Here is a 57,671-nt window from a genome sequence, read left to right as displayed (position 1 = left end):
TACACCATGTTTGGCAATTCCAGAAATTCAGTAGCCTTTCTTTAGTAAGCACACAAGCAGAACCAATTCAAGTATTGAAAGTGGGCTATCACAACACTCACGCTGGAGCGGATTTCTTAGAAGCGCATATCCAAATTGGTGTTGTCGAATGGATAGGAAGTGTGGAAATACACCTTAAATCTTCGGACTGGGAACAGCATACACATCAGCATGATCAGTCGTATGGCAATGTTATTTTACACGTAGTTTGGGAAAATGACCGTGAGGTATATCGCCACGATGGCACCATAATGCCCACTTTGGTTGTAAAAGACCTCATTGATGTGCGTTTGTTACAATCCTATTCAGCTTTTATGGCAAGACCCACTCAAATTCTCTGTCAGGGACAATTTGAAGAAGTTCCTTTTATCCGAAAACTAGGAATGCTAGATAAAGCCTTGTTACTGAGACTTGAAAAGAAAGCTCATCATATTATGGAGCTTTTTGCTAAGTGTAATCAAGATTGGGAAGATGTAGCTTATCGATTACTGGCTAAAAACTTTGGCTTTGTGGTCAATGCCGAACCTTTTATGAGATTAGCCGAAAATTTACCCCTCAAATGTATTCATAAGCATCGAGATAACCTTTTTCAGATAGAAGCCATGGTATTTGGGGTAGCAGGTTTACTCGAAGTAATCGAGGAAAATGATGATTATCAACGAAGTTTGAAGCAGGAATTCAAATTTTTGTCGGCCAAGTATCAACTCAAACCTGTGATTGAGAGTCATGAATGGAAGTTTTTGAGAATGCGACCTGCCAATTTCCCGACCGTTAGGTTAGCGCAATGGGCAGCCTTAATTGGGAAAAATGCGAATCTTTTTTCCTTAATGATCTACTTTAAAGATACCCAAACTATAGAATCACTTTTCAGTATCAACACTTCTCCTTATTGGGAAAATCATTATCGCTTTGGAAAATCTACTGAAACAAGAGTAAAAAGTTTTGGAAAAAGTTCTTTTGAAAATATCCTTATCAATACCGTTGTACCATTGATGGCAGGATATGGCAGATATAAAAACGAGCCAATATTAGTCGATAAAGCTATCGCTATGTTGGAAGAAATTAAACCCGAGAAAAACCACATTTTAGCTATTTGGCAAGAGTTACACTTACCAATCAAAAATGCGGCTGACTCGCAGGGAGCTTTGGAATGGATGAAAAGTTTTTGCCATACTAAGCGCTGTCTCTCGTGTGAAGTTGGCTTATTTCTTCTTCGCTAGATTCGAGAGCTCTTGATTTAAGTACCGTCTCACGAATAATATCATCTAATTGTTGAGCACTAATTTTAAGCATTTCGACCAATACTTGAATACTAGGTGGAATAATTTCATTTTCTAACAAATCCACAGCCCCGAGGATATTAGCCACAGGATGCCTGATTACATGTGATTGGGTATAGGCAATCTCTTTGAGTTTCCTATTTTGATCAATGATTATCTGCTCACGCTCTTTTACTTTACTTATATCTTGAATAATTGACCAAATACGAGGTTTGCCATGTTTATCAATAACAAGTCTTCCATTTAATAGAATCGGAATGGTATGTCCATCTTTATGGATATATTCTTTCTCATAAGGGCCATAACTTCCTAAGTTATGCAAACCCCTAAGCTGTTCTTGTTCCTGTTCTTGATAAGATTGAGGAGTTAAAGTCCAATAGTCTATCTTCAAAAGCTCTGACTTAGAGTATCCTGTCATGTTAGATAAGGCGGTATTTACTTCCAGAAAATGCCCGTCCATCGAATTCACGGCAATACCTACAGGCGATAACTCAAAAAGGCTACTATATTTATTTTGATGTTCAAGCAACAAAGCATTCATGTTGATAGTTTGCTCGTTTAACTCCTCCACATGGGTGATATCGTGTCCTATACAAAGAATCTCCAGAGGTTCTTTGTTGTCATTTAATTGTAGTGAAAATTCCCATTGTGTCCAAAGAAAACTATTGGCAATATGAGGTTTTCGCAATACTACAGGAAAGGGCTTTTCAGGCTCAGCAAAACATAGCTGAATCACCTCAGCACATTTTTGATGATCATCAATATAGACCGTATCAAGACTAAATACCCCCACCAAATTTTTACCTAAGTACTCAAATCGTTTTTGAAAATATGGTGATACATATGTAATAAAACCCTCTAGGTCTATTTTTACCATGTACAGATAGTTAGAGTTTTTAATAGCATCAACAATGTTAGACATAATATTTCATGTGTTAGTTCTGGTCTTCTATCAAGATAGAAGTGTAAGGCAATTATAATTCATCAATAACATTAGCGGTAGTTTGAAGCTGAGTTGGGAGTGATTTGTTTTTATAAAAATAAATCTTTCTAACAAATAGTAATACAACCACACTCATTTTCGTGTGAAATATACTAATTAATCAAATTTTTTAGGCAATTTTAGCTCCTTCGCATAGTAAGCGGTAGCATATTCGTAATTGTACTTTAAAAGAAGATTAAGATTTTCCAGAAAATCAAACTGTTCGTCGGGGTGTAACTTCTCTACTTTTTTAACTACAGCCTCTGTTCGTTTGGCTAAATACTGCAACAATGCATCTGCATAAGAACTGTATTTTTCAACAATGTAAGTATTGTGTTCAAAGCATCCTTTGATAAGGGCAATGGTAAGCTCTACTTCCCCGTATTTATCTTTTGTAATTTTTAGATGTCGTGTAATGGCGCTGCTCATTTTTCTAACTTCATAAAGCAATGCTTTTGGAGAAGTTATGTAAGAATGATACATCATTTCGAAGGCTTCATGTAAATCTGTCCTGCGTTCTTGCAAGGTTTCTCCTGCTTCTAGTAATTCAAACTCGAATTTTTCAATCAATAACTTATCTTTTCCAATCAAGCGAATCAAAAGTTTGTCTTTTTCCTTTTGGGGTAAATCAAGAATAGCTTGCTGGAGATTTTTTTCAATTTTAGCCATGAAAATACAATTAACTTTACATTTGATGTTTGTAACAAAGTTATAGTCTTACTTGTTTAACCCATATGAACTCACTCAAAAATTATAAAGGTTTATATTATGCCGCACTGATTTTACTCTTGTGGGGTGCAAATCTTTGGTATTTCCTACATTATTCGGTTCGTTTCGATGATCCTTTAATTTATTTGGGACTATTGATACAAACGCACCTCTACACGGGTGTATTTATCACTGCACACGATGCCATTCATGGTGTGGTAATGCCTCATCGCCCAAAGGTTAATTATATGATAGGCTGGCTTTGTGCTACGTTGTTTGCCTTCAATAATTACAACAAACTGAGCTCGAAACATCACTTGCATCACAAGCATTCGGCGAGTGAACAAGATCCAGATTATTATGCAGGTAATTTTTTTAGATGGTATCTTAAGTTTGCCTTAGAATATGTTACAATATGGCAAATTATTCTGATGGCGGTTACCTATAATTTACTCAAATTAGTATTCCCGATGTGGAATCTAATCCTGTTTTGGGAAGTACCTGCTATTTTGAGCACTTTGCAGTTATTTTATTTTGGCACATACCTACCACATAGAGGTGAACATGACCCAAGCGATAAACATAAAGCCCGTAGTCAAGGCTTAAACCATTGGATTGCCTTTTTCACTTGCTACTTTTTTGGATACCATCATGAGCATCATGCTTATCCCTATTTGCCTTGGTGGAAATTGGCAGAAGCCAAAGAAAAGACTGAATCCAAGTAGCTGATTCATCCTTGATTGAGTGATTATCCTCTAATTCCAATTTCATCAACAAGGATACGATTTTTAAATATAATATTAACATGCTAGATATGACTTGTCTTAAGACGCAATGATTTGCGCCTTGTGCCTAATAAAAAAAAGCGCTCGAAAAACAATTTTCGAGCGCTTTTTTGATATTTATAGAATCATCCTAGTCCCACAATTCGGGGAAATTCAGGTTCGATATTGGATTTTTAAAGACAAAGTATTGGGTTTCTACAAGTAAAAATCATATAAAAAATAATCACTCATTCACTCAACCACAATTCACTCAACGAAAACTTGACTATTTAGCTCTTTCTATTGTAAACTGAACTAAACCTGCCAAGGATGTACGATAGATAGATTCTGGGAATGATTCCAATATTGCGAGTGCTTCGCGAACAATATTTTGCATTACTTCGGTTGCATATTGCAAGCCACCAGATTTTTTTACAAAATCAATTACCTCCGCTACCTTTTTAGGATTCTCAGAATCGTTTTTAATGGTATTGATTACATGACGCTTGGTGCTCCAATCTGCTTGATTAAGGGCATATATCAACGGCAAAGTCATTTTCTTTTCCTTAATGTCAATGCCTAATGGTTTACCTATTTCGGCATCTCCATAGTCAAAAAGGTCGTCTTTGATTTGAAAAGCAATACCAACTTTCTCTCCAAACAATCTTGCTTTTTCTACCGTTTCGGCATTAGCACCAGCCGAAGACATCCCTGCTGCACAACAAGCAGCAATCAATGTAGCCGTTTTTTGACGAATAATTTCAAAATAAATATCCTCAGTAATATCCAACTTGCGAGCCTTTTCAATTTGCAAAAGTTCACCTTCCGACATTTCACGAACGGCTGTTGAAACGATTTTCAACATCTCAAAATCCCCATGATCGATAGACAATAGTAAACCTTTTGAAAGGAGATAATCACCAACTAAAACCGCAATTTTATTTTTCCAAAGCGCATTTACAGAGAAAAAACCACGGCGATAGTTAGAGTCATCTACCACATCATCGTGCACAAGCGTAGCTGTGTGAAGAAGCTCGATAAGTGCTGCACCACGATAGGTTTCTTCAGTGATTTTGCCAAACACTCCCGCCGACAAGAATACAAACATAGGTCGGAGTTGTTTCCCTTTGCGTTGGACAATATAATTCATGATTGTGTCCAACAGCATCACTTTCGTTTTCATAAACTGGCGAAATTTGCCTTCAAAGGCATCCATTTCGGCAGCGATGGGAGCTTGTATTTCCTTGATTGATAAAGACATTTGTTCAATTGCTGGGCACCTAGTTTGGGTATATTTTATGACAAAGACAGGTACCGTTCTTAATTCCGACGCAAATTAGTCGATTTAGATAAAAAACAGGTCATTTAACCTGACTTTATAACATAAAAACTGTATTTTAGTTTGTTGGAAGTATCTGTTTTTTTGTTACAAAAACTTATTAGTTATGTTATTTTTCCTAAAAAAATTATTAGCCTGGATAAAATTATTTCAAAAAAATGACAAGTATCCTGTTGATTATTAACAAGTTTAGTTATCATTGTTAATTGAACAGAATGAAGCTTTCTCGGTCAAAAACGATTACATTTCTCTATATCCAAAGTTAGCTAATTATTTAACTATGAACCAAGATTATTGAAACACCACTATGAGTAAAATATTAGTATTGGCAGGTGGTTCTGTCAAAGGGGCTTATCAAACTGGAGTTGTGCGTGCGGTATTTGAATCTGGTTTTTATCCTGATGCAATTTATGGCGTTTCGGCAGGCAGTATGAATGCTTCCTATTTGGTAAATGCTATAGGCAGACAAATGCTTGAAAATGGCGTCGTTGACTATACAGAAACAGCCTTAGATTTATGCCAATTTTGGTCAAATAATATCGTAACACCCGACTCTCTGGCATTACGACGAGGTACCTACGAATTAGGCTTGAGTGCTATTCGAAGAAACTTTGAAGGTTTATTGGATACTACTCCGCTCAAGGAAATTCTTCATAACAATATTCACCTTCGTAATCTCAATGCAAGTCCTGTACTATTAAAAGTTGGGGCGGTCGATATTATCAACGGTAATATGGTTTATGCCGATCCAAGCTATGAACATTTCTTGGATTATGTGATGGCATCGTCGGCTATTCCGATTTTGATGCCTGTGATCAATATTGGTGATCACAAAAAAATGGCTTTTCTCGATGGCGGTATGCGTGATGTAGCTCCTGTCAAAAAAGCTATTGATGATGGAGCCGATGAAATTGTTTGCATTGCCTGCCATACTCGTAAGCTTGACGGCGGGTATTTTCCTTATGGCAATTTGCTGGCGCTGGTAGACAGGGTGATGGATATTGCTGTAAACGAATGTCTCAATGCCGATTTGGACTGGGCTGAGTTTAGAAATGAATGCTTACCCGAAGATGGAAGCTGTGCTACTTCTGGCATTTTGAAAGGTCAAAAAAGAATCAAACTCAAAATCATTCGCCCACAACAGCCCTTGAATATCGACATTCAGTCATTTGATAAAGACGATATAGAAAGACTCATTTTGTTGGGATATCAACAGGGCAGAGATGAAATGAAGAGTTATTGAGAAGAAGTTATTTGTTAGCTGGTATCTGTTATTTAAGGGAACCTAAATAGCTTTGAATCACGCCCAATTGAGTGATTATTGAATGAGTAATGAACTATATTAAAAATCAAATTTTCAGGCAAATATTAGTGATTATTTTAAGAAGAAATCCACCAGTAGAGACGCAATGCTTTGCGTCTAAAAAGTGTCATTTTGTATTGTGGTATCAACATGAGTCATCCCAAATTTTGAGATTGGGATTATCTTCCAAATTTTCATAAAAAAGGGGTCGGAAAATATTTCCCGCCCCCTTTTTTGAGGCTATCATGCTAGATTTAATTGGTTTGAGACGCAATCATTGCGTCTCTACTTTGAGAATACAAATTTTAACATAATCGCTCATGTCTAAACAATAGCTTGTCTCACACGTACTAATTTTTCTAATAAGGCCTCCAACTTGTCTAATGGCAACATATTGGCTCCATCAGATTTAGCGATAGCTGGATTTGGGTGTGTTTCGATAAACAAACCATCTGCTCCCACTGCAATAGCCGCTTTGGCGATAGTCTCAATCAATTGAGGCTTACCACCCGTTACGCCAGTTCCTTGGTTTGGTTGTTGTAATGAGTGCGTACAATCCATTACTACAGGAACACCATGAGCTTGCATTTCAGGAATATTGCGGTAGTCAACCACCAAGTCACCATAGCCAAAAGAGTTACCACGATCTGTCAAAAACACTTGTGCATTTGGATTTTCGTGCAATACTTTCTCTACAGCAAAACCCATAGAAGGACCCGACATAAATTGCCCTTTTTTAATATTTACAGCTTTACCTGTCTTGGCAGCAGCAGCCAAAAGGTCTGTCTGACGGCACAAAAATGCTGGAATTTGTAATACATCCACATACGGAGCTGCCATAGCCGCTTCGTCGGACTCGTGGATATCAGTAACAGTTGGAAGGTCATAAAACTCGCCCACTTCTTTCAAGATTTCCAAAGCAGCGATATCACCAATTCCTGTAAAAGAGTTTAGTTTAGTACGGTTTGCCTTACGGTATGAACCTTTAAAAATAAAAGGAATCCCAAATTGGTCAGTAATACCTTTTATTTTTTCAGCAATTTCAAAAGCCAAATCACGATTCTCGATGGCACAACTTCCTGCCATTAAGAAGAAATTATTTTTATCTAAGTTTTTTAATTTGGGAATATTCATAACAGTTATTAGTGACAAATTGCATCTAAATCGCAAGTGTCTGTTTGAGAATCATTTGAGATATAATTACGTATTTTATTTTGAGGAATTTTTCTAGGATTGGTCGGGACCTTAAACAAAGGAACTGATGAGTACAGTATTGGAATAAACTCAGGTTTAATCTCTTTAAAATCCTCTTGAAACATCCGTTGGGCAGTACTGACAATAAAATTAGCAAATATTTTCCCTGCTTCAACTTGGTCTGCACTATTGCCTCTGTTCCCTGATTTCAAGTTGCAAATGATGACAAATAGCCTATCTTTTCTTATGTAAAAAAGAAGAAAATCTGCCATGCTTTTCACCCCAGATATATCATTTAAGAATGGAAATTTATCTTTTATTTCCTTTCTATCTTTTTTGGGAAATTTATCAAATTTGTAGACTAAAACATCTCCCGTCTTTTGGATTTTAGCTCTAGCACATTTTGCTTTTTTGTTATCTTCTCTTAGCTCAAATATATCTCCAGATACGTTTTCTTTATATCCAGAGAATATAATTTCTTCAATACGTTGTAGAATCATGGTTAATCAAAAAGGGTAAAAAAGATTTCTTCTGATGCATTATTCAAATTATTAATTTCTTCGTCAATCGTATTTACTTCAAAACCTGTTTCTGATACTTCTACATTGTAGTTTCTGTTATCTTTGAAAAGATAAGCCCCCACTCTTTTGTAATCAACAAGTTGGTCTTGATTGTAGGCGTATTTAGCAATTAAATTTGCAGCTTTTTCTCCACCTGATTTTAGCATTATTAAATTATTGATTTCTCGAATAATATAATCGCTATGAGTACTAATCATTACTTTGAACTCATAATTTATAAATTCGCCGATTAGTCTTGCAATTTTTCTTTGGTTATCAGGATGTAGGTTTAATTCTGGTTCATCAATAATGATAAAATCTCCTTTTTTCGCTAAATGACGAAAGTAAAAAACCAAGTTAGACAGTGACTTCACTATTGAAGCTGTCAAATGAATCTCAAGATTTTTAATCTTTGATTTAGAAGGATTAAATTGAACAGATCCCTCTTTTGATATCTTTATTTTACCTTTTAATAACTCTTCTTCAATTTTATCTGCTAAAAAAGCATATTCACTTTTATTCTTTTGCAATTCGAATACATCCTCTGCTATTTCAAGACTATCTCTTATAGGAAGAGGGTAACGTTGTGCTTTGTTGAGAATATCTTCAGATTTTCGTTTATCTTTATATTCTAGAAGCCTATCAACTATAAGGTTGCGTTTAATTGATAATTGTCGGCTAAAAATATTAATTGCAGATCTCTCCGCAGGAGCAATAAAAACATTATCGAAGATGGTATTAGAAATAATTTGTAATACCATACCTTCCAATATGTTAGTCATAAAGCTTTCTAATGAAAAAAGGGTGTGCTTATCTGAATCCTTATCAAATTCATTTTTTTCAATAAAAAATATATTGAGATCTTCCGAGTTTTTATCTTTCGAGACCTTGATACTATTTTTTCCAAAAGTTAAATTATTATTAACTGCAAGATTACGCAAATTATTTGACGTAGCTATTTCATCAATCAATAGCGAAATGGAACTTTTGGAAAAAATATATCATCTGTATCAAATATATTTCCAAGTTGTGCTTCTAGATTTTTACAATTTCGCTCTTCAATATTTCTCCTTCTACTTTCGAATAATTTAATTATATTAAATGAGAATTGTCCTTTTTCCTTTAATATGCTTATCCATTCTTTACTCTCAGGAATTTCTGGATTAGACAGTAGATTGAATCTGTCCTCTCGATTAAATTTGTATAGTCCATAAACAGAATATGCCGCATATGTTTTTCCTGTATTATTTGGACCAGCTAAAATTATTAAATCTTTAGACAAATCTATTTCTGCTTGATTTAACAATCCCACATTCTTAAATTCTATTTTCATGGAATATTGTCAGTTTATATATACCTACAATTTATATAAAATTCACCTCAGGATGCAGTGATATACCGAATTTTTCGTTGACCGAATCCTGAATTTTATAGGCTAATTCTTTAATCGCATTGCCATTGCCTCCACCATAATTGACTAATACTAGGGCTTGTTTGGCGTGCACTCCAATTTGTCCATCTCGGTAACCCTTCCAACCAGCTTGCTCAATAAGCCAGCCTGCGGGTACTTTAATTAGCTCTGGATTTACACTTGGGAATGACACGATATGTGGAAATTTTCCTTTCAATGTATCAAACTGTGCTTTGGGTATTTCTGGATTTTTGAAAAAACTGCCCGAATTACCTATTTCAGCAGGATTAGGCAATTTGCTCTGACGAATATGAATCACCGCATCGCTAATGGCTTTGATGCTAAGTTGTTCGATACCCATTTCTTTCAATGTATCTTTAATAGCGCCATATTCGATATGAAAGTTGGGTGTTTTACTAAGTTTAAACGTTACATTAAGAATAACATATTGGTCTTTGTGAGAGTTCTTGAAAATACTTTCTCTGTAACCAAAATAGCATTGTTCTAGAGTAAAAACCTCTATTTCAAGCGTTTTCAAATTGAGTGCTTCGAGTTTTTCGAAAACATCTTTGATTTCAATTCCATAAGCCCCAATATTTTGCATTGGTGCAGCGCCTACCGTACCAGGAATGAGCGAAAGGTTTTCTACGCCCGCCCAGTCATTGGCAATACAATACATCACAAACTCGTGCCAGACTACCCCCGCTCCTGCTTTCAAATACACATGATTTTCATTTTCATCGACCTCTGCTATTCCTTGAATATCGATTTTAATCACTAAGCCCTCAAAATCTTTCGTCAATAAAATATTACTCCCGCCACCCAGAAACAATTTTGGGGTATTTTTGAAAGTTTCGAGTGATAAAACTTCTACCAATGCTTCAACTGTTTTGACTTCAGTAAAGTATTGAGCCGTAGCATCAAGCCCGAAAGTATTAAAGGCTTTTAAAGAAATATTTTCTTGAATATTCATTAGGTTGTTGTTGGAACGAATGAAAATTTAAAATAAATGTGAAGCAAAGTTACAATGAGTAAAGTGCTTTTCAATTATTTTAATAAAATTGTATCTTTGACAAGACTTCCGTGTGAGTTATCTCTTGCTATTCAGACTCTTTATTTCAATCTTAGTCGATATCGATAACCTCTCGCAAAAATTAAGTCATTATAATCCTGAGCAAATTATATGAAAAAACACATCGGAATAATAGGTTTTTATGGCATACTGTTGCTGACTTCAGCTTGTGCTTCACAAAGTCCAACCGCCTCGACCCAAACGGGTATTGCGAGTAGTAAAACCAAAAGTGGAGAAGCCAGTCGCAATGAACATCATGTTTTCCAGCAAGATTTGTCTAGCTTCCGTCCCAAATTCAAGGATCAAGATGACGCAAGTCAGGTGGTAAATTCGGCCAAAGCCTCTAAGATTGTTTTTGACAATCGAGATGTACCCTTATATATCAACAAGCGCTTAGACCCTATTTTGGATACGATTGCTTCGCAAAACAAGAATATTAAGTTTGCGAATGGCTTTCGAATCCAGATATATGTAGGAAATGACCGTAAGTCGGCCGACGATGCCAAGGTATATACTTATCAGACTTATCCAGAAATTTTTCCGTATTTGACATTTCAACAGCCTGTTTACAAAGTAAAAGTAGGAGATTTTTTAAACAGAATGGATGCTGAAAGATACTTTGCCTCTATCAAAGAGACGTACCCAAGCGCCTTAATTTTACCAGATAAAGTAGAAATCAAAAAAGGGATGTTTGTAAAATAAGGTTTTACGAAAGAAGTATATTGCGACACGTCCAAGCAACTTCATTTCTTAGAAAAGTACTATTTAGACGGTGACAAACAGATTTTAACTACGTATAAATTTTAACCATCTACTAACCAGTAAGTAAAAACTTTGAGATTGGTGGATGGATTTATTATTTTTGCAAAATGCCTAAACGGCAAATGGCAAAATTGAAATAACGTATTCTAATTTTATAAATGAAAAAAGCCCTAATTACAGGTATTACAGGACAAGACGGAGCCTATTTGGCAGAGTTGCTCCTCTCGAAAGGTTACGAAGTTCATGGTATCAAACGCCGTAGTTCGTTGATAAATACGCAAAGAATCGACCATTTGTATGAAGATTTACACAAAGGTGATGTAAAATTTATTTTGCATTATGGCGATTTGAGTGATTCTACCAATATCATTCGTATTATTCAGGAAGTTCAGCCCGACGAGATTTATAACCTAGGGGCTATGTCGCACGTAAAAGTATCATTCGACGAGCCAGAATACACAGCTCAGGTAGATGGTATTGGTACCTTACGTATTTTAGAGGCTGTACGTTTATTAGGCTTGACAAAGAAAACTAAAATTTATCAAGCATCTACATCTGAACTTTACGGCTTGGTACAGGAAGTACCACAATCAGAAAATACACCATTCTATCCTCGTTCGCCTTATGCTGTTGCTAAATTATACGGCTACTGGATTACGGTAAACTATCGTGAAGCCTACGATATGTTTGCAGTGAATGGTATTTTGTTTAACCACGAATCTCCTTTACGTGGCGAAACTTTTGTAACTCGTAAAATCACTCGTGCTGTAGCTCAAATTGCTCTTGGTCAACAAGATAAATTATATCTTGGAAACTTGGACGCTCAACGTGACTGGGGACATGCTAAAGATTACGTAGAAGCTATGTGGTTGATTCTTCAGCAAGATACACCAGAAGATTACGTAATTGCGACAGGTATCACAACACGTGTACGTGAGTTTGTACGCATGGCATTTGCTTATGTTGGTATCGAAGTAGAATTTACAGGCGAAGGCGTTGATGAAAAAGGTATCGTTAAATCTTGTTCAAACCCTGCTTATCAAGTAGCAATTGGTACAGAGGTTGTAGCAGTAGACCCTCGTTATTTCCGTCCAACAGAAGTAGAATTGTTGATTGGTGACCCAACCAAAGCTCAAACAAAATTGAACTGGAAACCAAAATTTGATTTGAATGCTCTTGTAGACGACATGATGCAAGCAGACGTTGCATTGTTCTCGAAATAGCGTTGAAAAATATATTTTAAAAGCGGAAATCAAGAAATTGGTTTCCGCTTTTTTTGTTTTATATGCTTGAATGATACTATCTCACAATTCACCACTCACAATTCATCATTTTTACTTAAACCGCTACAGGAGCTTTAATCGCTGGGTGTGGGTTATAGTTTTCCAACGTAAAATCTTCAAACTTGAAAGAGAAGATATCTTTTACTTCTGGATTAATTTTCATGGTTGGTAATGGACGAATCTCACGTGAAAGTTGTGTAGCTACTTGCTCGTAATGGTTTGAATAAATGTGCGTATCCCCACCAGTCCAAATAAAATCGCCGAGTTCCAAATCACATACTTGTGCTACCATCATTGTCAGCAAGGCATACGAAGCAATATTGAAAGGTACACCCAAAAATACGTCAGCACTACGTTGGTATAATTGGCATGAAAGTTTGTTATCTGCAACATAAAACTGAAATAGCGCATGGCAAGGCATCAATGCCATTTCTGATAATTCTCCTACATTCCATGCACTAACAATGATACGACGTGAATCTGGGCTTTTTTTCAAGGTATCAATCACCTCTTTCAATTGGTCGATTACTTTACCATTTGGCGCTGTCCAGCTTCTCCATTGCTTACCATATACAGGACCTAAATCGCCGTTTTCGTTGGCCCATTCGTCCCAAATGCTCACACCGTGATCTTTTAGATATTTGGTATTGGTATCACCCTGAATAAACCACAACAATTCGTGGATAATCGATTTTAGGTGTACTTTTTTGGTAGTTACCATTGGAAAACCTTCTTGAAGGTTAAAACGCATTTGGTAACCAAATACACTTTTTGTTCCTGTACCAGTACGGTCTGTTTTTACCGCACCGTTGTCCATAATATGTTGGAGTAAATCGTGATACTGTTGCATGGGATGATGAATATTTATAGCTGATATTGAAGTCAACCACTATCAGAAGTGCTTTAATTCAATATCTCTAGAATAATTTCTTGTAAATCTTTTCTCAAAATAACCCCAAAATTAGCACAAAACCCTTGCTTGACCAAAGTCAAACAAGGGTTTTGTCGATGGTATTTCTAAGTTAATGATTCAACTATCTGGCTTTCGGCAAAAGCATATCTTTAGTTGTTAAAACTCTTTGCCTGTTGCCTAATGCAAACAAGTTAAATCTATTCTGCAAAATCGATGCTACAAGTATGCGTAATAGTAGCCGAAGGGCTCAATTGAGCTGTTGCAGAGCAGTATTTTTCCATAGACAATTCAATAGCCTTTTGAGCTTTTGCCTCAGTGATATTGCCTTTCAAAGCAAAATGGATATTGATACTACGGAATGGAGTCATTTCTGTTCCTTCGATTTTTACACGTTCGCCCGATACCGAGATTTTTAGGTCGTCGATACGTTGGCGTTGTTTTTTCAAAATCAAAATTACGTCAATAGCAGTACAGCCACCCAAGCCCATCAATAAAAGTTCCATTGGGCGTGCGCCTGAGTTGGTACCACCAATATTTTCGGCTGCGTCGATATGTACTGGTACTCCTGACATTCCTGATGCCTCAAAGTGAAAAGCATCATCTACTCTAACTAATTCTACTTGCATGGTTCTCGATAATTAAATGATGGATAGAATTTTCAAAAATTCTATCTCTTTTTGGTATAACAGAAATCGATACCACTTAGTGCCCCACTGCCTTGGTTGAGAGATATTACAAGCTAAAATATGACTATTTCAGTTCGTTAGCGTGAATATCTTTTACCCAAACTTGTGTTCCTTTGGTATCATACACTGTGATTTTCAAGACTCTGTCTTTCAAAGGTCCTGCTACTTCACAGATTGCAAAGTTACGTTCTGTGTATAATGTACCGTCAACAATTGGCGAATTATTTTCGTCTTTAACTGGTTTTGAAGGGCCAGACGTCAATGGCGAAATAGTTAAATCATACAAAGGATAAAGATTTCCTGCTCTTTCTAATTTTTGCAAACAAGTATGGTGGCGATCACCTGTCAAGAAGAACACGCCTGGCACTTTAGCATCCGCAATTTTCTTGAGAAGCTCTGCTCTTTCGGCATCATACGTTGCCATATTTTCGAATACCTTAGCTGGATTGATTACTTGTCCACCACAAACAATGAATTTAAAAGTCGCTTTACTACCAATTAGGGCATCAATCAACCAATTGATTTGTTTTTTGCCTAAAAAATCGCGGTCGCCAGTGTGGTTATCATTTGGTGTGCGGAACCAACGGTTATCTACCATAAAAAACTGAACGTCATTCCATTGGAAAGTGCCTGTAGTAGCTTCATTTTCAAAAACATAGTTAGGGTTTGCCCAAAAAAGTTTGAACATTTCCAAAGACATACTTTTATTCCAGAAAGAGCGATCGGCATCGTTTGGACCATAATCGTGGTCGTCCCAGATAGCATAGTGGTGAACGCTTCCCAACAATGGTTGAATTTCAGGAATACTTCTTGAATGAGTATTACGGTGAATCATCCCTGTACGAGTATTCCAGTCTGGCTCACGGTAATAGAAGTTGTCGCCACCCCACATCATAAAATCAGGTTGTTTCTGATAAATTGAAGTGAAAATTTCAGGATACCCCCCATAGGCACGACCTGGGCGGTCAGTTTCAGCTTCGTTGATGTAATTACAGCTACCAAAAGCAAACTTAAAATTGGCTGGGTCTTTACGATATTGCCACAACTCTTGCGACTGGAAGGAAAGCGGATAATCGCGAGCAACTTTTTTACCATTTACCCAAACCTCATAATCGTATTTCTTGCCCATTGTTACTTGGTCGCAAACTAATTTTGCCACATTACCATCATGTTTATTGGTAGTGATTTCGGCGGTACTGTATTTGATAGCGGGATTTTCCTTGTCCCAGTATACAAATTTCACTTTTGAAGGCTTTTGAGTTTGCACCCAAAGCATTACTTCTTTCATTTCAGAATAGCCCACCATTGGCCCACTCTGAATCTGAGCATTAGCTACAAACTGTACTATTTGAAATAATAAAATGAATAATAAGAATTTTTTCATGAGGGATGTTTTTAGTTGGTGATAAGATTGGGGTATCTTTGTATTTAACTTTTATTGAAAACAATGACAAAATAGTATTCTGTATTTCTATCTCAACGGCATATATGTTTTGTTAATTTATCAAAAAGGCACAAATAGAATTTAACAATAGCAAAAAAATGCATTATTACGACATCCAAGGGATTCAATTAACCGAGTTGGCCGACAAATTTGGTACGCCTTTATATGTATATGACGCCAACAAAATTATCGAAAAAATAGGCATTCTTCGTGATTCATTCAAAGATGTTAATATAAAGATAAAATACGCTTGCAAAGCAAATACCAATTTGTCTATCCTAAAACTAATGCGCAAGCACGGGGTCGAAATCGATGTAGTATCTCCAGAAGAGCTTCGTTTGGCTTTGATAGCTGGGTATGAGGGGCCACAAATTACCTTTACGCCAAGTGGTGTTTCGTTTGATGAAATCGAATTGGCGGCTGAAATTGGTGCTCGTATCAATCTCGACAATTTGGATGTATTGGAAGCTTTTGGACAATTGTATGGCAACAAAAAAGGAGCTTTGATTCGCATCAAACCTCACGTATTTGGAGGTGGTAACGAAAAAATCATGACGGCTCACCCAGAATCTAAATTTGGTATTTCGATTCATCAGAAAGAGCAAATTTTAGAAATCGTGAAAAAGTATGATATGAAAATCATCGGTTTACATCAACATACGGGTTCTGATGTCAAAAATGCGGATGCTTTTACGCAAGCAGCTTCAGCGATTTTGGAAATGGCCAAAGATTTCAAAGATTTAGAAATTATAGATTTAGGTGGTGGCTTCAAAGTGGCTTACAAAGACGGCGATATTACTACAAATATGGCAGAATTAGGAGCAGTTTTGAGTTCGGCATTTTTAAATTTCTGCCAAGAATATGGTCGTCCATTACAATTATGGTTCGAACCGGGCAAATTTTTGGTCAGTGAGGCTGGAACATTCTTGACTACTGCAAATACCGTCAAAAAAGACCCAATCAAGACTTTTGTATGCGTAAACTCAGGCTTAAATCACTTGGGCCGTCCAATGATGTATGGAGCTTATCACGATATTTTTAACGCATCTAATCAAGATGCTAGTCAGCAAGATGATTATCGCGTGGTAGGATATATCTGCGAAACGGATACTTTTAGTTGGTCTGCTGAAGGTCAGCAAAGCGAACGACGTATGAATACAGTGAATAAAGGTGATATTATTGCAATGAAAAATGCAGGTGCATATTGTTTCTCGATGTCGTCACAATACAATTCTCGTATTCGTCCAGCGGAAGTTTTGGTCGTTAATGGTGAAGCAAAATTGATTCGTGTTCGTGAGAGTTTCGAGGATATTTTACGTAATACGGTAGAAGTAGACGTATAAAATGAAGTAGGAATTTAGAGTGAGAAGCTTGATCATTATAAGTCTCACTCTAAATTTTATTCTTCTCTCAGGTAATCGTGTAAAATAAGATTTAAGTTATATGCCTAGGCACTAGGCAAAGAGTCCTAACATGTTTTTAAGAACCAAAGACATGCTTTTTTCCAAAGCCCACCGCCGAAAGCCGATACCTGAAAGCTTAAAACACAAAAATTAAACTCTATTTTGCGAACTAACTTAATATACTGATAATCAAATACTTACATTCTCAATTCACAATTCAGAACTAATACTTAAAATCCATATCCTACACCAAGCGATACGGTCGTAAAGTTGTTGAAATCTTTGATTTTTTTCAAGCCATAATTAGCTCTCAAATCTACAAACCATCGCTTGTCGAAGCGGTATCCTGCGCCTACAATAGCGCCAACTTCTACTTTATCACCAAAAGATAATCCGCTCAAATCAATCGTATTATTGACAGAAGATGAATTCGTACTTGTCAGATAAGAGGCATAAGGGCCTACTTCTATAAAAAAGCTCTTAGCATCATACCCGAAGCGATATTGATATAGCAAGGGAATATTGAGCATATTGACATGACTGGTTGTACCATTTTTTTTCGTTGCCTTTGATTGGTAATTAATCTCAGGTTGAAAACGGCTTCTTGGTGTAAAACCAATGTTAGCAAAAGCACCGATTTCAAAAGTTGGGATTAAATCTGTTTGCTCTCCTTCCAAAAGAATTACCTGCCCTATTCCACCTCTTAATCCAAATCTGTCTGGAGCGATTTCTTCTGGCACACCAAAACGTCCGTTTCTGGTAGACATTTTATTGGCTTTGAATCCTTGCAAATTCGATTGTGGTCCTGTCGACTGCTTTACGCTGACGTTGTTTGGCGTGCTTGACGTATTGCTTTGTGTTGTGGCAGTTTTGGACACTTTACTTGTGGTAGTTTTCTTTTTTTGTTGCCCAAAAACACCAAATTGGACAACCATACATACAAAGCAGGCAGTAAGTAGAGATTTTAATCGATACATAGATTTTAGTTTTGTGTGTTAGTAAGAATTTTTCATCAATAAACATTACATCCTTGCAGATATAATTAGCAATAATCAAGCTAAACTAGCTAAATAAGCAATATGCTGTTGGACTTTTATCAAACTTTTTTAGCTCTCAAAATTAACTAGATATGACAAGATGTAAGGAATAAAACACTAATCATGACATTATGTCTGTGCATATTAAGCAAAAAAGAAGAAAAAGTGCCAAAATGTCATTAATTTTTCGGTTGGTATAGAACTTGTAAAAAAGTTAATACCACCGCAACAGCGTGGTAGTTCTTTTAAAGTGATTTTTCAATTAACAAAATAAAACATTTAAAGCCATGACATTCGTAAGACTAAACCCAGCAGTAAAAAGAAATTCAACTTTTAACAACGACATTAACAACCTTTTTAAACAATTCGATACTATGTTACCTAAAGCTCATTTTCACAATTCATATTACCAATCTATTCCAGCGGTTAATGTAAAAGAATCAGAAACAGGATTCGAAATTGAAGTAGCAGCTCCTGGCTTGAAAAAAGAAAACTTCAAATTGAGTCTACACGAAAATCGCTTGACAATATCGGCGGTTCAAGAACAACAACAGGAGGAGAAAACTGAGAAATATACTCGTCAGGAGTTTAATTACAACCAATTCCAACGCACATTTACCTTACCTAAAAATGTAGATGGCGAGAAAATTGAAGCTACTTATACTGATGGTATTCTTCATGTAGGTTTGCCGAAAAAAGAGGAATTAAAACCAGCGGTAAAAGAGATTGCAGTTTTGTAATGAGTAAAATATAAAGCCTAAAAGAAACTGAGAGTATAGTCTCTTTTTGAACTCAATTTTGTGGAATATCCCTAACTTTTTTTCAATTTCGAGAAACAGTTGGATGGATATTCCCTTCTTTTTTCTCTGGCGAAATAGCGAAAGTAACAGAATTCTTAAAATATGTTAAAATGCCATTAATGTGTGCACCTTGAATCTTGATTTTACGTTAAATTAGCGTAGTGAAATCAAAAAAACTCGCTCAGTTTGTTTACTGGCAGGAAGCTCAAAAGTTTAAGCCGAGTGTTTTTTTGAAAAAAACTTTTGCGTGACAAACAAGAGCCAACAGCTACAAATTTCAACAAAACAATCTATTCCACTAGACCGTTTAGGAAATAAAGTACGAGTCTGGTTCACATTAAAAACTCTTTATTTAAAAATGGAAATGAACAATAATTTAAAAACCCTTGCCATCGTTGGTGCTTTGAGCAGTGCGACCACGCTCGGAGCCTATAAGTTATTCATCGAAAAGTCTTCATCTGACGCAGTGTTTTCAGATACTCCATCTGCCTTTACTCGTATGGTGTCGAACAGTGGAGCAGCAGCGGGTTCATTAACAGAATTTACATTTGCAGCAGAGAAAGCAACGCCTGCCGTTGTACATATCAAAACTAAAATGACTCGTCAAGTAAACCGTCAAATGGTTGATCCATTCGAGGACTTCTTCGGATTTGGAGATTTTGGTGGAGGACGTCGCCGCCAGCCCGAAGCGCAAGAGGCTTCTGGTTCGGGTGTTATTATCAGTGCCGACGGTTATATTGTGACCAACAACCACGTGGTACAAGATGCCGATGAGGTAACTGTAATCCTTGGAGATAAGCGTGAATTGAAGGCTAAAGTAGTAAGTACTGACCCTTCTACCGACTTGGCCGTAATTCAAGTAAAAGCTACGAATTTGCCATTTTTAACTTTCGGTGATTCTGATGCCTTGAGAGTTGGCGAATGGGTATTGGCAGTTGGTAACCCTTTTAATCTTGAGTCAACTGTAACGGCTGGTATCGTATCAGCAAAAGGTCGTCAAAACATTATTGACCGTGACAAAGAAGATGTAAACCCGCTTGAATCGTTTATCCAAACAGATGCAGCGGTAAACCCAGGAAACTCAGGCGGTGCTTTGGTGAACTTGAAAGGTGAGTTAATTGGTATCAATACTGCTATTTACAGCCGTACAGGTCAGTTTGCAGGTTATTCGTTTGCAGTACCTGTAAGTATTGTGAAAAAAGTATCAGCTGACTTGATTAAGTATGGTAATGTACAGCGTGGTTACTTGGGCGTGAGTATCCAAGATGTTTCAGCGAAGGTTGCAGAGGAGAAAGGGCTAAAAGTGAACGAAGGCGTATTAGTTGGCGGGTTTGCTAATAATAGCTCTGCACAGTCTGCAGGGTTAAAAGTAAACGACGTGATCGTCAAGGTAGACGGTATTGAAACCAAATCGAATTCAAAACTAATGGAATTGGTAGGTCGTAAACGTCCAGGAGAAACCGTAGTAGTTACTGTAAACCGTGATGGTTCGACAAAAGATTTCAATGTGGTATTGAAAAACAAAGATGGCAACACCAACATCGTAAAAGGTGAATCGGCTGGTGCTGCTATTGCAAGTGAATATCTTGGTGCAAAAATCGCCAACCTTTCAGAAGCTGAAAAAGCGAAATTGAAACTTTCGGGTGGTGTAAAATTAACCGATGTAAATCCAGAAGGTCGTTTGGGTTACCAAGGTGTTGAAAGCGGTTTGATTATCTCAAAAATCGATGACAAAGCTGTAAAAGATGCCAAAGAAGCGGCTGATTTATTACAAAACCGTAAAGGTCGTGTAAAAATCGAAGGTGTGGATATGGACGGCACTCGTTACTATTATGTAATCGTTCTTTAATATTGCAATTTTGACTGATTGTATATTCCCCTACTTGCTCTTGCGGGTAGGGGATTTTTTGTTATTCAGAATTTGGGATTAGGAGTGTATAAGGATTATAAACGCCATTTATTTCGGATATCGGATGAGTACTGTACAAAGGAATAAGTTTAGTTTTTAAAATAAAATTGCAGTAGCGGCAACCCTTGCGGTTGCCATGTTGAGTTGGGCAACCGCAAGGGTTGCCGCTACTGCAAAAATGCTCAGGAAATGAATGTTTCGGAACATCATAAAATCCTTCGTACAGTACTAATATCGAATGGTGGATTACGGAAGTGTAGGCTTCTATATTTTGTAAATAATAAAAGTATTTTACTTTATTTCGGAAAGAGGCAATACTTACAAAGTCAGAAATTGCTTGAAAACTTTCACAATAATGATTACGAAACTATCACTACCACAGAACTTATAACGACGCAATTAAGCCATTTCCAACAATAGGTACAGAAGTTACCCAAAAGTATAAAAGTGTTCGTCATAGAAGCATGAATAGAATTTGCCTAATGCCTACGGAGTATTAAAGTAATTTTATTTAGGCAAGGACAAAGGACAACTCCTCACTCAAAACTCCCAACTCAGCACTAAAAAAAATTCCCCAGTCGAACAACTGGGGAATTTTATTCATTACTAACATCAATTTGTTGTAATTATATAGCTACGCAAGTTTATTTGATCAAACATTTTCAAATTTACAATAGCCACATAATCACCGTACTATCTTGGACGACCACCGCCTCCGCTTGGCATACCGCCACCGCCTTGAGACTGACCGCCACCATTACCGCCGCCGTTATTATCGCCACCATCATTTTTCAAGTCATCGTTACTAACTGATTTCTTGCGTTTTGGTGTATCAAAAGTCATTTTACCAATACGATAACTGAAGTTAATCTTGAAGTTCATGTTACGTAAGGTGTTAGTACTATTTTGAGAAATGATAACTGAGTTGATTTCGTTACGAATTTTGAAGCCATTTGGTGTGAAGAAGTTTTCTGCACCAAAACCAATACTTCCTTTCTTATCTTTGAAATCTTTCTTCACGCTCAAACTATAGATACCAAATCCTCCTTGGAACCCTTGAAGTTGCACTTGAGTTGAGCGATAAAAACCAAACGCCTGTAAGCCCCAGTTATTACCCAAATTGTAGCTACCAAAAATACGGTAGTTAGCTACCCAACCTGAGTTTGAAGCGTTATATAATGGGTTTGGTACATTGTTAGCCAATTTTGCATAATACACATCTCCACCCAAACCAACAGTTAGTTTGTTTGAAAGACTAACATTTGCAAAGGCATTCATACCATACGCGTCCTGCTTACCGATGTTTTGAAATGATGTACGAATAGTATCACCAATAACATCACGAACACTTTCGATACTTCCTGTTGTATTACGTACAAAAGTTGAAACTGTCAAGAATGTACCTTTGATAGAAGTATTCAATGTCAACTCGTAATTGTTGGTGTATTCAGGACTCAAATTAGGATTACCCGATGAAATATTTAATGGGTTTGAAGCATTGATGTTCGGGTTTAAGAACTGAATTGAAGGACGCTGAATACGACGGTTGAAACCTAATTTCAAGGTACTTACACTACCCAATTTACGAGAGATATTCAAACTTGGCACGAATACTCCATAAGATGGAATTGACAAAGTTTGGTCTCCACTTTTAAAGTTTGCAGAAATATCAGTATGCTCATAACGACCACCCACTTTCAAAGTATATAATTTTGATAAAGTAGCAGTATACGATAAGTAAGCCGCTGCAATATTTTGAGTATAATTAAATACGTTGGCTGCAGTAGATGAGGTTGTCGTTGGCACATAAGCACCAGTTGCACCTTGAGCAGTAAAATACTGGTAGTCTGAGTTTACTGTTCTGAAAATTCCTTTAGCACCAACTTCTACCAATTGAGATTTAGTAATTGGTGTTTGATAATCTGCCTGAACTGTTACTTCTTGGTTATAGCTGTCGTTGTTGTTTTTCAAACGACTTGTAACGCTATTATCTGTCAAGTTCAACAAATTATTCACAAAGTCATTCGTACGGTTGTTACGACTAAATTGCGTCAACAAACTAAATTCTTGTTGTGGCTTTTTGAACGTATGGGTATAGTCGATGTTAGCATCAATCGTTCCTGACAAATCCTTTGTGTTTACATCACGAAGCGTTTTCGAAATCAATGATGAACCAGAAAAACTTTGACTCAACAAACCATCTTGATAGCCATTTTGATTACGTACGCCATAACGAACCGATGCTGTGATTGCATTATACTTGTTGATATCCCAATCCCAACCCAATTGATAGCTACCAAACAAACCATTGCTACGAGTATCTGCACTCTGAGTATTCAGGGTTTGTCTTCCGTTGTTAGTCGTAAGTTGGCTGTTTTCGAAGGTACCGTTTACGTTATAGTTTGAACGACCAAAGCCTCCTAACGAGAAGCCCATATTACCTTTACGGTAATTTCCGTTCAATGAAAGGTTGGCGCCACGAATACCTACACTCGAATCCATGTTCAAGGTTAAACCTTGCAAATTGTTTTTCTTCGTAATGATATTGATAATACCTGAAGAACCTTCCGCATCATATTTTGCAGACGGAGAAGTAATTACCTCTACCGACTTAATCATATCTGCAGGAATTTGCTTTAAGGCATCCGCAATACTAGTTGCTACAATTGTCGATGGTTTATTGTTGATCAATACACGCACGTTCGAGCTACCACGCAACGACACATTACCATCTAAGTCAACTGAAAGCATTGGTACTTTACGCAATACATCAGATGCATCACCACCTTTTGAGGTAGCATCACGCTCCGCGTTATACACCAAACGGTCAACTTTATCTTCAATTACTGCCTTTTGACCTTCCACAGTAACTTCTTGTAATACCTGATTCGACTGACTCAAACGAATTACGCCTAAATCAATCTCATCGTTTTTGTTTTGAATTTTAACTGGGATTCTCTTAGATACATATCCCAAAAACGTTACAGAAATCACATAATCTCCTGTGGCAATTTTGTTTAAGGTAAATTTACCTTTTTCATCTGCAACAGTTCCGTCGATAGGTTTATTAGTAGCTTTGTTAATTAAAGCAACACTTGCAAACTCGACTGCTTTAGTTGCAGCAGAGTCAATCACAAAACCCACAATCTTTGCAGAACCTTTTGGTGCAGCTTGTGCTGTACCCGGAATAGCCTGCTGCTGTGGTTGCTGACGCTGTCCTCCTCCCATTCCCATGCCTGCGCCAGGGAACTGCGCCATAGTATTAAACCCGATAAAACTTAATACTGAAAACAATAAAACTTTTTTCATGATGATGTTTTAGAAAGCCCTGAACTTTATGTTCAAATAGATGACAAAGTTGTTGATAAGTTATTCTTTTATAAAAACAAAAAGTATCAGTGGTTCGTAATAAAGATAAGTGGACTACTGTCCAAATGTTAACTAATGATAGATTTACAACACAAAAGTTGCACTGAAAGATGGGACACATGGCCACTTTTCGACCAAATAAAATAATTCGTCGGTGAATAACATTAATCAAAGGACTTGTTATTCTGCCTATGCAAGGTGTTTATTTTCAGGCTATACTATCCCAGAATCTTCAAATTTAATATACTTTTTTTCCTTTTTTGTCCCTCGTTACAGGGGTATTCCTTATAAAAAAATCACGCTTTGTCTCTTTGATAAGAAATCTTAAATTCATTATTGGTGGGATATAATTTGGACGATTACTAAACACTTTAAGAATATTGACCAGAAACTCTTGAGACATTATAGCTAAATTTGTATTTCACTTTAGCATAAAACGCCATGTCTATTATCCATACCTCCAGACTTCGACTCCAAGCTTTAAAACACGATGATTTATTGATTTGGCATAGGCAAGGAAGAGAGGCTCTTGAAAAACACCTAGGCTTAGTTCCTTCCAAATGGCAAATAGAACCTTTTTTTGAAGCCGAAACACTCGAAGCTCTTGAGCATTTCTGGATTCCGATGGCACAAATATTTCCTTGGGATTTTGCTTGGTATTCCAATTGGGAAATTATTCTCGAAGAAGAAAATCGCTCGATAGGTGGGATTGGCTTTTCGGGATTACCCGACGACAATGGCTGTACCATGGTGGGTTATTTCATAGATATGCCTTATCGTAATAAAGGATATGCCTCGGAGGCACTTGGTGGACTCATTGATTGGGCTAAACAAGACGGCTCACTTTGTCAAATACTAGCAGATACGCCTGTTGATAATAATAGCTCAGAAAAAGTACTCGAAAAAAATGGATTTCAGCAATTTGGTGAAATCGAAGAAGTAGAGCATATAGAAACAATCTTAGTAAGGCATTGGAAATTGAATATTAGTCGTTAGGACCATATGAAGAATTTCCAACTATTGCGGATTTGGGATTTCTGATTTCGGAAATAAAGTAAAACGTCTTTGTTTTTTACAAAACACAAAAGATTACAGTTCCGAAATCCAACATCCGATATCCTAAATAAATGGTTTTAATCCTTTGTACACCACAAACTAGTCGTTAATAGCGTTTTTTCACTAGGCCCTCCTAATAATTTTCAAAAAAAAATCTTTTACTTAGCAATCTGATTCAACCCATCTTTCGTATGTCTGAGTAAATCCAAGGGATTCTAGAATATGCTTTTTATATTTTTCAAAAAAATCTAAAAATATTCAGATATACTGTGACTTCTCTCAGTTTCATACGTTAAATGAGTAGTTTTCATAGTAGAAATAGGTTTTGTGAAATAGTATTTCAAAAATCTAATAAGCAAAACTATATTTTGGTGTGTTAGTGATACAATCTTGGCGGGCTCTAGTAGAGTTCGCCAAATTTTTTGCCCCTCCTCCAACTGCTTTTTCATATTTCTGCAAAAAAATCCTTTAAAAATGACAATAAGCCATTAAAATCAAGGAGTTTTACAAAAATCCTAACGTGATTCTCATATTTAGGAATAACTTTGTAGCTTGAATTCAAGACAATCGTAATGTCGAAGAATTATCTTTCAATCAATTGTTCCATTTAAAACTTGCAACGAACTGCTATCGGATATTTAAAAAATGAGAAACTTCCTTTCAGTTAAAGATGCTGTTGATGTTCAGGCTCTAGTTAAAGAAGCCCTTTTATATAAAAAAACACCTTATGCTGATAAGCATTTGGGCAAAAACAGGACCATGGGTCTCTTGTTTTTTAACTCAAGTTTGCGAACACGCTTAAGTACACAACGTGCCGCTCAAAACTTAGGGTTGGAACTGATCGTAATGAATGTCGGACAAGATAGCTGGGGGTTGGAGTTTGAAGATGGTGCAATTATGAATGGCAACAAAGCTGAGCACATCAAAGAAGCTGCACCCGTAGTAGGTCAGTATTGTGATATTGTTGGTATTCGTAGTTTTCCTGGCTTGGTTGACCGTGAAGAAGATTATTCTGAAAACGTGATGAATCAGTTTGTAAAACACACTGGTCGTCCGATTTTGAGCTTAGAATCTGCTACCCGTCACCCATTACAATCTTTAGCAGACTTGATTACCATCGAAGAGCTAAAGACAAAACCTCGTCCAAAAGTGGTTTTGACATGGGCGCCTCATGTAAAAGCGCTTCCTCAAGCAGTACCAAACTCGTTTGCTGAGTGGATGAACGCCGCTGATGTAGATTTTGTAATTACTCACCCTGAGGGCTACGAACTAGCTCCTGAATTTGTGGGTAATGCCAAAGTAACTTACAATCAAGAAGAAGCTTTTAAAGATGCAGATTTTATTTATGCTAAAAACTGGTCATCTTATTCTCAATATGGTCAAATTCTGAACCAAGACCCATCATGGATGGTAACTATGGACAAAATGAACTTGACAAACAATGCCAAATTTATGCACTGCTTGCCAGTTCGTCGTAACGTGGTAGTTGAAGACGCCGTATTAGATTCACCTAATTCGGTGGTTGTACAACAAGCAGGTAATCGTGTATGGTCAGCACAGGTTGTTATCAAACAAATGCTTCTGAGTATTATTCGAGAAGAAAGCCCGTACTTATTCTAATGGTGATTGAGTGAATGAGTGATAATCATTTTCGCCCACTCTTCCACTACTCCATCAATCTATCATATTTTCGAATGTACAGGTCTTACGGTCTGTACATTTGTTGTTTAATAGCGATATCTCGCCAAAAGGCGAAGGCAACATTTCTGTTTAACCAAATCAAAATAATCTTTATGAAACTCACTGTTGTGAAAATTGGGGGTAATGTAATCGACAACCCAACATTATGTAGTCAATTTTTGTCTGATTTTGCTCAAATCGCTGGTCCTAAAATTTTGGTTCATGGCGGTGGTAAAATCGCTACGCAAATTGCTGAAAAATTAGGGATCGAAACAGTAATGGTGGAAGGTCGTCGTATTACCGACCAATCTATGCTCAACGTGGTAACAATGGTGTATGGTGGTTTGGTAAACAAAAACCTCGTAGCACAACTTCAAAAGTTTGGTACTAATGCCATCGGCTTGACGGGTGCTGACGGTGGTGTTATTCTTTCTAAAAAACGTCCTGTAAAAGAAATAGATTACGGTTTTGTAGGCGATATTGAACGAGTAGATGCTGGTCAAATTGCAGGAATGATTGCACAAGGACTTACACCCGTATTTGCCCCTTTGACGTATGACCTCGATGGCAATATGCTCAATACCAATGCCGACACACAAGCACAAGCTGTAGCAACGGCCATGTCTCAAGAATTTGAGGTAAACTTGGTATATTGTTTTGAGAAAAAAGGCGTACTTTCGAATCCTGACGATGATGATTCCGTAATTCCACAATTACAACCAGAGGCATATGCCGCATATAAGGCTTCTGGCGCTATCAATAAAGGAATGATTCCTAAACTAGATAATGCTTTCAAAGCACTAGGCGAAGGCGTAAAACAGGTAACTATCTGCCATGCAAAAGAAGTCCTAGCCGCTGTCAGCGAAGGTAACGCAGGGACAAAGCTAACAATATAAATTTTGGCGTTGATTCATCGGCTTTGTGCAATTAGATATCTGATGGCATAAACCCGATGGCTCAAAACTACATTATTATTCATTTTATTTCTATGAAAAGCAAAGGTCTACTTTTTGGTATTGCTATTGGCGACTCCCTTGGTGTTCCTGTCGAATTTATGAGTCGTAAGCATCTTAAAGCTCATCCAGTAGTGGATATGCGTGCTTATGGAACCCATCACCAACCTGCAGGTACTTGGTCGGATGATACCTCTTTATCTTTTTGTTTAGCAGAACAACTAGTGGAAGGTTTTGACTTAGATGGTCTTGCTAAAAAGTTTTGTGACTGGTACGATAATGGCTATTGGACTGCACATGGAGCATTTTTTGATGTGGGTATTGCCACGCGTAATGCTATCGACCGTTTGCTCAAAGGAGTTTCTCCTCTCAACTCGGGCGAATGTGATGAGTATTCGAATGGAAATGGCTCATTGATGCGTACACTACCTATTGTTTATTACACCCAAAATAAATCTATTGAAGAGCGCTGTAGCATCATCAAAATGGTGTCGGGTATTACGCACGGGCACACACGTACTTTGATAGGCTGTTTTTTTGCTACGGAGTATTTGCTCAACTTAATGAAAGGCAAAGAGAAACATGAAGCATATGGCCTTACGCAAAATACAGTAAGAGATTACTTGTTGTCGGTACAGGTAAAACCCGCTGAATTAGAATTGTATAGCAGACTTCTATTTGACGATATTTCTAAAACTGACGAAAGCGAAATCTTTTCTTCTGGCTATATTTTACATACTTTAGAGGCTTCGCTTTGGGCATTTTTGACAACTGATGATTTCAAATCGGCTGTATTGAGAGGTGTAAATTTGGGTGATGATACCGATACTATCGGAAGTGTAACAGGTGGAATAGCAGGTTTTTATTATGGTTTTGAGCAAATTCCGAGTGATTGGATAGAACAACTCGCACAAAAAGATAAGATTGAAGATTTAGCAAATCGATTTTCAGCGAAATTTGGACTATAAGTACAACATTTTAACATATTAAGTAATCGTGCAGAATAAGATTTGAGTTATTTGTTTAGGCAACAGGCACAAGGCAAAGAGTGTTAAGATGTTTTTTAATAACCACAGCCATGCTTTTTTCCAAAGCCCACCGCCGAAAGCCGTTACCTGACAGCCCAATGCCCAATCATGCAATCTTACTTAACAAGCAAATATTGACAGGCTTGTTACCTCAAAAGTCGATGCATTTTTGAATTCTTTTGTTGGATGTTTGCTTAACAAAAGTGTTCATGATAATTTCGACCTAATATTTTTATTTTTTATCTCAAACGGGCTGATTCCAATGACCCTACAAGAACAATTAACCCAAGATGCTATTGGGTTGTTAAAACAATTGATTGCTACGCAGTCATTTAGTCGTGAAGAGGACAAAACAGGTGATATTCTTGAAGAGTTTTTCAGAGAAAGAAATATCCCTTTTAGAAGAAAAATCAATAACCTGTGGGCACGAAATCAGCATTTTAATCCCGAACTTCCTACCGTATTACTCAATTCCCATCATGATACTGTAAAGCCTAATCCTAAGTGGACGCTTGACCCTTTTGAGCCAGTAGTTCAGGAAGGGAAATTGTTTGGTTTGGGTAGCAATGATGCAGGTGGTTGTTTGGTAAGTCTTTTGGCAACCTTTTGTTACTTTTATCATCGTAATGACCTAAAATATAATGTATTGTTTGTAGCGTCGGCCGAAGAAGAGATTTCTGGAATAAATGGTTTGGAATTGTTACTCAAGGACAATGACTTGCCAGAAATAGATTTTGCTATCGTTGGCGAACCTACACAAATGCATTTGGCAATTGCCGAAAAAGGTTTGATGGTTGTAGATTGTATTGCACACGGAAAAGCTGGACATGCAGCTCGTGAAGAAGGTGATAATGCGATTTATAAAGCAATTAAAGATATTGAGTGGATTAAAAACTATCAGTTTCCGAAAGTTTCTCCAGTACTTGGTCCTATCAAAATGTCGGTAACGGTCATCAATGCAGGTAAGCAGCATAATGTAGTACCAGATAGCTGTACTTTTACCATTGACTGTCGTGTAACGGAACAATATACTTTAGAGGAAATATTAGAAACCATTCGTCAAAATATTGAATCAGAGGCTAACCCTCGCTCTATTCGACTAAAACCTTCCTCTATTGCGAAAGAACATCCAATCGTTCAGGCTGGGTTGGCATTAGGTCGTGAAACGTACGGTTCACCCACAACTTCAGACCAAGCAGTTTTGTCTTGTCAATCCCTAAAACTAGGTCCAGGACATTCGGAGCGTTCACACACAGCAGACGAATTTATTTACCTTTCTGAAATAGAAGAAGGAATTGATTTGTACATCAAAATGTTGAAACAAACTATTATATAATTAGTGAATGAGTGAGTTGTGAATGAGCATAATTGTCTATTGTTTAACCCAATGGATGCCAAAATTGTATTAATATCAAAATTAAACCCATAAGGCTTCCTAATAATTGTGAGTAGAATTTTTCAATTTAAAATTCACAATTCACTAATTCCCATTCCAACACTTAAAACTCAAGATTAAAAATGAGTAAGCTTTGGCAAAAAGATAATACTTCTGTTAACGAGAAAATAGAAAAATTTACCGTAGGTCGTGACCCAGAGTTTGACCTATTATTAGCTGAATTCGATGTATTGGGCTCTTTGGCACATACACGTATGCTCGAAAGCATTGGCTTGCTCGAAGCTGATGAGTTGGCTCAGGTTCAATCTGAATTGAAAAATATTTATCAAGGTATCCAAAACGGTGAATTTGTCATCGAGGAGGGTATCGAAGATGTTCACTCGCAAGTAGAATTGATGCTTACCCGTCAATTGGGAGAAGCTGGGAAGAAAATCCACTCTGGTCGTTCTCGCAATGACCAAGTTTTGGTCGATTTGAAGCTTTTCACAAGAGCACGTTTGCAAGAGTTAGCAGAATCAACTTTTCGTTTATTCGACTTGTTGACAGAACTTAGTGAGCGCTTCAAAAGTGTTTTGTTGCCAGGCTATACACACTTGCAAATTGCCATGCCATCGTCGTTTGGTTTGTGGTTTGGGGCTTATGCCGAAGGTTTGGTTGACGACATGGAAATGTTGCAAACTGCCTATCAATTAGCCAATAAAAATCCACTTGGTTCGGGCGCTGGATATGGTTCTTCTTTTCCTTTAAACCGCACCATGACAACGCAGTTGTTAGGCTTTAATCACTTGCACTATAATGTGGTATATGCTCAAATGTCGAGAGGAAAAACTGAGCTTTTTGCAGTAACAGCTATCGCTCAAATCGCCTCAACTTTATCTCGTTTGGCAATGGATATTTGTTTGTACAATTCTCAGAATTTTGGCTTTATCAAACTTCCTGACGAAATGACAACAGGTAGCTCTATTATGCCTCACAAGAAAAACCCTGATGTGGCAGAATTGCTTCGTGGAAAAACCAATAGACTAAAAGGATTGCCAAATGATATTATGCTCGTAATGAGCAACTTGCCTTCTGGATACCACCGTGAAATGCAGATTTTAAAAGAAGTATTAATGCCTGCTTTTGACGAAATTTTGAGTTGCTTGGATATGACACATTTTATGTTGTCAGGTATTCAGGTAAAAGAAGGTATCTTGGACGATTCAAAGTATGATTTATTATTTTCGGTAGAAAGAGTCAACGAATTGGTACTGCAAGGTGTGCCTTTTAGAGAAGCTTACAAAATTATCGGAAACGAAATCAACTCAGGAGAATACAGCCCAAATCGCAATTTACAACACTCACACGAAGGAAGTATAGGCAACCTGTGTACAGCAGAAATTACGGCGATGATGGAAGAAGTAAAACAAAAATTTGGCTTTGAAAAAGTAGAAAAAGCAATAGCAGATTTACTCGCTTAAGTTATTTAGTGATTGAGTGATTATTTTAAAAAAGTTAATAGTTAACCGTATATCAGTTACTAGTATATACTACCAAAGTGAGTCATATACTTTCTTTCTTCAATTAAAATAATCACTCATTCGCTAAACCACAAATCACTAAATAAGTCTTCTTTGTTTTATCAAAAAGAAAACTACACCTGCGATATACAGCAACCAAGCTACTAGGGCTACTTTTGTACCCATACTCACATAAGGTGCCTCATACTGAAGCGATATTTGGTGATTTCCTGCTGATAATGGAATACCCATAAAACCAAAGCTCACTTTCTCGATTTTCTGCTCTTTCCCATCTACCAAAGCTTTCCAACCGATATCAAACGGAATACTCCAATACAACAACTGTGAAGTTTGTAACTTGATGTTTCCCTCGATATGATTATCCGAAAATTGAGTCATGGCAAAAGGATTAGCTTTTCGGGCAACAATCGCATCATTATATTCTACCCCATTTAGCGTACTCGTTGTATCTGCTTGTTGGTAAAGCGACAAGCCTAATTCCTTACCTTTTTCTTGACTCAAAACACAAGCATGTAATAATACTTTTTGTCTGGCAAATGGCGAAAGTTGTTCAAATGTCTTTTCGTCGGCATATTGGTTATAGGTAAAAGCCAAAGGCAAAGCATTATTATTACGCAACACCTTTACTTCGCCGACGGTATCCACGGGCGTAAATCCTTGCGGACGCAAATCCATATTTGGATTTTTTATCAGAACATATTTCACTGCATTTACACTTTCCAGCAAGGTGTTTCCTCCTAATCCATTTACCCATCTTGTGCTAAATTCATCACCCTTTTTCACTAAACCCATGCCTAACAAAAAGCGAACATAATTAACTTGGTTGAACGACGAATAACATGAAGTCCCGTAATAATCTTGCAGCTTGGCATCATTCAGCCCAGCAAAAATCGCAGGACTTGAGGCGTAATCTTTATCTATTCGGTAAAAAGAGGTATCTGATTTTTTGAGACGAGCTACAGCTTCATTGGTAGCATCTTCAAACAACGAGCTTTTATCTTTATACTCGGAGACTGAAGCCGCATTACGGTGATTAAGTGCGGGATTATCCAAAAACAGTATTTCTGCAATGACCAATACTAAAGCCCCAATTTGAGCAATATTTTTTAGAGAAGGACGACTCAATAAATACAAAATACCAGCTTGTAATACTACAAAAAAGCTCACCAAAGTACGTAAACGACTATTTATATTTTCTTTTGGTATTTCATACGGAGCATACAACACAAAGAGTAATACCACCAAAGTTGCCACTAACACCACAAGATTAATTTCTGATTTTTGTACAATTTGGGAAATACCACGATACGCCAAAAACAATAAGAATATTACAATAAAAAAGCCTGCTGTACGATAGTAATCACCCGAAAACAACCAGAAGGCATATCGAAAGTAAGGAAAAGTTAAAATCAAAAAACAAGCAAACGCAATTGCGCCATAAATAATCACCTGACGACGAGTAGCCAAAGCAAAAGCTTGAGGTGCTGCCACAAGTGTTAGGATACCAGCATATAGCACAGGCGCCTCCATGTAATTTTGCCATCCTCGATAATCAGAGCCTGTACCCAAAAGGTCGTTCGAGAAAAAGCGTAAAAATGCAGAGGCCGTCTGTACGCCATCTGACATATCGAATGGCGAAGCCGCCGAAAGGGTATCAAAATAAGATACGCCTCCAGCCACACGTGGACTTTCGATAATTTGATAAATATTACTCGGTAAAATAAAACCAGCCAAAGCTAAGCCCAAAATACCAAATCCTACTAAACCGAGCAGTTGTAGCAGTAATTGAGAGACAGGTTTTGAAGCATCTTCAAAATGGCGTACCAAGGTATATATCAAAATCAAAACACTGTACAAATACAAATAAAAAGGTTGATGAATGGCAATCAGGGCGATACTCAAAGGGAAAAAGTACCATTTGCTTTTCCCAATCCATTGTTCAAGCGCAAAAAGTAAGAACGCTGCTTGATATACTTCGGTTGGATATTTGTTTAAATCCCATGTACTACAAACAATCAAATAGCCACAAAAAGCATAGCTCAACGCACCTATCGTTGAAGCAAACTTATGTAAATGAAGACTTTGTAAAAAAGCATAAAAGAAAGTAGAAGCTAAAAAGATCTCTATCACTACCACCAACACCAAACTACCTGCCATGTTCTCTTTTCCAAATAAAAACAAAACACCAGTAGCAATTGGGTCTAGCCAAAATGGATTGATATTTTGTCCCATCCCAGCCTTAAACGACCATGCAGGCATACCTTCAGACTTGATATAATCGGCATAATGCATCAAGTTGGTATAAATGATATTTATAGAGTCGGCGCCAAGGTCGAGAAACAAAAAGTATTTTTTGTGAAAAAGATAGTCCTTGAAAAGAATAACCGAAATAAGAAGCACGCAGCCCCATAACAAGCCAAACCCTTGCCAAACAGATATTTTGTCAAAAATTGAAATGACTTCGGACCTAATTTTAGGCGCTTCTTTGGGCTCGGTTACAGATTGAATTTTAGTTTTAGAAGTTTTAGATTTTGCCATCAGCGGATTGAAAATAAATGAGTTGGATTTGAAATATTGGTCAAAGCATAGTGTACTAATAAACCAGAAATACTTGCGCCAAATTTATGCCAAAGTAAGAATAATTGACCCTTTTTTCAGTATTTTGCGTTGTGGAGTTAGCTTGAGGTGAAATAAGAAAGAGAATTAGAATTTACTAGCTAGGAAATTAAATAGTCTCTAAAATCGTTTCTCTCATAAGGCTTAAAAAAGGTGTATTAATCAGCCATGTAACCAAAGTGCCCAAATCTATTAAAGAAATTACCCATACAAAATGAATCAATCACCTCAAAATCCCAATAAATTTCAATCTTGGCTCAAAAAATTGGGTCTAGCAGGTTTTCTTTTTTTCCTAATCAAAGGACTTCTTTGGTTGATTATTCCCTACCTGATAGCAAAAGGATTTTTTAAATAAAGAATAACTTGCAATAGGCTTTAGGCCTTAAGCTATATGCTAAAGAATGGGCTTTCGACTTTCAGCAATGGGCTTTCGGCAAAAACATTTCTGTAGTTACTCAAAAACATGTTAAAACTCTTTACATTGTTCTTTCGGCTTGTAGGTACTAAAAATATACATAAGATTCATCCCGAATGTCGGGATTAGGATGAGTCTCCCATTTTATCAAAAAAGCGGTCGAAAAACAATTTCTGACCGCTTTTTTGATACTATTCTTCTAAATATGGCTTTGCTAAAGACGCAAAATATTGCGTCTCTACAATTAAACTAATCACATCATGAGCGATAGCTCTAAGTCTACAGCACTCGTCTATATTTTTACTTTTTCTCGTAAACCTCAACAGGCAGGATATTTCCATCAGCATCAAATCGCATGGGAGAAATACAAGTCTCTCTGTTGTATCCATTCCCATTCGGAATAATAAAACGGTGATAAACAATGTACCATTCGTCTTTGCCTGGTACTTGTACTACCGAGTGATGACCAGCGCCTTTTACCTCATCGTGGCCTTTGAGAATTGGATTATTTTGAGCTTTCACAAAAGGACCCATCGGCGAATCCGAAACGCCATACGCTACCGAATAACGTGGGTCACGAGTGTCGTATTCTGACCACATCAAGTAATATTTGCCATTTCTTTTGAGCAAAAAAGAACCTTCGTTATAACCTTCAGGCTTGTACGAAACCATTGATGCTTCATTAATTGAAATCATATCTGGGTTCAACTTGGCAATATAACATCTCCCCTGTCCGAAATAAATATAGGCTTGTCCATCGTCGTCCACAAAGACCATCGGGTCAATAATCTGCGCTTGGTATTGTCCTTTGGTAATCAAAGGTTTACCCAAAGCATCCTTAAAAGGTCCTGTAGGCTTGTCGGCTACTGCCACACCAATGTTGGTATCGGCCGAAAAATAGAAGTAGTATTTATTGTTTTTAAAAGCGATTGCAGGTGCCCAAGCACGCTCTTTTGCCCAAGTAAGGTCTTTTTTGAAGTCGAGAATCGTACCTTCTTTTTTCCATTTCTTCATATCTTTTGAAGACCATACCGTAAAATAATCGGAAGACCAACCTTCAAAACCATCAGTGGTTGGATAGATATAATATTTGCCATTAAAAACAGCTACGTGAGGATCAGCAAAAGCGCCAGGCAGTGCAGGTGATGGAGCTTTTTGTTGCGCAAATAATGGACTCATTCCACAACAAGTCAACAAAGTAAATAGGATTTTTTTCATGAAGATTAAAAATAGAATTGATAGTTTCTGAAAATTGGTGAATAAACACACCAAGAACAAGAGCTTTTTTAAATTCAGATATACTCAGATGATTCATTGATTTTTCAACGCTTCTAAAAACAAAGTAGCCGTCAAACAAAGTTCGACGGCTAAATTCACAGGCGCAAGGCCTGATAATCAAACACTATAATCAATTCCTTTTTCCAAATTCGGATGTGCCAATGTTTAATTTTTCTCTGAAAAATCTTCTATTTTAACATCCTGTAATAACTTATAAAGCTTGGCGCTAGCGCCAAGCTTTTTCTAATTAGAATTTCCAACGTACGAAAGCTTCCATTGCTTCATATTCTGCTAGACCTAACTTGTTGTACAAGTCTGCTGTACTTGCGTTACGGTCTTCAGCTCTTTGCCAGAATTCGCGTGAGTCTGTTCCTTGGAATGGTACCCCATCTTTTTGTGATTGGTGTTTGAAGATACCATAACGTTTTTTCAATACTTGGTCTGGTGACATTGGAACAGCCATTTCAATTTGGTCGATGTCCCACTCTTGCCAAGCTCCTTTGTACAACCATACCCAACAGCTATTCATGTATTCGCGGTGTTTCAAACGAGTTACAGCGTCCATGATAGCATCCAAACATACTTTGTGAGTACCATGTGGGTCAGCTAAGTCACCTGCTGCATAGATTTGATGAGGTTTTACTTCTTCAATCAAATCCATTACAATTTGAACGTCAGCTTCGCCAATTGGGTTTTTCTGCACTTTACCTGTTTCGTAAAATGGCATATCCAAGAAATGTACATTTTCTTTTGGAATACCTACATAACGACAAGTATTTTTTGCTTCTCCTCTACGAATCAAGCCCTTGATATAACGTACTTCTGGAGTATCTACTTCTGAATCTTTCTTGTTTCTCAAGAATTTTACTGCTTCACGATAGATACGGTTTGCTTTTGGGTTGTTTGCTTCAAACTTTTCGTTGAAGTCAACCACAAATTCAGCAAAACGAAGCGCTTCGTCGTCCGCAACAGCAATGTTACCTGATGTTTGGTAGGCTACGTGTACGTCGTGACCTTGGTCATGCAAACGTTGGAAGGTACCACCCATTGAAATAATATCGTCGTCTGGGTGCGGAGAGAAAATAATTACACGTTTCTTCGCTGGATAAGCGCGCTCAGGACGGTTAGAGTCATCAGCGTTTGGCTTACCACCTGGCCAACCTGTAATAGTATGTTGTAAATAGTTGAATACTTCGATGTTAATATCATAAGCCTGACCATATAGTGCTAGCAAATCAGATAAACCATTTTCGTTATAATCTGAGTTTGTCAACTTCAATACTGGTTTACCTACCTGTAAAGCAAGGTGAGTAACAGCCTTTTTCACCATCGGACGATCCCATGTTACTGCATCGACCATCCATGGAGTACGAATACGAGTCAATTGAGAGGCAGCCGAATTATCTAATACGAAAGCTGCATTGGTATGATGTTGCAAATAAGATGCTGGAACATCAGCAGATACCGAACCTTCTACCGCACGCGCTACGTTTTCGGCTTTGTGTTCACCCCATGCTAACAAAATTACGCGTTTAGCCTCCATAATTTTGTTGATACCCATGGTAATAGCTTTTTTCGAAACCTTAGCTAATCCCCCGAAATCACCAGCAGCATCGATACGTGTTGTTAGATCAAGAGTCATCAAACGAGTTTTTGAGTTCACCAATGAACCTGGTTCGTTGAAACCAATATGACCATTACGACCAATACCCAACAACTGAAAGTCCAAACCACCATAACGTTCAATTTGCTCTTCGTAATCATGGCAAAAATCAGCAACCTTTTCCAGTGGCAAAGTACCATCTGGCACATGCCAGTTGCCCGAAGGGATATCCACATGGTCAAACAATTGCTCACGCATGAAGCGTACATAGCTTTGTACCGCATCTGGTTCCATTGGATAGTATTCGTCGAGGTTGTACGTAACTACATTTTGGAAGCTCAAACCCTCCTCTTTATGCATACGGATTAACTCTTTATACACTTTTTTAGGAGATGACCCTGTGGCCAATCCTAAAACAGCAGGCTTGCCTTCACCAGCTTTTTGACGGATGATAGAAGCAATTTCTAGCGCGACTGAGCGAGAAGCTTCGTCTGAGTTTGCGTAAATTTTTGTAGGGATACGTTCGTAGCTGATGGCCTGTTCCATAGTTGTTTATGATGCACGACTTAATGCCGTGATTGGTTTTCGTACTTAAATATTTTTATATGAAAATTGGGAATAGTTCTTCTTAATCTTTTTTGCTTACTACAATTAGCTCCAGTCCTAATACACCAAGCACTTTGTCTAAAGTTTTGAGTGAGGGATTGGCTTTGCCAAGTTCAATTGAATGAATGGTCTTGATAGCAACATCGCTCTTATCGCTCAGCACTTCTTGACTATAGGAAAGTTCGTTACGTCTCTCCCTAATTATATGGCCTAATTGTTCGAAGTTCATACTACTTGATAATATATTACTTATTTCATGACAAATATAGAAACAAAATATTAAATAAAAAATTTTAATAAGTATTATATTGCCGAATCAATAAAATTTTTTAAATATTTTTTACAAATCCCTCAAATATCTCTATTAAAGCCACTTTAGCACTTTTTTTATCAGTAATATTTTTCTTGTGATTTTTCGAAAATACAGTTTTAAAGTACTTTACTGTTAAGAGTAGAATTTTCAAAAACAAAAATCGGCAATATTTTACCTAAAAAATCATTTCAATATTATGTTTTTGGAAAATATACATATAAATACAGTTTCTATAGGGGCATAGCGTTTTAAGCTTGTCAAAAATAAAGACGGGTCAAAAATTATTATTTGAAAAAAAATTATAAAACAGAAAACAAAATTACTTTTTGGTAGTTATTGTATTAAAATCAATACATTTTAGTATAATTTTGAACCATAAATCACACTTTTATTGAGTTGAGCATAAAAACTTTCAACCGTTTTTTATGTTACTTTCTTTACACAATCAATCACTTAAACACTTATCCATGAATGCATTTTTAAGAAACATTTGGGTAGTCCTCTTATTATTTCCTCTTTGCCTACAGGCACAAAATCAAAAATTAACCGTTAGCGGTTATATCAAGGACACTAAAAACGGAGAAGGTCTTATCGGCGCATCTGTTTTTATAAAAGAACTTATGACGGGTACAACCACTAATACATATGGGTTTTACTCGCTAACGGTGCCAAAAGGAAACTATACTTTAGTGGTAAGCTCAGTCGGTTATCGCAAGAGTATCCGTGAAATTAAACTCACCGAACAAAGCGTAAGCCTCAATCTTGAACTTCAAGAGGATGGTCAAGAACTAGAAGAAGTTGTTGTAAAAGCAAAAAGAGAAGACGATAATGTCAAATCGATGGAAATGTCGGTTAACAAAGTCGAAATGAAAACCATTAAGAAAATTCCTGCACTTTTGGGTGAAGTAGACTTAGTGCGTGCGATTCAGTTTTTGCCAGGCGTTACAACAGTAGGCGAAGGCGCTTCGGGATTCAATGTGCGTGGTGGCGGTGTCGACCAAAACCTTATCCTCCTCGACGATGCACCTGTTTATAATTCATCTCACTTATTTGGTTTCTTCTCAGTATTTAATCCAGATGCAGTAAAAGACGTAAAACTCATCAAAGGGGGCGTTCCTGCACAATATGGTGGTCGTGCATCATCTATTCTGGATGTAAAAATGAAAGAAGGTAATGCCAAAAACCTAGAAATCAATGGCGGTATCGGTGTGATTTTTAGCCGTTTGTCTATCGAAGCTCCCATTGTGAAAGACAAAGCCTCTTTTATCGTGGCAGCTCGTCGTTCATATATCGACATTTTGGCCAAACCATTTCTGACTGGCAACAATGCAGGTTCTAGTTTTAACTTTTATGACTTGACGGCAAAAGTCAACTACAATATTGATAACAAAAATACGGTATTCCTTTCTGGTTATTTTGGTCGTGATGTGTTTGGACAAGACTTTGGCTTTAACTGGGGCAATAGCACACTTTCTGCCCGTTGGAACCACGTATTTAGCGATAAGTTATTTTTAAACACAACCGCTTTTTACAGTAATTATGACTACGCTTTAGACTCAGATTTGAAGAATAAAAGACCAAACAATGCTTTCAAATGGTCATCTAATATTACCAATCTAAGTTTTAAGCCTGATTTTACCTATTATATTTCGCCTAAAAATACCCTCACCTTTGGCGGTCAAATCCTAACTTACAACTTCAAACCTGGGGAAGCTACGGCCACATCCGAGGGAGAATCACGCTCGTTTGGCCAAGAACGCAAAAATGGTATTGAGTCATCGATTTATGTGGGTGATGAATGGAAAGTTTCGCCAAAGTTCTCAGTGCAATATGGCTTACGCTTTTCGAGATATGACTATTCGAGCCAAGAGGACTTTTACTATCAGCGAAAATACGTTGGTATCAGTGCAGAATTCCCTTCTGGATATGATTTGACATTTGTACCTAATACTAAAGGTAATACGATTCAAACTTACCAAAATCTGGAACCTCGCTTTTCGATGAACTACAACACGGGTGACAACAGCTCCATTAAGGCTAGTTACAACCGTTTGGCACAATATGTTCACTTAATGTCTAACACGGCGGCTTCTACACCTTTGGACGTATGGACATCAAGCACGAATAACATCAAACCACAAATTGCCGACCAAGTGGCGCTAGGGTATTTCCAAAACTTTGGAGATAATACTTACGAAGCATCGGCAGAGGTATTTTACAAGGAAATGCAAAATCAAATCGACTATGCAGACCGTGCTGATTTATTCTTGAACCCTTATTTCGAAAAAGACTTACTATTTGGTAAAGGTCGTGCCTACGGTCTCGAACTATTTGTTAAGAAAAATCGTGGTAAGTTGACAGGTTGGATTAGCTACACCCTACAGCGTTCGGAGAAGAAAATAGATGCGCTTAACAATGGAAATTGGTACTTCAGTCGTTACGACCGTACTCATACATTGAATATGTTGGCTCAGTACGAAATCAACAAAAAATGGTCATTCGGTGCCAACTTCGCCTATATTACAGGTGTGCCATACACCTTACCTGAACAACAGTTTGTGGTTGAGGGACAAGTTTATCCATATATTCCAGCAGGTACACGTGGTAATTTCAGAGTTCCAGCGTACCATCGTTTAGACATTTCGGCTACCAAGAAAAACAAGAAAGCGTTATTTGGAAAAGGCGAGTCTGAGTGGGTATTCTCGGTTTATAATCTCTATAATCGTCGTAACCCGTTCTCGATTTATACTCGTCCAAACGAAAGTACCCCTGCGCAAACTGAAGCCGTTCAATTGTCGATTATCGGTTCTTTCGTTCCAGCTGTAACATATAACTTTAAGTTTTAATCATGACACTTTAATCCAAATTGGAAAAGGTAAAAATGATGTTTAAAGAATTTAACTTGTACTTAAATCATGAAAAAATATATTTTAAATACTTTGATTGCACTTGGTACTTTGAGCCTAACAAGCTGTGAAGATGTCATTGATTTACAAGGTATTACCAATGCTCCGTCGATGTTAGTGGTCGACGGAAATGTAACCGATGTATCTACTAGTCAAGTCATTACGCTTACGCAATCACAAGATTATTTTACCAATACTGCTGTCAAACCTGTTCTAGGGGCAACGGTAACTGTTACGGATAGTGATGGTCAAGTGTTTACTTTCAAAGACCTCAAAGGCGACGGTAAATATGTATGGACACCAACGACTGCCATCCCAAAAATTGGTCAAGTTGGAAAAACCTATACATTGAAAATAACAGCTAATGGTGAAACCTATCAAGCCGTTTCAGAACTAAAACGAGTACCGAAAATAGATTCGATTGCTTATCAATTTGATGAGGCTCGACTCAACCAAAGAGATGATGACAAAGGGTATCCAAAAGAAGGATATGATGCACAATTTTACGCCCGTGATTTTACAGGTATCGGAGATTGCTACAGAATTATAGCTTACAAAAATGGAAAAATGCTCGAAATGAGCAATACCGTTGCTATTGCCTACGATGCGGCTATTCAGAAAAGTAGTGGCGCGGCAGACGGATTAATCTTTAGCTTACCTGTACGTTCTACGATTTCGCCACAACTATACTTAGCAGGCGACACTATTAAAGTTGAGCTACGTTCAATTACTGAAGGCCATTTTGACTTTTGGACACAAGCTAGACTTGAAGTAAATAACGGTGGCTTATTTGCTAGACCTTCAGCCAATATTCCCACCAATGTCAACAATGTCAATGCAGCTTCTTCCAAAAAGGCGATTGGCTGGTTTGGCACATCAGCGGTAAGTTTTTCACAAACCGTTGTAGATCCGAAAAAAGCTCAGACAGGGTTGAGATAGACATTAAGTGAACAGTAACAAAGGTAAAGAGGCACAAAGTGTTTAAAATAAATCACTTTGTGCCTCTGTGCCTTTGTTACTTTGAGCCTATACCTATGCAAACTTCTGCTCAGACTCGATACCGTATTTATACTTTTTGCCTTTCAGCTTTTCGTTTTGAATAGCTTTGACGAGCGATTTTACGACTGATTTTTTTACTGCGACAAAAGCCATAAAATCTTTCAGCTCAATCACACCAATGTCCTCTTTTTGAAGATTACCTTTTTTAGCTAAAAAGCCCATGATATCTCCCTTACTCAACTTATCCTTTTTGCCACCGTTGATATACAACGTTGTAAATTCGGAGAAAGCAGGAGGAGTAGTATTTTCAGGAAAAATAAATTCTTCTATTGCTTGATTCAAATACTCTGGTTGATGCTCATTTCTATGCAAAAGTAAGTACGCAAAACCTTCTGCATTCATACGAGCGGTACGTCCGTTGCGATGCACAAAATCTTCATTTTTGAGTGGTAAATGATAATGAATCACGTGTTTTACAAAAGGGATATCTAAACCTCTGGCAGCTAAATCTGAGGCTACCAAAAACTTCACACTTCCATTTCTGAAACGAATCAACGCTTTTTCTCTATCAAGCTGGTCCATTCCTCCATGAAAAAAGGCATTTTCAATCCCCATTTGCCAAAGCAAATCGGAAGTTCGCATGGTTGTTTCACGATGATTACAGAAAATAATACTTGGCTCAGAACCCAAATGACAAATCAATTCGAATAGGCGATCTATTTTGTCTTTTGACTCTGAAATAACTTTGTATAATTTCAAATCTGGTTTTTCGTCCTCATCTCTCGTAAAATTCAGCACCCAAGGTTGCGTAATTTTCGTAAATTCAGGAATCTTAATTTTAGAAGTAGCCGATACCAAAACCCTTGTTTTGAGTTTACGCAAATGACCATAGATAAACTCCATTTGGTCATGAAAACCTAAGCTTAACGATTTGTCAAACTCATCCAAAACTAGCGTCTGAATACCCGATAAATCAAAAGTTTTGCGCGTGATATGGTCGGCAATACGCCCAGGCGTACCAATCAACACGGCAGGAGGCTCGCTCAAGTTCTGAATTTCGACTGCCATGTTGTGACCACCATAACAGATATTCACTTTGAAACCTGTGCTCATTTTGCGCCAAACTTGTTCGATTTGTAAGGCAAGCTCGCGTGAAGGCGCCAAGATCAAACACTGTACTCGTTTTTCCTCTGGTTTTAATTTGGTAAAAATGGGTAATAAAAAGGCAAGCGTTTTACCCGAACCCGTAGGCGCAAGTAACAGGGTATCAGGTCGATTCTGAATACTACGGAAAGAATCCTCTTGGATTTGATTGAGCTGTTCAATTTCTAAATTGTTTAACAGCGATTGAATTTTATCATCTAATTGCATAATACAAAAGTACAAGCAAATGAGGAGAAGTGACTTGATAGACCTGAAAATATATTGGAAGGGAGCTGTAGCATCAGGCAATTTTCAGGTTGGAGAATGAAAAAGATTTGAAAAATTGTCACAGTACATGACTCATCTTCAAATCTTCAAATTTTCAAATTTTAATCTTACATCTCTCCTAACTGATTTTTATCGATAAACTCTTTAAAAGCTCGGCGATAGGTATCACTAATAGGCAAATAGGTCTGTCCTATCAATACTTTTTCTTTATGAATAGCATCAATGGCATCCAACGACACAATATAGGAATTATGGATTCGAATAAATTTCTGTTCGGGCAGTTGTTCCTCCAAAGTCTTCAGGCGTTGTAAGGTAACTACTTTTTGGGTTTTAGTAAAAATTGTCACGTAATCCTTCAAGCCCTCTACATAGAGGATTTCGTTGAGTCTGATTTTGACCAATTTTGTACCATCTTTCACAAAAATATAAGCTGGGCTATGATCCATGACAGGTACTTTTTCATGAATAATTCGCTCAACTGTAGTAGGAATCGAAACATTAGAGTTTTCATTACCTCCTAATCGCTGGCTCGCTTTTTCGACAGATTTCAAAAAACGTTCAAAAGTGATAGGCTTAAGTAAGTAATCCATGACATCAAGCTCATATCCTTCTAAGGCATATTCAGAATAGGCCGTAGTAAGAATTACCAATGGCTTTTTTTGTAAAATTTTGAGCAGAGTAATACCTGTAATTTCGGGCATTTGCACATCCAAAAACAATACATCTACGGTATTTTCTCTCAAAAACTCAATCGCATCCAAGGGATTTGAGCAAGCTTTTAATAGGTTTAAATAGGGGATTTTTTTAACGTATTCTGTCAAAAGATTGCGTGCTAATGGCTCATCTTCAACAATCATGCAGGTGATATTCATGCCAAATTGAGGGTTAAATGTACACGATAATGAGTTGGGGTATCCTCAATGATTAGTTCATGTTGATTCGGATAGCTTAATTCCAAACGGCGTCTCACATTTTGTAATCCTATCCCTGACTTTTCTTCATTATTAGTATTTTTCGGAATTTTGGGATTTTCTACAGTATAAGTACAAGTCTGATTTGTGAGCTCTACTACTGCGTACACAAATGAATCAGACACATTATTACTCACGCCATGTTTGAAAGCATTTTCCAAAAAAGTAATCAAAATAAGTGGCACAATCATTACACCAGTAGTTTCACCCTTGACCTCTAGCCGAATGGGTATCTCATTATTCAACCGTAGCTCTTCCAAACTGATGTAATTCTGCATGTACTCTATTTCTTTCGACAAGGGCACCTTTGTATGGTTCGAATCATAAATCATATAGCGCATCATTTGCGATAACTTAGCAATTACCTCGGTAGTATTCGGAGAATTCGTAAATGCTAGATAGTACAAATTGTTAAGCGTATTGAATAAGAAATGAGGATTGATTTGGGCCTTCAAAAATCGTAACTCTGCCATCAAGCCTTCATTCTCGATTTCCTTCTTTTTAGCCTCTAACTCAAACCAATCCTCCACAAATTTTAATAAGCTTACAAATGCACATATAAACAACGTTGAAAGCGTTGAACTTACCCAAAAGCGGTCGGTATATAAAAACCAAGCCTCATGACGATACCCATCTACAATCCAACGTTTACCATGTACCAATATCTCGACAGAAAGCAAAAGTGGAAGTATGATACTCGCAAAGTAGGAACTCCACTTCTTATTCGCTAGAAACTTTGGCAATAAGACAAAGTAATTGAAATAAGCCATAGCGGCTATACAAATAGCTTGGAAACCAGCATCAACAAATGCTTTGAGCAAATCTGGTTCTTGCCCATGTTTGGGATAGGTGTACTGATAATAAAAGAAGGAAAAATACACGCACCAGAAGGCTATGTGTATATATAGTATTCGTTGTTTTTTCGGAGGATTCATTATAATGAAGTATAGTTTTGGTACCTAATCAATCGACTTGAGCCATAAAGGCTGGGAAAAGAATCATTTTTAAAACTTCACCTTTACGCTCGTATTATCTTTATTTTCAAATCTCGACAGAAAGTTAAAAGATTCGGCATATAATCCCTTTAAACAAGCCCTTTTATTCTACCATTTGACTTTTGTGACAGATAATCCCCCCTATTTTCTCCATCATTCGGCAAAATCGAGTAATCTCCCGAGTTGTCGAGTCGATTGTCGGAAAGGTATAATACAAAAAATTAGTCCAATTTTTTGTATTTGTTTTGTTCCATCAAAAAAACTCAAAGGCACTTAAGATTTATAATCTCTCAAAATATGAAATCATTATTCACTTTCCTAGCGTTTGTCATAACCATCCAGTTGGCACAAGCGCAATTTCCAGGAGCAGGCGCTGAAGGACAAGGTCGCCAGCGTACTGCAAACGAAAATAACGCTGTAGCAAATCCTGCACCGAAAGGCAATGCCAAAATCACAGGGTATGTAATCGACTCGGCTGCGACACAAGCTGTAGAATTTGCCAACATTGCTCTTTTCAACAAAGCTACCAACAAAATTATAGATGGGGCAGTTGCCGATGACAAAGGTAAGTTTACCATGAAAGGCTTGGCTCCTGGCGATTACAAAATTCAAATTTCATTTGTTGGTTTCATCAATAAAACCATTGATGATATCAAACTCAAAAAAGGTGATGACCTAGATTTAGGTGTTATCAAATTGAATCCTCAAATGAAAATGCTTCAGGAAGTAACCGTAACAGGTCAAAAAGCACTTATCGAAGAAAAAGTCGACCGCTTGGTTTTTAATGCTGAAAAAGATTTAACCTCAAAAGGTGGCGATGCGTCGGATGTATTGAAAAAAGTACCCATGCTTACCGTAGATTTGGATGGTAACGTATCGTTGAGAGGTAGTTCAAATATCCGAGTTTTGATTAATAACAAACCTTCAACGATTATGGCGAGCAGTGTGGCTGATGCCTTGAAGCAAATTCCTGCTGATATGATTAAAACCGTTGAAGTAATTACATCGCCATCTGCCAAATATGATGCTGAAGGTTCGGGAGGTATTATCAATATCATTACTAAGAAAACTACCCTAGAAGGTCTTACACTCAATGTGGATTCTGGTGTAGGTAACCGCTCGTCGAACTTAGGCTTGAATGGCAATTACCGCAAAGGAAAATTAGGCGTTAGCTTGAGTGGTTTTGGTCGTGCATTTTACAACCCTTCTTCTGGTACATTAACGCAATCTACTTTGCAAGGAGGCTCTACTATTACGACTAAACAAAGTACTGATGCACAAGATAATGGTTTGTTTGGACAATATACTTTAGGTTTTGATTACGATTTAGCTAAAAATCAGTCTCTATCGGCAAGTGCTCGTTTTGGCGTTAGAAACTTCAAACGTGACCAAACACAAGCAACTTCTATTTTTGCAGATGAAGCCTTAACAAGTACTGCATTGAGAGGTATCAATTCTCAAGACTTATCCAACTCGGTTGACTTAAACATTGACTATCTGCATACCTTCAAGCCACAGCAAGAATGGTCTATTTCAACGCAGTATAGCCAAAACAATTTGACCAACAACTTTACGTCGGATTTGCTGGGCACAAGCAACGATATTCTTTCTCGTCAGAAAAACATCAACTTGAATACCAATAAAGAGTTTACAGTACAGACAGACTATACTACTCCATTGACTAAGAATCAATTACTAGAATTCGGCGTTAAAGGAATTTTTAGACAAGTAAATAGTAATTATGAGTATTTAGCTGCCACTGGTAACTCTTCTATATATTATAACGATGCGACTCGTCCAGCGGGTTTGTTGAACTATCAACAAAATGTAGCAGCAGGTTATTTGTCTTATACCTATACAACAGACAACAAGTATACTTTCAAAGTAGGTAGCCGTTACGAATACACTAGTATTACTGCAAACGATGCTAACAGTACCATTTCAATACCTGATTATAGCAATTTAGTTCCTAGTATCAATGTTTCAAAAACCTTCGCTGGGACTACTTTAAAAGCTGCTTACAATCGTCGTATTCAGCGCCCAGGGTTACAGCAATTGAACCCTAACTTTAATGCAGCTAACCCGCAAGATATTAGAATTGGTAACCCCAACCTAAGTCCTGAATTGACTGATAACTTTGAATTAGGCGCAAGTACCAATATTAATAAGACGTATATCAATGCCTCAGTATTTGCTCGTCAAACCAATAATTCGATTTCGCAAATCAGAGTATTATCAGATACTTTATCTGGAGCTTTGATTACGACTTTTCAAAATATCGGTAGACAACAAAATTATGGTGCCAATGTATTCGCCAATATATTTATCACACCAAAATGGAGTTTGAATGGCGGGGTTGACCTATTGCATACCTACCTTGAAGGGCAGGCACAGAGCTTAAGCGGAACCTCATACACAACGAGCAATTCAGGATTTGTAGTGAGTGGACGTATCATGACCTCGTTGTCTTTGACAAACGGATGGGGAATACAAGGATTTGGATTTTTCCGTGGACCACAGATTCAATTACAAGGTACACAAAGTGGATTTAGAATGTACTCGCTGGGTATCAAAAAAGATTTGCCAAACCAGAAAGGAAGTATTGGGATAGCAGCCGAAAATTTCATGACGAATGGCTTTGTTATAGCGACGAATTTGAATTCTGAAACTTTTAAGCAGACCAGTGAAAATAAAATATATAACTCGAGCGTTAAGTTAACATTCAGTTATAAAATTGGTAAAATGAACTTCTCTAGCCCTAAAAAAACCAAATCGGTTAGTAATGATGACGTAAAAGGCGATGGAGGTGGCGATAACAGCGGTGGCGGACAAGCTGCTCCTGCAAGTGGTGGAAATAGTGGAAGTCGCCCAAGATAATTTTGAGTATAATTCGGTAATATTATTCTTTATTAGTAAATTTGCAACCGATTTAATTCCAACATTGTTCTCTGGAAAAGAATCAATTAAAGGCAAAAGCATTTTGGACTATTTTCAGATTCTTTCACCTTTGAGCAAATGAACTTCGATTGTATTCTTGAAGCCATAGCTTCAAGCAACGATATAACCCCAGGAAAGATAAACTACGAGTTTTCTGATCCTCTTATCTAGGGCACACAATCTATATAATTGTGTTTTTTGGATAATAATCTAGAAAGGCTCGTCCTATTCGAGACGAGCCTTTTCTTTACTATATCATTTTCATCAACCAAACGATTGAAGTACTTTTAGTTAATAACGTTTAATTACAAGACTTCAAATTATATAAAGAATTTCCTCTAAACCCCATTAATACCATTCTGTTTCACTCTCAAGATTCATTTATAGAATTATTAATCACAATTTTTAGCAGATTTTTAGCTTCATTTCATTTAGAATTTGTATCTCTTAAAATTTTCAAGGGTAGTAAAGCGTTCGTTAATCACCATACGCTATAATCTATTAAGCCTATTTGTCAAGTATGAGAAAAATACCACCGTATATACCTTTATTTTAGGCTTATAGCTAAATTTTAGAAACCCTTAAATATATTTTTTTAAGTTGAGGACAATTGAGTCAGTTCATTGATATTGGCTAACAAGCAAGCTTTTTAGTACTAATTATTTTCTTTTTATACTTTATCTATTTTTAACCCCAAAAACTTTCATTACCATGAAAAAAATCACTATTCTCTCTCTCCTTTTAGTTGCATCGTTAAGCACATTTGCACAAAAATGGTCTGTAGACAAAGCGCACTCTAAAATCGGATTTAGCGTTGTTCACATGATGCTTTCTGATGTGGATGGCTCATTCAAGAAATTTGATGCTTCTATTACTTCTTCAAAAGAAGATTTCTCAGATGCAGTATTTGAATTTACTATCGATGTAAACACCATCAATACAGATAACGACATGAGAGATGGTCACTTAAAAGGTGATGGCTTCTTCGATACAGCAAATTACCCTAGTATTACTTTCAAAAGTAACTCAGTACAAAAAGGAAGCGGTAAAGCTTTGAAAGTAACAGGTGATTTGACAATGCACGGCGTAACAAAACCAGTAACTTTTGATGTTACATTGAATGGTATCGGCGAAAACCGTCAGAAGAAAAAATTAGCTGGTTTCAAAGTAGTAGGTAATATCAAACGTTCTGACTTTGGAGTTGGTGGCAAAACTCCTTCAGCAGTAGTTAGCGACGAAATCGAATTGAAAGCAAACGGAGAATTTGTTCAAAACTAATTGATTCAGATTTTCTAAAAATATCAACTGCGCTAGTGTTTTGAATTTAAACACTAGCGCAGTTTTTTTATGTAGTAAAAACTTAATACTTGAGGACTTCCTCAGAAAATCCTCCTCCACTCATCACAAGATATGACGTTTTGACACAATCTATCGTGCCCGAAAAGTAATAAACGCCCAGAATCTTGTATATTTGAGCAAAGCGCCCTTAGCTAATACTTTCTGTGTCCATACAACATGCACATACAAATTCCGTTGTAGGAACAAATTGAGCCTTTGTTCGCTTCAAGAACTTTAATTTTTTATTCAATGAAAAAAACTATTTTGACGCTCTGCGCACTCGTTCTGTGTGTTGGGTCTTTTGCGCAAAAAGTTACCCAAAATGCTTCGTATCAATTCTTTGTTGACTTGACTACTGTCAAAAATGATAAACTAGAAGTATCATTAATTGCACCTAAAATCAATAAGGACGAAATCACGTATAACCTCCCAAAGATTGTCCCTGGGACTTATGCCAACTATGACTTTGGTCGCTATATTACCGATTTCAAAGCTTTTGATGCTGCTGGCAAAGCCCTCAAAGTGGAAAAGCTTGATAAAAACAGCTACAAGATTGCTAAAGCTAAAAGTCTTTACAAAATCACTTATTTAGTGGATGACACTTGGGATTCTCCCGAAATCAGTGGCGAATATGTATTTGAACCTGCTGGAACAGATATCGAAAAGGATACATTGTTTGCTGTTAACACACACGGATTCTTTGGCTATTTCGATAATTTGAAAAATGTAACCTACAACGTTAACTTCTCAAAGCCAAAAGGTTTCTACGGAGCTACGTCGATGATTGCTAGCAAAAGCGATGCAAGCAGTGACTTGTTTTCGGTGGGCAACTACAATGACTTGGTGGATGCACCAATCATGTATTCAAAACCCGATACTACTGTGTTGAAAGTAGGTGGTGCAGATATCTTGATTTCGGTATATTCTCCTAATAAAAAAGCAAATTCTGCTGAGATTGCAGCCAATGTAAAAACTTTGTTGGAAGCACAAAAAGAATATCTAGGTGGCACTTTGCCTATCAAAAAATATGCGTTCTTGATTATTTTGTCAGACAATTTGAAAAATGGTAGCTATGGCGCACTCGAACATTCGTATTCGTCTTTCTACTATTTGCCAGAGGCTTCTGCTGAAGAATTATCTCAAACAGTTAAGGATGTTTGTGCCCATGAGTTTTTTCATATTGTAACTCCTCTAAGCATTCACTCTGAAGAAATTGGAGACTTTGACTTCAACAAGCCAAAAATGTCAAAACATTTGTGGATGTACGAAGGTATGACCGAATATGCGGCGGGTCACATGCAAGTGATGTATGATTTGATTCCATTGGGTCAATACTTAAATATGGTTCGTAACAAAATCAACAGTATGTATGATCGTTACGATGAAAAAGTACCATTTACCGTAATGAGCGCTGATGTGTTGGAAAAATACAAAGATCAATATCCAAACGTGTACGAAAAAGGTGCTTTGATTGGGTTGTGCTTGGATATTAAACTTCGTCAGCTTTCAAAAGGAGCTTACGGAACACAAAATTTGATGCGTGATTTGTCAAAATATTATGGTAAAGAAAAATCATTCAAAGACCCTGAGTTGTTTGACAAAATTACGGAGATTACTAAATTCCCTGAATTGAGACAATTCTTTGCTAAATATGTGGAAGGCAATCAACCTTTACCTTTAGAAGAAACCTTCCAAAGTGTGGGAATTGAATTCCAAAAAGAAGCGAAAGTGCGTGAGAAGTCGATTGGTGTATCGGTATATAGCTTAGGGCTAAATCAAGAATCAAAAGCGATTTATATCCTTGACGATGAAGGCATTGATGCTTTTGGTAAAAAGTTAGGATTAAAAGCTGGTGATGAGTTTGTATCCTTGAATGGTAAAGCTTTGGATTTGGCGAATTTCCGTAATACCCGTACCGACTTTATGCAAAACGCTAAAGAAAATGATACTATCAATATGGTTGTAATGCGTAAAGAAGGTGACAAAAAAGTAGAAGTAAAACTCTCAGCGCCATTATTTATTCCTGAAATTATTGAGAAAAACTTGCTTAAACCAGTAGCTTCCCCTAGCGAGGCTCAAGTTACTTTGTTGAAAGCATGGTTGTCGCCAGCTAGTAAATAATCATTGACTTTTGCTATTTAATTAGCTATTTTCAAGTCTAGCATTTTCAAACAATGCTAGACTTTTTTTATGCAAAAAATCTACCCTATCAAATACCCAAAGCTATCAGATAGTTATTGGGTTCGTGGTTTCTGTTTCTTTCTGACCACGCTGTTTTATGCCTGTTCTTCATTGGATTCGACAGAACTACAACCTAGCATTTTATCCACAAAAGACTACCTCATGCAAGAAAAAGGGCAGTTTTGCGTTTTTTCAGTTCACCAAATATCTTACACGCTCAATCAAAAAGCGACAGAATCTCTTTTTTTCGAAAAACATATTGTCATCGACTCTCCTAACGATGAAGGGGTTTTAGTTGCTATTTTTCGTAAAAATCAAGAAAATACAAATTGGATTGAAACTGGCAGGAAATTGGTAGTTTTACAGAGCGGCAAAATTATAGAAATTCAAAGCAACCAAACCCAATGTATTTTGGTCAATCCTATTGAAGTTGGTACTCGGTGGAACTTTCAATTATATAACCCAACAAAAGCACAGCAAGCTCAGATTACTCGTTTTTTACCTCCAATGACCTACTCTCATAAAACGATGTCAAATCTGGTAGAAGTGGAGCTATTTAAAGATTCGAGTGCCTTGAGTTTACAAAAGAAACAAGTCTTTTTTGCACCTAATTTTGGTATTGTTTTCTCAAAAGAATCGAATGTTTCTTATTGCTACGAGGGCAACTGTTTGGGCAAAGGACAAATCAATTACGGCACAATTATCACTTATGAATTGATAGATTATGGCAAAGAATAAACATTTTTTATTGCTCTTTTTCCTTGTAATTAGCCTTTCAAGTTATGGACAAGGAGCCCTTAAATATCTGGTTTTACTAAAGGATAAAAGTAATTCAACCTATCAAATATCTCAGCCTAATCAATTTTTGTCGGCAAGAGCAATTGCTCGGCGAACAAAACAAAACATTGCTATCACCACACAAGATTTACCTGTAAATCTTACCTATATCAATCAAATCAAACAAACTGGGGCAAAGGTCTGGTACACTTCTCGTTGGATGAATGGCGTAGTCATAGAGGCAACGTCAGAACAGCTTTCTAAGGTGTTAGCATTGAGTTTTGTAAAAGGTTTAGAAGGCAAAGAACCTCTACGAAACTATGCCAGTATTCTATCAGCCGCCCGAAGGGTATCCAAATTTGCGATGGAGGATAGCCCAGCCCCGACAGGTTACGGCCTATCCGAAACTCAAAACCTTATGCTTGGTGTCGATGTCATGCACAATAAAGGTTTTCAAGGACAAAATATGCTCATTGCTGTATTTGATGCGGGTTTTACTGGTACAAATACCATTCCTGCCTTTAGCCATTTATTCAACAATAGTAGGGTGGTTCAAACATACGATTTTGTTGAAAATAATACGTTTGTGTATGACTATCACTCTCATGGTACCAATGTGCTTTCTTGTATGGCTTCCTTGCAAACAGGCAGAATAATTGGCACAGCACCAGAAGCCTCTTATGCGCTATTCAGAACTGAAGACGATGAAAGTGAGTCTATTTTAGAAGAAGTCAACTGGCTTATCGCTGCTGAGCGTGCAGATAGCCTAGGCGTAGATTTAATTAATTCTTCATTAGGATACACAGTGTTTGAAGATTCCAATACCAGCCATACCTATCAGGATATGAATGGTAAAACCACGATTGCGGCAAGAGCAGCCAAATGGGCAGCGCAAAGAGGCATTATTTGTACCATTAGCGCAGGTAATGAAGGCGCAGATGCGTGGAAGTATATCTCGACCCCAGCCGATGCCGACTCGATTATTGCGGTTGGAGCCGTTTCAAGCACACGTAATGTTGCCTCATTTAGCTCGCGCGGACCAAGTGCCGATGGAAGAATCAAACCAGATTTATCGGCAATGGGACAAAGTGTTGCCGTCTTAAACACCGCTGGAAATGCCACAGTATCGAGTGGAACGTCATTTTCCTCCCCTATCCTTTGTGGTATGGTAGCAGGTTTGTGGCAAGCTTTACCCAATAAAAAAGCGCAGGAAATCATCCAATTATTGAAAGAATCAGCCAGTGACTATAGCGCACCAAACAATACGATTGGTTATGGCATTCCTAATTTTAATATTGCTTATTTAAAAGCACAAATACCATTATTTGAAGGAATATCTCTGGCTTTTCCCAATCCTATCAATGACCAATTAAAAATAGCATTGTCAGATTTTTCTGCTCAAAAAATCTATTCATATCAAGTTTTCAACATGCTTGGAAATCCCATTTCTCAAGGAAGTATCGCTAATGCCATAACATTTGTGGATAGTAGTAATTGGCCAGCAGGAGTTTACATTCTCAAACTTCAGGTAGATCAACAAACGATAGAACATAAAATTATAAAGATGTAACGATTGAATAGGCCATGATTTGGCAAATTAAGAGGGCTAGACTAGGTGAAATCTGTATTTCAAAATCCAATCTATCCAAAGATTTATTTATATTTATCGAATGTTTATTCCCCACTATAGCATGAGGTCAATATTATACAAAAGTCTTTGTTTTCTTGCTGCCATAATTTACTCATTTTCATCGTATTCTCAGTTTCATCGTGAAGCTCGATGGATTAGTGTGACTGAACCAACCAAAGCAAATCAATGGATTTGTTTTAGAAAAAAATCACACTAAAAAAGCCATGGCAACCGCCATGACCAAAATCGCCGTGGATTCCAAATATTGGTTGTGGGTCAATGGACAATTGGTTGTGCGTGAAGGCGGACTCAAACGTGGTCCTAATCCTCAAGATACCTATTATGACAATGTTGATTTAGCCCCATATTTGAAAGTTGGAGAAAATACTGTCGCTATTTTGGTTTGGTATTTTGGTAAAAAAGGATTCAGTCATAACAGTTCTGGACAAGCAGGGCTCCTTTTTGATTTGCCTACGCCAAGCGGAAACAATTGGGTTAGCAATGCTTCTTGGCTTTGTAAAGTTCATCCTGCCTTTGGCGAAACACAAGCGCCTTTTCCCAATTATCGTCTAGCGGAATCTAATATCCATTTCAATGCCCAAAACGATATTGAAGGTTGGTTTGAACCCAAGTTTGATGACTCACGTTGGGAATCAGCTACTGAGTCAGGAGCCGCAGGTGATGCGCCATGGAATCAACTGATAGAACGACCTATTCCTCAATGGCACTTTAGTAATTTACAAAACTATACCAATACTCCTCCACTCCCACTTGTCAGTGTTGGCGATACCTTGGCGTTACAGTTACCACAAAATTTAGCCATTACGCCCTATTTTAAAATTGAAGCAAAAGCTGGACAAAAGATAGATATTCGTACCGACAACTATTATGGCGGTAGCGAACCCAATATTCGTACTGAATATATGACCAAAAATGGCGTTCAAGAATTTGAAAGTCCCGCCTATTTCAACGGACATATTGTTAAATATTTTTTTCCAAAAGGTATTAAAATTTTAGCGGTTCAGTACCGAGCGACTCGTTACAACTATGAAATCCAAGGAGATTTTACTTGCAATGATGTTTTTTTGAATAAACTAAAAGAAAAAGCACTGACCACACTCAACCTGAATGTACGTGATGTTATCTCTGACTGCCCTGACCGTGAGCGAGCGCAGTGGTGGGGTGATGTGGTTATTAATGAAGGTGAAATGTTTTACTACTGGAATCAAGCGGGGCATCAATCTTTACAAAAAGCCATACGAGAATTAGTAGCTTGGCAAAAACCTGATGGATCGCTCTTTTCGCCAATTCCTGCGGGTAATTGGGATCGCGAACTACCTGCTCAAATGTTAGCAAGTATTGGAGAATATGGTTTCTGGAACTATTATCGCTATACGGGCGACTCGGCGCTGATAGCCGAAGTATATCCTGCCATCAAAAAATATCTTTCTCTTTGGGAAATAGATGAAAATCACTTGGTAAAACACCGCGCTGGAGGGTGGATGTGGCATGACTGGGGACAAAATGTAGATGTGGTGCTATTGGACAATGCTTGGTACTATTTGGCCATGAAAGGACTATGCAAAATGGCACATTTACTTGGTTTAGAGGAAGATGTAGCTGCCTATTCTTACCAGATGCAAGAACTCAAAGATGCATTTAATGAAACCTACTGGCGAGGTAACTTTTACAGAAGTCCCAACTACAAAGGTATTACCGACGACAGAGGTAATGGCTTGGCTGTTGTAGCAGGATTGAGTAGCCCTGAACAATATGGCTCGATAAGCCTATTTTTAAGTCAGGAGTTACATGCTAGTCCGTATATGGAGAAATATATTCTGGAAGCCTTGTTTCTGATTGGAGAAGACAAAAAAGCCATTGCTCGTATGAAAACGCGGTACAAGTCTATGGTAAATAGTCCGATTTCAACCCTATGGGAAGGTTGGGAGCTCAATAGCGCTACCTATGGTGGAGGAACCTACAATCATGGTTGGACTGGCGGACCAGCGACTCTTCTTTCACAATATGTGGCAGGTATTAGCCCTTTGGCAAATGGATTTAAGACTTATAAAATTCAGCCGCAAATAGGTCTATTGACTTCGATTAAAGCCCAAGTACCCTGTCCAGCGGGTTTGATAAAAGTCAATATTCAAAATACTCCTCAGCAGTTTACCTTAAGCGCAGAGGTACCCACAGGCATGCAAGGAGTTATTTCAGTTCCCATATTAGCCGATATATACTCAGAAATTACCTGCAATGGAACCGTTATTTTTGCCAATGACAAATATATCAACGCCCTACCATGGCTAGACCTAGTCCCAGGCAATGAGCATTACCTCAATTTTGAGGTAAAAAATGGAGGTAAAATAGTTTTTGTGGGGAAGAATAGGAAATGAGGGGTTAGTTAGAAGTAGGGATAAGGCACAAAGTAGCAAAGGCACAAAGGGAAAATGTATAAATTACTCCCTTTGTGCCTTTGTTAGTCTATACCTTTGTACCTTTGCCACTTTGTGCCTTTGTACCTTTGCCACTTTATGCTTTTGTACCTTTGCCACTTTGTGCCATTGTATCTTTGCCACTTTGTGCTTTTGTACCTTTGCCACTTTGTGCCTTTATGCCTTTGCCACTTTGTGTCTTTATGCCTTTGCCACTTTGTACCTTTGTGCCTTTGCCACTTTGTGCCTTTGCCACTTTGTGCCTTTGTGCCTTTGTACCTTTGCCACTTTGTGCCTTTCTTACTACTATACCCTTATTTTTCCTCTTCTTCTCCTCAGCATTAATCAA

43 protein-coding genes (1 of these 43 running past the window's edge) are annotated in these 57,671 nt (G+C 37.4%); 22 read left to right on the top strand and 21 right to left on the bottom strand.

Annotated features, from left to right (window positions below):
- Positions 1–1,259, top strand: partial view of a DUF2851 family protein gene (locus BWI92_RS01065; protein ID WP_095160278.1) — the 3' portion only. It extends 19 nt beyond the left edge of the window; 1,259 of the gene's 1,278 nt are visible here — the last part of the coding sequence; its start codon lies off the left edge, out of view; it ends in the stop codon at positions 1,257–1,259.
- On the opposite strand, the gene BWI92_RS01060 is transcribed toward BWI92_RS01065, so the two are convergent.
- Together BWI92_RS01060 and BWI92_RS01055 are read right to left on the bottom strand one after the other, a co-directional pair.
- A complete protein-coding gene (locus BWI92_RS01060; protein WP_095160277.1) occupies positions 1,213–2,241 on the bottom strand; it encodes a PAS domain S-box protein in 1,029 nt (342 codons plus the stop codon). The two genes, BWI92_RS01065 and BWI92_RS01060, sit on opposite strands and share 47 nt — an antisense overlap.
- Before the next feature lie 177 nt (positions 2,242–2,418).
- Positions 2,419–2,970, bottom strand: coding sequence for a hypothetical protein (locus BWI92_RS01055; RefSeq protein WP_095160276.1), 552 nt, complete (start codon positions 2,968–2,970; stop codon positions 2,419–2,421).
- Between the two features lie 65 nt (positions 2,971–3,035).
- Between BWI92_RS01055 and BWI92_RS01050 the strand changes: the two genes are divergently transcribed.
- Positions 3,036–3,734 carry a fatty acid desaturase gene (locus tag BWI92_RS01050; RefSeq protein WP_095160275.1) on the top strand — a complete coding sequence of 233 codons (699 nt, stop codon included), beginning with the start codon at positions 3,036–3,038 and terminating at the stop codon, positions 3,732–3,734.
- Between the two features lie 325 nt (positions 3,735–4,059).
- Here the strand turns inward: BWI92_RS01050 and BWI92_RS01045 are convergent, their stop codons facing one another.
- Positions 4,060–5,034, bottom strand: coding sequence for a polyprenyl synthetase family protein (locus BWI92_RS01045; RefSeq protein ID WP_095160274.1), 975 nt, complete (start codon positions 5,032–5,034; stop codon positions 4,060–4,062).
- Positions 5,035–5,419: 385 nt separating this feature from the next.
- On the opposite strand from BWI92_RS01045, the gene BWI92_RS01040 reads away from it, so the two are divergent.
- Complete coding sequence (locus tag BWI92_RS01040; RefSeq protein ID WP_095160273.1) at positions 5,420–6,355, top strand: patatin-like phospholipase family protein; 936 nt, start codon at positions 5,420–5,422, stop codon at positions 6,353–6,355.
- A gap of 384 nt (positions 6,356–6,739) precedes the next feature.
- On the opposite strand, the gene kdsA is transcribed toward BWI92_RS01040, so the two are convergent.
- From kdsA to murB, 5 genes are read right to left on the bottom strand one after another with little or no spacing between them, the layout of a single operon-like run.
- Positions 6,740–7,549 carry a 3-deoxy-8-phosphooctulonate synthase gene (gene kdsA / locus BWI92_RS01035; protein ID WP_095160272.1) on the bottom strand — a complete coding sequence of 270 codons (810 nt, stop codon included), beginning with the start codon at positions 7,547–7,549 and terminating at the stop codon, positions 6,740–6,742.
- An 8-nt stretch (positions 7,550–7,557) separates the two neighbouring features.
- Positions 7,558–8,109, bottom strand: coding sequence for a hypothetical protein (locus BWI92_RS01030; RefSeq protein WP_095160271.1), 552 nt, complete (start codon positions 8,107–8,109; stop codon positions 7,558–7,560).
- A 2-nt stretch (positions 8,110–8,111) separates the two neighbouring features.
- On the bottom strand, positions 8,112–9,140 hold the full coding sequence (locus tag BWI92_RS01025) for an AAA family ATPase (protein ID WP_176464329.1): 1,029 nt from the start codon (positions 9,138–9,140) through the stop codon (positions 8,112–8,114).
- The gene (locus tag BWI92_RS28450) at positions 9,137–9,502 is read right to left on the bottom strand and encodes an AAA family ATPase (RefSeq protein WP_095160269.1); all 366 of its coding nucleotides are present in this window, start codon (positions 9,500–9,502) and stop codon (positions 9,137–9,139) included. Before BWI92_RS28450 ends, BWI92_RS01025 begins: the two co-directional genes overlap by 4 nt.
- 31 nt (positions 9,503–9,533) lie before the next feature.
- Positions 9,534–10,553 (bottom strand): UDP-N-acetylmuramate dehydrogenase, encoded by a 1,020-nt coding sequence (gene murB / locus BWI92_RS01015; protein WP_095160268.1) that lies wholly within the window; start codon positions 10,551–10,553, stop codon positions 9,534–9,536.
- Between the two features lie 210 nt (positions 10,554–10,763).
- Between murB and BWI92_RS01010 the strand changes: the two genes are divergently transcribed.
- Positions 10,764–11,354 (top strand): SPOR domain-containing protein, encoded by a 591-nt coding sequence (locus BWI92_RS01010; RefSeq protein ID WP_095160267.1) that lies wholly within the window; start codon positions 10,764–10,766, stop codon positions 11,352–11,354.
- Between the two features lie 218 nt (positions 11,355–11,572).
- Positions 11,573–12,637 carry a GDP-mannose 4,6-dehydratase gene (gene gmd / locus BWI92_RS01005; RefSeq protein WP_095160266.1) on the top strand — a complete coding sequence of 355 codons (1,065 nt, stop codon included), beginning with the start codon at positions 11,573–11,575 and terminating at the stop codon, positions 12,635–12,637.
- Positions 12,638–12,752: 115 nt separating this feature from the next.
- Here the strand turns inward: gmd and BWI92_RS01000 are convergent, their stop codons facing one another.
- From BWI92_RS01000 to BWI92_RS00990, 3 genes are all read right to left on the bottom strand, one after another.
- Positions 12,753–13,547 (bottom strand): thymidylate synthase, encoded by a 795-nt coding sequence (locus BWI92_RS01000; protein ID WP_095160265.1) that lies wholly within the window; start codon positions 13,545–13,547, stop codon positions 12,753–12,755.
- A gap of 260 nt (positions 13,548–13,807) precedes the next feature.
- Positions 13,808–14,236, bottom strand: coding sequence for an OsmC family protein (locus BWI92_RS00995; protein ID WP_095160264.1), 429 nt, complete (start codon positions 14,234–14,236; stop codon positions 13,808–13,810).
- A 124-nt stretch (positions 14,237–14,360) separates the two neighbouring features.
- Positions 14,361–15,680, bottom strand: coding sequence for an alkaline phosphatase (locus BWI92_RS00990; protein ID WP_095160263.1), 1,320 nt, complete (start codon positions 15,678–15,680; stop codon positions 14,361–14,363).
- A 158-nt stretch (positions 15,681–15,838) separates the two neighbouring features.
- Between BWI92_RS00990 and lysA the strand changes: the two genes are divergently transcribed.
- Positions 15,839–17,083 (top strand): diaminopimelate decarboxylase, encoded by a 1,245-nt coding sequence (gene lysA / locus BWI92_RS00985; RefSeq protein ID WP_095160262.1) that lies wholly within the window; start codon positions 15,839–15,841, stop codon positions 17,081–17,083.
- 290 nt (positions 17,084–17,373) lie between these two features.
- Here the strand turns inward: lysA and BWI92_RS00980 are convergent, their stop codons facing one another.
- Positions 17,374–18,120, bottom strand: coding sequence for a porin family protein (locus BWI92_RS00980; protein WP_095160261.1), 747 nt, complete (start codon positions 18,118–18,120; stop codon positions 17,374–17,376).
- Between the two features lie 347 nt (positions 18,121–18,467).
- On the opposite strand from BWI92_RS00980, the gene BWI92_RS00975 reads away from it, so the two are divergent.
- On the top strand, positions 18,468–18,920 hold the full coding sequence (locus tag BWI92_RS00975) for an Hsp20/alpha crystallin family protein (RefSeq protein ID WP_374761197.1): 453 nt from the start codon (positions 18,468–18,470) through the stop codon (positions 18,918–18,920).
- A 424-nt stretch (positions 18,921–19,344) separates the two neighbouring features.
- Positions 19,345–20,829 carry a Do family serine endopeptidase gene (locus tag BWI92_RS00970; protein WP_095160605.1) on the top strand — a complete coding sequence of 495 codons (1,485 nt, stop codon included), beginning with the start codon at positions 19,345–19,347 and terminating at the stop codon, positions 20,827–20,829.
- Positions 20,830–21,582: 753 nt separating this feature from the next.
- Here the strand turns inward: BWI92_RS00970 and BWI92_RS00960 are convergent.
- Positions 21,583–24,198 carry an outer membrane beta-barrel family protein gene (locus tag BWI92_RS00960; RefSeq protein WP_095160259.1) on the bottom strand — a complete coding sequence of 872 codons (2,616 nt, stop codon included), beginning with the start codon at positions 24,196–24,198 and terminating at the stop codon, positions 21,583–21,585.
- Between the two features lie 501 nt (positions 24,199–24,699).
- On the opposite strand from BWI92_RS00960, the gene BWI92_RS00955 reads away from it, so the two are divergent.
- From BWI92_RS00955 to argH, 6 genes are all read left to right on the top strand, one after another.
- Positions 24,700–25,254: a GNAT family N-acetyltransferase gene (locus BWI92_RS00955; protein ID WP_095160258.1), complete on the top strand. Its 555-nt coding sequence runs from the start codon at positions 24,700–24,702 to the stop codon at positions 25,252–25,254.
- Between the two features lie 705 nt (positions 25,255–25,959).
- On the top strand, positions 25,960–26,934 hold the full coding sequence (locus BWI92_RS00950; RefSeq protein WP_095160257.1) for an N-acetylornithine carbamoyltransferase: 975 nt from the start codon (positions 25,960–25,962) through the stop codon (positions 26,932–26,934).
- 173 nt (positions 26,935–27,107) lie between these two features.
- The gene (argB, locus tag BWI92_RS00945) at positions 27,108–27,890 is read left to right on the top strand and encodes an acetylglutamate kinase (protein WP_095160256.1); all 783 of its coding nucleotides are present in this window, start codon (positions 27,108–27,110) and stop codon (positions 27,888–27,890) included.
- Positions 27,891–27,946: 56 nt separating this feature from the next.
- Positions 27,947–28,915, top strand: coding sequence for an ADP-ribosylglycohydrolase family protein (locus BWI92_RS00940; protein WP_217903374.1), 969 nt, complete (start codon positions 27,947–27,949; stop codon positions 28,913–28,915).
- A 322-nt stretch (positions 28,916–29,237) separates the two neighbouring features.
- Complete coding sequence (locus BWI92_RS00935; protein WP_095160255.1) at positions 29,238–30,311, top strand: M20 family metallo-hydrolase; 1,074 nt, start codon at positions 29,238–29,240, stop codon at positions 30,309–30,311.
- A gap of 182 nt (positions 30,312–30,493) precedes the next feature.
- Positions 30,494–31,831, top strand: a complete 1,338-nt coding sequence (gene argH / locus BWI92_RS00930; protein ID WP_095160254.1) for an argininosuccinate lyase — start codon at positions 30,494–30,496, stop codon at positions 31,829–31,831.
- Between the two features lie 138 nt (positions 31,832–31,969).
- Here the strand turns inward: argH and BWI92_RS00925 are convergent, their stop codons facing one another.
- The 4 genes from BWI92_RS00925 to BWI92_RS00910 all read right to left on the bottom strand — a co-directional run bounded on the left by BWI92_RS00925 (position 31,970) and on the right by BWI92_RS00910 (position 38,638).
- A complete protein-coding gene (locus tag BWI92_RS00925; RefSeq protein WP_095160253.1) occupies positions 31,970–34,429 on the bottom strand; it encodes a YfhO family protein in 2,460 nt (819 codons plus the stop codon).
- 793 nt (positions 34,430–35,222) lie between these two features.
- On the bottom strand, positions 35,223–36,140 hold the full coding sequence (locus BWI92_RS00920; RefSeq protein ID WP_095160252.1) for a family 43 glycosylhydrolase: 918 nt from the start codon (positions 36,138–36,140) through the stop codon (positions 35,223–35,225).
- A 307-nt stretch (positions 36,141–36,447) separates the two neighbouring features.
- Positions 36,448–38,349 (bottom strand): glucosamine-6-phosphate deaminase, encoded by a 1,902-nt coding sequence (gene nagB / locus BWI92_RS00915; RefSeq protein ID WP_095160251.1) that lies wholly within the window; start codon positions 38,347–38,349, stop codon positions 36,448–36,450.
- Positions 38,350–38,431: 82 nt separating this feature from the next.
- Positions 38,432–38,638 (bottom strand): helix-turn-helix transcriptional regulator, encoded by a 207-nt coding sequence (locus tag BWI92_RS00910; RefSeq protein WP_095160250.1) that lies wholly within the window; start codon positions 38,636–38,638, stop codon positions 38,432–38,434.
- A 551-nt stretch (positions 38,639–39,189) separates the two neighbouring features.
- Here BWI92_RS00910 and BWI92_RS00905 point away from each other — a divergent pair.
- Together BWI92_RS00905 and BWI92_RS00900 are read left to right on the top strand one after the other, a co-directional pair.
- Positions 39,190–41,568, top strand: coding sequence for a TonB-dependent receptor (locus tag BWI92_RS00905; RefSeq protein ID WP_095160249.1), 2,379 nt, complete (start codon positions 39,190–39,192; stop codon positions 41,566–41,568).
- A 69-nt stretch (positions 41,569–41,637) separates the two neighbouring features.
- The gene (locus tag BWI92_RS00900; RefSeq protein ID WP_095160248.1) at positions 41,638–42,567 is read left to right on the top strand and encodes a DUF4249 domain-containing protein; all 930 of its coding nucleotides are present in this window, start codon (positions 41,638–41,640) and stop codon (positions 42,565–42,567) included.
- Positions 42,568–42,660: 93 nt separating this feature from the next.
- On the opposite strand, the gene BWI92_RS00895 is transcribed toward BWI92_RS00900, so the two are convergent.
- The 3 genes from BWI92_RS00895 to BWI92_RS00885 form a co-directional block, all read right to left on the bottom strand.
- The gene (locus BWI92_RS00895) at positions 42,661–43,998 is read right to left on the bottom strand and encodes a DEAD/DEAH box helicase (RefSeq protein WP_095160247.1); all 1,338 of its coding nucleotides are present in this window, start codon (positions 43,996–43,998) and stop codon (positions 42,661–42,663) included.
- A 167-nt stretch (positions 43,999–44,165) separates the two neighbouring features.
- Positions 44,166–44,930: a LytTR family DNA-binding domain-containing protein gene (locus tag BWI92_RS00890; protein ID WP_095160246.1), complete on the bottom strand. Its 765-nt coding sequence runs from the start codon at positions 44,928–44,930 to the stop codon at positions 44,166–44,168.
- Complete coding sequence (locus BWI92_RS00885; RefSeq protein ID WP_095160245.1) at positions 44,927–45,964, bottom strand: sensor histidine kinase; 1,038 nt, start codon at positions 45,962–45,964, stop codon at positions 44,927–44,929. The genes BWI92_RS00890 and BWI92_RS00885 overlap by 4 nt, the downstream gene beginning before the upstream one ends.
- A 357-nt stretch (positions 45,965–46,321) precedes the next feature.
- Between BWI92_RS00885 and BWI92_RS00880 the strand changes: the two genes are divergently transcribed.
- The 6 genes from BWI92_RS00880 to BWI92_RS00855 all read left to right on the top strand — a co-directional run bounded on the left by BWI92_RS00880 (position 46,322) and on the right by BWI92_RS00855 (position 57,283).
- Positions 46,322–48,901: a TonB-dependent receptor domain-containing protein gene (locus BWI92_RS00880; protein WP_095160244.1), complete on the top strand. Its 2,580-nt coding sequence runs from the start codon at positions 46,322–46,324 to the stop codon at positions 48,899–48,901.
- A 771-nt stretch (positions 48,902–49,672) separates the two neighbouring features.
- Positions 49,673–50,239, top strand: a complete 567-nt coding sequence (locus tag BWI92_RS00875) for a YceI family protein (RefSeq protein WP_095160243.1) — start codon at positions 49,673–49,675, stop codon at positions 50,237–50,239.
- Between the two features lie 309 nt (positions 50,240–50,548).
- Positions 50,549–52,420 carry a peptidase M61 gene (locus BWI92_RS00870; protein WP_095160242.1) on the top strand — a complete coding sequence of 624 codons (1,872 nt, stop codon included), beginning with the start codon at positions 50,549–50,551 and terminating at the stop codon, positions 52,418–52,420.
- Between the two features lie 69 nt (positions 52,421–52,489).
- Positions 52,490–53,218 carry a hypothetical protein gene (locus BWI92_RS00865; protein WP_095160241.1) on the top strand — a complete coding sequence of 243 codons (729 nt, stop codon included), beginning with the start codon at positions 52,490–52,492 and terminating at the stop codon, positions 53,216–53,218.
- Positions 53,205–54,827 (top strand): S8 family serine peptidase, encoded by a 1,623-nt coding sequence (locus BWI92_RS00860; RefSeq protein ID WP_095160240.1) that lies wholly within the window; start codon positions 53,205–53,207, stop codon positions 54,825–54,827. The genes BWI92_RS00865 and BWI92_RS00860 overlap by 14 nt, the downstream gene beginning before the upstream one ends.
- A 284-nt stretch (positions 54,828–55,111) precedes the next feature.
- The gene (locus tag BWI92_RS00855; protein ID WP_095160239.1) at positions 55,112–57,283 is read left to right on the top strand and encodes an alpha-L-rhamnosidase C-terminal domain-containing protein; all 2,172 of its coding nucleotides are present in this window, start codon (positions 55,112–55,114) and stop codon (positions 57,281–57,283) included.
- A 136-nt stretch (positions 57,284–57,419) separates the two neighbouring features.
- Here BWI92_RS00855 and BWI92_RS27155 read toward each other — a convergent pair.
- The coding region (locus tag BWI92_RS27155) for a hypothetical protein (RefSeq protein ID WP_176464328.1) at positions 57,420–57,671 on the bottom strand (252 nt) is incomplete at its 5' end.

The sequence above is a fragment of the Flectobacillus sp. BAB-3569 genome, from assembly GCF_002270355.1.
Taxonomy (GTDB): Bacteria; Bacteroidota; Bacteroidia; order Cytophagales; family Spirosomataceae; genus Flectobacillus; species Flectobacillus roseus.
This window is presented reverse-complemented; position numbering and strand designations above follow the sequence as displayed.

Bases quoted from the DNA above. Each gene is read 5' to 3' on its own strand.
- BWI92_RS01045 (WP_095160274.1), bottom strand. From the start codon at position 5,034: ATGTCTTTATCAATCAAGGAAATACAAGCTCCCATCGCTGCCGAAATG.
- murB (WP_095160268.1), bottom strand. From the start codon at position 10,553: ATGAATATTCAAGAAAATATTTCTTTAAAAGCCTTTAATACTTTCGGG.
- BWI92_RS01010 (WP_095160267.1), top strand. From the start codon at position 10,764: ATGAAAAAACACATCGGAATAATAGGTTTTTATGGCATACTGTTGCTG.
- kdsA (WP_095160272.1), bottom strand. From the start codon at position 7,549: ATGAATATTCCCAAATTAAAAAACTTAGATAAAAATAATTTCTTCTTA.
- BWI92_RS00900 (WP_095160248.1), top strand. From the start codon at position 41,638: ATGAAAAAATATATTTTAAATACTTTGATTGCACTTGGTACTTTGAGC.
- BWI92_RS00925 (WP_095160253.1), bottom strand. From the start codon at position 34,429: ATGGCAAAATCTAAAACTTCTAAAACTAAAATTCAATCTGTAACCGAG.
- BWI92_RS01050 (WP_095160275.1), top strand. From the start codon at position 3,036: ATGAACTCACTCAAAAATTATAAAGGTTTATATTATGCCGCACTGATT.
- BWI92_RS01060 (WP_095160277.1), bottom strand. From the start codon at position 2,241: ATGTCTAACATTGTTGATGCTATTAAAAACTCTAACTATCTGTACATG.
- BWI92_RS01000 (WP_095160265.1), bottom strand. From the start codon at position 13,547: ATGCAACAGTATCACGATTTACTCCAACATATTATGGACAACGGTGCG.
- BWI92_RS01040 (WP_095160273.1), top strand. From the start codon at position 5,420: ATGAGTAAAATATTAGTATTGGCAGGTGGTTCTGTCAAAGGGGCTTAT.
- BWI92_RS00865 (WP_095160241.1), top strand. From the start codon at position 52,490: ATGCAAAAAATCTACCCTATCAAATACCCAAAGCTATCAGATAGTTAT.
- BWI92_RS00905 (WP_095160249.1), top strand. From the start codon at position 39,190: ATGAATGCATTTTTAAGAAACATTTGGGTAGTCCTCTTATTATTTCCT.
- BWI92_RS00870 (WP_095160242.1), top strand. From the start codon at position 50,549: ATGAAAAAAACTATTTTGACGCTCTGCGCACTCGTTCTGTGTGTTGGG.
- BWI92_RS00860 (WP_095160240.1), top strand. From the start codon at position 53,205: ATGGCAAAGAATAAACATTTTTTATTGCTCTTTTTCCTTGTAATTAGC.
- BWI92_RS00960 (WP_095160259.1), bottom strand. From the start codon at position 24,198: ATGAAAAAAGTTTTATTGTTTTCAGTATTAAGTTTTATCGGGTTTAAT.
- argB (WP_095160256.1), top strand. From the start codon at position 27,108: ATGAAACTCACTGTTGTGAAAATTGGGGGTAATGTAATCGACAACCCA.
- BWI92_RS00975 (WP_374761197.1), top strand. From the start codon at position 18,468: ATGACATTCGTAAGACTAAACCCAGCAGTAAAAAGAAATTCAACTTTT.
- BWI92_RS00855 (WP_095160239.1), top strand. From the start codon at position 55,112: ATGGCAACCGCCATGACCAAAATCGCCGTGGATTCCAAATATTGGTTG.
- BWI92_RS00875 (WP_095160243.1), top strand. From the start codon at position 49,673: ATGAAAAAAATCACTATTCTCTCTCTCCTTTTAGTTGCATCGTTAAGC.
- BWI92_RS00940 (WP_217903374.1), top strand. From the start codon at position 27,947: ATGGCTCAAAACTACATTATTATTCATTTTATTTCTATGAAAAGCAAA.
- BWI92_RS00885 (WP_095160245.1), bottom strand. From the start codon at position 45,964: ATGAATCCTCCGAAAAAACAACGAATACTATATATACACATAGCCTTC.
- BWI92_RS00935 (WP_095160255.1), top strand. From the start codon at position 29,238: ATGACCCTACAAGAACAATTAACCCAAGATGCTATTGGGTTGTTAAAA.
- gmd (WP_095160266.1), top strand. From the start codon at position 11,573: ATGAAAAAAGCCCTAATTACAGGTATTACAGGACAAGACGGAGCCTAT.
- BWI92_RS00980 (WP_095160261.1), bottom strand. From the start codon at position 18,120: ATGTATCGATTAAAATCTCTACTTACTGCCTGCTTTGTATGTATGGTT.
- nagB (WP_095160251.1), bottom strand. From the start codon at position 38,349: ATGGAACAGGCCATCAGCTACGAACGTATCCCTACAAAAATTTACGCA.
- argH (WP_095160254.1), top strand. From the start codon at position 30,494: ATGAGTAAGCTTTGGCAAAAAGATAATACTTCTGTTAACGAGAAAATA.
- BWI92_RS00910 (WP_095160250.1), bottom strand. From the start codon at position 38,638: ATGAACTTCGAACAATTAGGCCATATAATTAGGGAGAGACGTAACGAA.
- BWI92_RS01055 (WP_095160276.1), bottom strand. From the start codon at position 2,970: ATGGCTAAAATTGAAAAAAATCTCCAGCAAGCTATTCTTGATTTACCC.
- BWI92_RS00920 (WP_095160252.1), bottom strand. From the start codon at position 36,140: ATGAAAAAAATCCTATTTACTTTGTTGACTTGTTGTGGAATGAGTCCA.
- BWI92_RS00890 (WP_095160246.1), bottom strand. From the start codon at position 44,930: ATGAATATCACCTGCATGATTGTTGAAGATGAGCCATTAGCACGCAAT.
- BWI92_RS00950 (WP_095160257.1), top strand. From the start codon at position 25,960: ATGAGAAACTTCCTTTCAGTTAAAGATGCTGTTGATGTTCAGGCTCTA.
- BWI92_RS00995 (WP_095160264.1), bottom strand. From the start codon at position 14,236: ATGCAAGTAGAATTAGTTAGAGTAGATGATGCTTTTCACTTTGAGGCA.
- lysA (WP_095160262.1), top strand. From the start codon at position 15,839: ATGCATTATTACGACATCCAAGGGATTCAATTAACCGAGTTGGCCGAC.
- BWI92_RS01030 (WP_095160271.1), bottom strand. From the start codon at position 8,109: ATGATTCTACAACGTATTGAAGAAATTATATTCTCTGGATATAAAGAA.
- BWI92_RS00955 (WP_095160258.1), top strand. From the start codon at position 24,700: ATGTCTATTATCCATACCTCCAGACTTCGACTCCAAGCTTTAAAACAC.
- BWI92_RS00895 (WP_095160247.1), bottom strand. From the start codon at position 43,998: ATGCAATTAGATGATAAAATTCAATCGCTGTTAAACAATTTAGAAATT.
- BWI92_RS00970 (WP_095160605.1), top strand. From the start codon at position 19,345: ATGAACAATAATTTAAAAACCCTTGCCATCGTTGGTGCTTTGAGCAGT.
- BWI92_RS00880 (WP_095160244.1), top strand. From the start codon at position 46,322: ATGAAATCATTATTCACTTTCCTAGCGTTTGTCATAACCATCCAGTTG.
- BWI92_RS00990 (WP_095160263.1), bottom strand. From the start codon at position 15,680: ATGAAAAAATTCTTATTATTCATTTTATTATTTCAAATAGTACAGTTT.
- BWI92_RS28450 (WP_095160269.1), bottom strand. From the start codon at position 9,502: ATGAAAATAGAATTTAAGAATGTGGGATTGTTAAATCAAGCAGAAATA.